Raw genomic sequence first — 57,671 nt, 5'->3', positions numbered from 1 at the left:
GGTCGACGTTGATTGCTTTACCTTTCTTGTAATAATCTTCTGCGACTAAATCAACATCGTGCTCTACAAATAAAATGTAAGTTGATATACAAGCAACAACAACGGTACCAGGAAGGATGATGAGAAACCAAGGCCAAAACTGCTTATACCAAGGCTGAGACATAGTAACGATTCCTATTAAAGTCGAGCTATTAGCGCTTTATAAAAAAATTTTAATATAAGAGCGAAAAAAGCCCCTGTACATGCAGGGGCTAGTATATTTATTATTTGTTGCTTAGGCTCCAAACGTAGGCTGAGATAAGTTGTACTTTTTCTTCACCTAATACGTCTTTCCATGCAGGCATAACACCTTGGCGGCCATTGACTACTGATTCAGTAACTGCTGCGCGTGAATCCCCAAATAACCAATAGTTATCGGTTAGATCTGGAGCTCCTAACGCAGGGTTGCCTTTACCATCTGTACCATGGCATGCGGCACAAACGATGAAACGTTGTTTACCTGCAGCTGCTTCTTTAGTGTTAACTTTACGACCTGATAAGCTAAGAGTATAGCTCACGACTTCTTCTACGCCATCAACACCTAAAACATCCCCCCAGGCTGGCATATTACCAATACGACCATACATGATAGTTGTTTTGATTGCTTGTGGCTCACCACCATATAACCAAGCATTATCGGTTAGGTTAGGGAAGCCAATCATACCTCTTGCATCTGATGCATGACATTGTGCACAGTTTTGTAGGAACAAACGTTGACCTACTTTTAATGCATCATCATTTTTTGCTATATCAGTAATAGCTAATAATTCTGATGTTCCTGGCTTATATGCAAGATTTGCAAAAGTTTCTCCAAAGTTTGTATCTGCGTCATCTAATTCACGAGCAAATTGATCAAGTGTTTGCTCTTCATGAGCACGCTTAATAGATGCGTATGATTCGTCAATATTACGAACTAATTGGTTTGAACTTGTCCAGCCTAAAACGCCTTTGAAGTTGCCTAATCCTGGGTAAAGAATTAAGTAAATAACCGCAAAAGCAATCGTGGCCCAGAACATATAAGTCCACCATTTAGGGAGTGGATTATTAAGTTCACGAATACCATCGTATTCATGACCCATATCTTCACCTTCTTCAATTCCTGGTGTGTTTTTTAAGCAGAAACGAAGCAGTAAACCACACCCTATTAATGTACCAATACTAATGATACTTATCCAGAGACTCCAAAAAGTACTCATTGTTTATCAACTCCTGTCTTGTTTTGGCTTGAAGTATCTTCTTGTTCATCAGCAAAAACCAAGTTAGCGGCTTCATCGAAGCGAGCTTTTTGCTTTTTACTGTAAGCCCAAAAAATAATACCTACCATGCTTAAAAACAGAATAACTGTCCAAATTGCATGAATAGTTCCAGCATCCATAGGAACCTCCTTACTTCATTGCATGACCAAGTGATTGAAGATAAGCAATAAGCGCATCCATCTCAGTCTTGCCTTTAACCGCATCAGCCGCATTCTTTACGTCTTCTTCAGTGTATGGAACACCAAAGTTGTTACGGAAAATAGCAATTTTTTTCGATGTTAATTCAGCATCTAACACGTTGTCTACCAACCAAGGGAAGCCAGGCATGTTTGATTCAGGAACCACATCACGAGGGTTGATTAGGTGAACACGGTGCCATTCATCAGAATAACGAGCACCCACACGAGCTAGATCTGGCCCAGTACGCTTAGAACCCCATAAGAATGGGTGCTCCCAAACGCTTTCACCAGCAACAGAGTAGTGACCGTAACGTTCTGTTTCAGCACGGAACGGGCGGATCATCTGACTATGACAAACACTACAACCTTCGCGGATGTAAATATCACGACCTTCCATTTCTAACGGTGTATAAACACGTAAGTTTTCTACCGGTTCAGTTGTTTGTTTTTGGAACATTAGAGGAGTGATCTCAACTAATGCACCAAAGCTAATAGCAACAACGATAAGAACCGCAAGAAGGCCAACGTTTTTTTCTATGATTTCATGGCGATTAGAACTCATAACATGGTCTCCTTATAATACTGGCTGTGGAATTGCTTTTAGGCTGTTCTTCGGAGCAGAGATAGTTTTATATGCGTTGTACGCAAGTAAGAACATTCCTGACAAGAAGATTAAACCACCTAAGAATCTGACAAAGTAGAATGGGTAAGAGGCTTCTAGTGACTCAACAAAGCTGTATGTTAATGTGCCATCCGAATTTACTGCACGCCACATGAGACCTTGCATAACCCCAGAAATCCACATTGCCACAATGTAAAAAACCGTACCGATAGTCGCTAACCAGAAGTGAGCATTGATTAATGAGACAGAGTACATACGCTCTTGACCAAATAGCTTAGGAATTAAGTGATATAGAGAACCAATTGATACCATTGCTACCCAACCTAATGCACCAGAATGAACGTGACCAATTGTCCAGTCAGTGTAGTGAGATAGGGCATTTACTGATTTAATTGCCATCATCGGGCCTTCAAAGGTAGACATGCCGTAGAAAGACAAAGAAACAATTAAGAATCGAAGAATTGGGTCATAACGAAGTTTATGCCAAGCACCAGAGAGCGTCATAATACCATTAATCATACCGCCCCAAGAGGGTGCGAATAGAACTAATGACATAACCATACCTAGAGACTGAGTCCAGTCAGGCAGCGCTGTATAATGTAAATGGTGCGGGCCGGCCCAGATATAAAGTGATACTAGAGCCCAAAAGTGAACAATAGATAAACGGTATGAATAAACTGGACGCTCAGCTTGTTTTGGTACGAAATAATACATCATACCAAGGAAGCCTGCAGTTAGTAGGAAACCAACTGCGTTGTGGCCGTACCACCATTGTACCATCGCATCAACAGCACCAGAATAAATCGAATAAGATTTAGTCATAGATACAGGAACAGCAAGACTATTCACAATATGAAGAACGGCAACGGTTAAAATGAAGGCTCCAAAGAACCAGTTTGCAACGTAGATGTGAGATGTCTTACGCTTAAACAGGGTTCCAAAGAAAACGATGGCATACGCAACCCAAACCAGAGTAATTGCGATATCAATCGGCCACTCTAATTCTGCGTATTCTTTTCCTGATGTAATACCTAGAGGCAATGAAATTGCTGCTGCTAGAATAATTGCTTGCCAACCCCAGAAGGTGAACGCAACTAATGGACCACCAAACAAACGTGTTTGACAAGTACGCTGAACAACATAATAAGATGTTGCAAAAAGGGCACTTGTGCCGAATGCGAAAATCACTGCATTGGTATGCAGAGGTCGCAGACGACTATACGTAAGCCATGGTGTGTCAAAATTAAGTTGCGGCCAAACTAACTGAGCGGCAATTAGTACACCTACACCCATGCCAACAATACCCCATAGTATGGTAACTAAAGAGAATTGACGAACAACGGTATAGTTGTAGTTTTGTTCATGCTGCTGTACTTGGCTCATAATTGCATGCTTCCACTTTTATTATTAACTACACTTTACTTTCCATAGTGCGAACAATTTGTTCGCAATGCCATCCAAAATTCAATCCCTAATAATTAGATTTGTGACCCTTTTATTTTGAAATATCCTTTTTTAATGCAAAAATGGCATTTTCGGCGTCAATGATACTTCACTTCAAAATTGAATCATAGTTGATGCCCGCAGGAAGTTTACGGTTAAGCAACATTTTTTCATTTTTTTTGAACTAGATAACACAGGTTTTTTCAACTATGGCTGTAGAAAAGTTAACAGGTCCTCGTTTATTTCAACTTATCTTCTTGTTGGTGGTATTGATTGCCGCATTTACTTGGAGAACAATTACCTACAAAGATCCGATGGAGAGTGCAAAAAACAACCAAAACGCGACTGTTTGTAACATAACTGAAAAGTCTTGTGCTTTTAATATCGATAATAATCAAATCATTATTGATGTAAAAGAGCGTCCTATCTTGCAAAATACAGAGGTCAGCATCCTAGTTTCAGGTCTAAGTGATGCTTGGGAGATGGAAGCAACTGGCGTGAAGATGAACATGGGAACGTTAAAGTTCATGCCTTCGGTTAAGCAAAATGGCAAACAAATGTATTCAGTATTTGTACCAAAATGTAAACATAATGATATGGCATGGAATGTAGAAGTATCAAATAGCTCTCAAAAAATAAATGTGATTTTTAATTCCACAAAATGATAACTTTCAACGTGTTATTCTTTAAATGTGCAAAAATCAACCGCTCAATGACAAATTAGAGTTTGTTTAATAAAAATAAAACAATTTGGAAGGAATATGAAGATAATTAGCACAAATTCACAGAATAACGATTCAGGAAAAGCACTTGAATACTGTCTAAGTAACTTACTTGTTCATCCTATTGAACCGGATATTTTGTTGTGCTATTTCACTGAAGAACATGATAGTCACCTTATTATAAATACGTTAAAAAAGCGATTCCCTAATACCAAAATTCATGGCTGCACCTCATGCCGAGGGGTAATGACTGATCATGGATTTCTTGAGTGTTATTCAATTGCATTATGGGCACTCTATGATTCAAAGCATGGACGATATGGAACAAGTATAGCTAAACTTGATCACAATCATGAGGTCACTCAGCTTACAAAACAATTATTAGAAAAAGCAATTAAGGATAGTGGTCGCGAAGGAGAATTACCTGCATTGGTTTTACTCAATGCAACACCTGGACAAGAAGAGAAAATAATTACAGCAATAGATTAATATTTTGGGACGCCAATACCTCTTATAGGAGGAACCGCAACTGATAATAACGTACAGGGAAAGTGGTGTATCTTTACTCAAGATGACCTGCTTAGTTTTGGCATTTCTTTATCTGTTTTTTATCCCTCCTGTAAAGTGTCTTATTCCTTTCACTCTGGATATGCTTGCTCTTCAACATCAGGGATTGCAACAAAAACACACAATCGAATTATTTATGAAATTGACTATAAACCGATTATTGATGTTTATAAGCATTGGACTGAATTACCAATGGGGCTTGGAGATAAAATAAACCTTCATCTCAGCTTCTTCTCACAATAATTAATGATGTATTAGATATTTCAAGAATTGAAGCAGGAACTTTTATTCTAGATGAGCAACCAATTGATTTAATTAAAATCATTCATAGCGCCATTGATTATTTCATGGTGGATAGCTCAGGATAAATGCATAAAATTAACTGTGACAGTGTCACAGAATGTACCTATTAATGTCATTGCAGACCAAACACGCATTGCTCAAGTCATCTTCAATTTAGTGGGAAATGCCGTAAAATTCACCAATAACGGGTCGGTTTGTTTAAATATCAGTCTTTCTGATGGTGGTTTAATCTGCTTTTCAATTAAAGATACAGGAATAGGTATTGCTCGAGATATTACTGAGCAGTTTTTTAAACCTTTCATACAAGCAGATAGCTCAATTACCCGTCAATTTGGAGGGACAGGTTTAGGTTTATCAATCACAAAACGTCTTACGGAATTGATGAATGGTACCATTGAAGTTGAAAGCTTAATCGGCAAAGGAAGTACTTTTACTGTAAAGTTGCCATTGAAAGAAGCTGCGCCAATATCTAGAAAACTTTCGATAAATGAACTAATACCAGAGATAAGTAAACAATATTTATCCGTTTTAGTTGCTGAAGATAATAAAGCAAACCAAGCAGTAATGAAGTTACTATTAGAACGGCAAGGACATCAAGTTACTTTGGTTAAGAATGGTGTTGAAGTAATTCAAGAATGGTCTGATCATAACAATAACTATGATGTCATTTTAATGGATGTGTCGATGCCAATAAAAGATGGTATTAGTGCAACTAAAGAAATACGAGCTACAGGATCGCTAATTCCAATCGTTGCAATAACGGGCCATGCATTGCGTGAAGAAAAGAAATTATGCATTGATGCTGGAATGAATGATTTTGTTTCAAAACCAATAAGAACAAAGCAATTAAAAGCAGTATTAAGATCTTTAAATCTATAGAGATAATTTATAACTTTATGAAGATAATGTTTTTAAGCTAATAATCATTAGATAGATACGAAGTATTATTTAATGATTATTAGCTATTTTATGGTAAATACGATTATGGTTAAATTGATTGTTCTCGAAAGAAGTTATGCAGAAAGGGAAGCTATATGTACTTATATTTGGAGATTAGTAAACCCTATTTAACATAAGATATATAATGCGCACTGATGCGTATTTTAAAATGACCCGGGAATTGGCTGGTTTTGACTTAATTTAGCCAATTATCTGTAATTTATCTCTTTTGAATTTGTGCCTATTTAGGATTGCCATTAAACTAAGCCTAATTGTATTTATGTTACCTTGTCACGAGTTAAGTTTATTTTGGCTTCGCTGTTAATCTGGTATCTAAGGCTAAAATTCTATGTATATTAAAAAACGTGCTCTATTCACTTTAGTTTCTGTTCTGACATTATCTGGTTGTGCAAGTTACTCAATAACAGAAAAAGAAATGACTGATTATCTTTCAGATGAAATTCATGTAGACAAGTCTGTTGGTATTCCAGGTTTTCTATATGCTCAAGTAAATGTTGAAAATGTCGATGTTCACATTGGCCGCATTGCAGCTGATCGGATTAGTGTTTTTGCAAACACAACTGCTGATGTTCAAATGCTCGATGAAATAAAACAGAATCTGTCACTCACGTTAGAATTCAGCGCTGTGCCAGAATATGATAAAGAAACGGGTGAAATTTATTTGAAATCACTACGCTTGGAAAAATTTGAAGATAAAAACCAAAAATTATCACCAGAGTTAACGTCATTACTAAAGCCTGCAGTATCAATAATTGGCTACGCACTATCAAATGAACCCGCTTATAAGTTAAATTCAGATAAACTAAAAGAATCTCTTATTAAGTCAGCGGAACCTAATTTAGTTATAAAAAACAATAAGCTAGTGATTGAATTGTTTGATTGAAATAATAAATAATTTTTAGTTATAATGCATTAGGAGTTGGTATTAATCAGTATATTACTATTACATACTGATTAACTTTACATTGAGTATTTAAGTCTATTTTAATAACTCATGAAGATCGGCTTTAAGCGATGAGACTGTTTGACTGGCCTTTTCTGTTCTTGATGCTTCACTTAATAAATACTCTATCGTATCAGAAAGCGTAGAATCAAGATCTTGAGCACGCAGAGACAGTTTTTCCCACACTCGGTAATCTAAATCTATCGACTTTTTACGAGTATGTTCTTGTTCAGCATTAAAATGACGCTTTCTTTTTGCTCTTATCGCTTGTTTAAGTTTGTTTTCTAACTCTGGATTCATGTGTTTTTGAATCCACTCTAAAGCCTTAACTGGCTCATGTTCAAGTTTTAAAAATTCAGCGACCATTTGCTGTTGTTCGCTTGAATCAATATAGCAAGTAATTGATTCCCCCATACGATGCTTATTAAATAAATACATCCATTTCCAACCGGCTTCTAGGTTTTCAAGTTGTTGATATTTCATAAATAATAGGCTCGTATTTTAGGAGATTAAATTCGGGTGACAGTGTAACTCGCATTACTTAATTCTTCAATATAATTACTCTGCAATGGGACCAAGCTCTAAATGTTATGTATCGACTGAAAAATCAGACGAAACAAATTATGTCATGTATAATCGATTTTATTTTTTATTAATAAGTAAGCATGCCACTAGACACGCCATTTTTAATTGCGCCTCAATATGATCATATTCAAGATTCTTTGAATCAATCTTACCAGATAGACGCACAATCACCCTATTCTCTGCAGCCTCGATTGACTCAAGCTTTAGAGACTTTCTCTCTTATAAATGGTGTTAATATTCTTCAAATCAACGCGTTAGATAATCACGTGTATCGTGAATATATCGCTAATTGGTTAGTGTTGAATACTGCTCACTCAAAACAAGATATCACACCGGTAATCATTGTTGAGAGTTGTACTGATGCAGAGCTTTTTGGTGTGTATCACAATAAAAGCGATATTCTTGAGCCTGGTTTATTGCAAAAAGCCAATGGAGGCTTTCTTATTATTTCGCCGAGTCTGTTGCTAGCGAACCCTTATTTATGGCCTCGTTTAAAGAGCCTTTTACAAGGTCAATCAGTCTCTATCTCATCTAGCGATTCAAAATCACCAACTAAAGAAGAGCAACGTTTAACGAGCAATGTAAAATTAATCATTGTTGGCGACCGTGCACTATTAGGTGAGATTGAACAATTAGAGCCTGATTTATTGGCAGGCATGTCTATGTTTGCTGAATATGAATTTGACACCAAGGTAACAAGTGACAGCGTCACTAATTATTTGCAATTGATTGGTTCTCTATCACAGCAGCACTCACACCTTCCTTTAGAAAATGGTTTAGCCCTATTACCATTACTAAAAGCAGGAGCAAAAGAGTGTGAAGATCAAACACGACTAAATTTATGTTTACTGTGGTTAAATTCAGCTTTAGCACACGCTTCATTGGCCTCTTGCTCAAAAACACATATTGATGCTAATGATTTCAAAGCGTCGTTTGAAACTAAATACCATATTGAATCATACCTTCCATCTCGTGCGTTAGATGATATTTTAGAACAAAACATCTTCATTGAAACTGATGGCGAAAAAGTTGGCCAAATCAATGGATTAACGGTAGTGTCAGTTCCTGGCCACCCTATTTCTTATGGTGAACCATCACGCATATCTTGTGTAGTTCACGTTGGTGATGGCGAATTGTCGGATGTTGAGCGTAAGGTTGAGTTAGGCGGAGATCTCCATGCTAAAGGTATGTTGATTATGCAAGCCTATATTCTTAGTCAGTTAAATACGCATGAGCCATTACCTTTTACCGCTTCGATGGTATTTGAACAATCTTATTGTGAAGTTGATGGTGACAGCGCTAGCCTTGCAGAGCTTTGTGCTTTTTTAAGTGCTCTAGCAATTAAGCCTATCGATCAAAGTTTGGCAATTACAGGCTCGGTTGACCAATTTGGTATGGTTCAACCGATTGGTGGTGTAAATGAAAAAATTGAAGCCTTCTTCCAGCTGTGTGAAAAACGCGGGTTAACTGATAAGCAAGGTGTTATCATTCCAGAAACAAACGGAATTAATCTTGTTCTATCTGACGAGGTAATTCGTGCCGTTGAAGATAAACAGTTTACGATTTATCCAATTAGCCATGTTGATCAAGCTGTCGAACTTTTAACGGGCATGCCGTTACAATCCGAAGAGCATGAGTCGATTTTCTCTTTAATTGCTCAACATATTGAAGATGTTGAACATAATCCGTCTCAGTGTTCTGCGCTATTTTGTCGTATTAAAAACTGGTTTAACCAGAGCTGATCCGACTTGATAAGCGTACAAGTGTTAGCTAGAATTTCAGCAACTTATTTAGGAGTAATACTTTAATGCAAAACAAACCTAGTTCATACAATCGTGAAGATTTACTAGCATCAAGCCGTGGTGAATTATTTGGTCCAAACGGTCCACAACTGCCAGCACCAAATATGTTAATGATGGATCGCATCCCTCTTATGTCTGAAACTGAAGGTCTATTTGGTAAAGGTAAAGTTGTTGCTGAACTAGACATTACTCCAGATCTTTGGTTCTTTGATTGTCACTTCCCGGGTGACCCAGTAATGCCAGGTTGTCTTGGCCTTGATGCAATGTGGCAACTGGTTGGTTTTTTCCTTGGTTGGATTGGTGGTGAAGGAAAAGGTCGTGCTCTAGGTGTGGGTGAAGTTAAATTCACAGGTCAAGTACTTCCTACTGCAAAAAAAGTAACGTATGAAATTGATTTTAAACGTGTTATTAACCGTAAGTTAGTAATGGGTCTAGCTGATGGCCGTGTTCTAGTTGATGGTAAAGAAATCTACGTTGCTAAAGATCTTAAAGTGGGTCTTTTCCAAGATACATCAAAGTTCTAATTAAAGAATTGAGTTTTAGATAAAGCTGGCTTTATGCTGGCTTTATTTTTAAACAATCCGTGAAGTTATAGTGCTCTAGATGCATATTTAAACGCACGTATACTTATGTACTAATTAATCTCTATCGTCTTAATAAAATTAAAGCCCCATAAAGAGGCTTTAATTTAAAATTCTATTTTATATAGGAAACTACTTAAACAAACCGGAATGTTTGTCATCTCTTGCGTCCCGCCAGCCTCCTAGCCAACACGAACGAGCATCCATTGCTTGATATGGGCAATTCTCTGATGAACGGCCATTTATCCCTGCTTTATAACCTTGTGATTGTGCTCGCTCTAAACGGTCACGCTTTTGTCTCTTCATAGTTCAGTCCTCATAGATGGAAGGCATAATGCTTCAATAAATATACTACTTTACTACTGGTACCCTTTTATTCCGTTAGGGTTCATCATGAACATTTCATGATGACAATATTAAGAATCGGACAAATCTTGTCTTTTTTCAAGTATAAAAAAAGCCCGAAGTCTCAATTTGTGACTTCGGGCCTAGTCTTATAAATTGATATTATTTAATTCGCTTTCTCATGAAACCAAATAAACCAAGCAGTGTCATAGCACCAAAGCCAAGTGAACCACCTTGACGTTCGATAGTGCGGTTCTCATAACCACGTTTATCATCAGGATTTAAAACAGCTCCAGCAATAGGTACTAATTTAACTGCAACAACTTTCTCTTTCTTCTCTCCATTACCACAGTATGCATCATGAGCAGTTGAGTCATATCCACCAGAACATTTAAGTGCTGTTGCAGAGATAACGCCAGCATCGTTGATGTCACTTGCATCGTAGATTCTGAATTGGTTATTGTTATCCGTTGTCCCAGAGACTTTACCGTCATTGGTTAAATCATCAATTATCCATGCTCTGTTATTAAAGATCTTAGCTCTGTCTACATCAGTTCCATTACCATTATATGGATAGATAAATGCACGTTGACGACGTTGTTTACCATCATATTCACGGTTGTTTTCAACATCTACACGGCCAACAATCTCATTGAAATTATTGATCCCGCCCATCGCTCCACCAGCACCATTAAAGAATACAGACTTTGCATCAGCAAGATCACTTAAGAAATTCGCAGAGGGTGGAGTAACTGATGCATTAGGAACAATAAATAAACGATTTGCAGCTGCACCATTTTGCGGGTAGTTACCTGAGCGTTTTGCTTGACCGACAGCAACTAAGTTACTATTAATGTTTGTCGCTACTGAATTTGAGTTTGTATTATCATCTCCAGCATCGACTTGAGCATCATTAATTTGTATGGACTTAATATTAGTTAAAGTATCACTAGCACCAATCTCAGCAGTAAAGATAGTTGCGTTCATGTGTTGATCTTTATAGTTATTATAGCCAACACCATAAAAGGTAGATGTAGTATTATCTACATAAAGGTCACGCATACTGCCTTGAGCATAATAATCACCATCTTGTTGGTCATTATGAGCCCATGGAATCTCTACAGCACTGCCATCTGTATTTTTCCAAATGACAGCTTTGGAAAAATAATTATAACGCTCGCCACCGATGCCCGTTTTAGAAGACACGCTTCCGACCGTATAAGCACCATCACTCGCCCACTGACGACCTTGTTTCCACTCTTTGGATGCACTATCTGTTAGCGTGTCACCTGAAATTGGAACATTACGAGAAGTCGCATTACTATAATTACCAATAGCAATGGTGCTGCTTGCGCCACTCACTTTACTAAATGAATTAATCACAGTATTAATAGAATCAGTCGGTTTTTCAGCACTACCATCAATAAATGCTAATGAATTAGGCGTATTAGTTCCATAAGTTTCAATATTCCAACCGCTCCACTGAGTTGAAGCCCAGTATTCACACGTCGAATAACCTAATTGAGATTCACAGTAATATTCAAACCCATCATAATTATCTTTGATATAACCAAACGAATTATCCATCGCAAATGGCACTTCTTCACGATAAGAGAAACCAGCAGCTCGGTTACGCGTTTCACCAGCTAACGCATAAGCAATCCCGTCTTCACAATCTGTCGTAAAACAGCTTGCCTCACTTCCTGATGGTTGAATCGCTGTTCCATAATATTCAGCACCAGTAACACCACCAGTGTTAGTTACTTCCACCACTTTATAAAGCGCCGCTTGCGCAGGAAGCGCAGCGGACACCAAAACAGCTAATGTGGTTAATTGTAATTTACTACTCATTTCACTTCCTACTGTAGAGCTTCAAGTTCTTCCCAACGCTCGAATGCAACTTCCAACGCTTGCTCAGCTTCTGCTAGGCGTCCTAAGACTTCATCAGTCTTTTTAGGATCTTGTTGGAAGAAAGTTGCGCTGTTTACCGTCTCTTGAAGTTCTGTAATTTCATTTTCTAGTTTCTCTAAAAGTTCAGGCAACTGTTCAAGCTCACGCTGTAACTTATAAGATAATTTCTTTGGCTTAGCCACCTGCTCTACTTTTTGAGTAGCAGCAACTGGTTCTGCTTTTACTTTTACTGTTGGAGCCATTGCATCACGAGTCGCCTGTACATTAGCACGTTGACGCTGTGCATCGTGATAGCCACCTACGAATTCTTCGATCTGGCCCTCACCTTCAAAGATCCAACTGGTCATTACTGTGTTATCAACGAACTGACGATCGTGACTTACTAATAATAATGTACCCTGATAGTTGGCAAGTAATTCTTCTAAAAGTTCCAATGTTTCGATATCTAAATCATTGGTTGGTTCATCAAGAATCAATAAATTGTTTGGACGAAGGAACAAACGCGCAAGTAATAGACGGTTTTTCTCACCACCAGACAATGCTTTAACAGGTTGACGAGCACGTTTGGGCGAAAATAAGAAATCTTGTAAGTAACTTAATGCATGACGCTCACGGCCACCTACTGTCACTTCTTGTTTACCATCTGCTAGGTTATCAATAACCGTTTTTTCTGGGTCAAGTGCTTCACGATATTGGTCAAAGTAAGCCACTTCCAATTTCGTACCACAATGCAATTTACCTGAATCCGGCTGCAGTTGATCAAGCATCAGTTTAAGTAACGTACTCTTACCACAACCATTCGCACCAATTAGGGCAATACGGTCGCCACGCATAACATTGAAGCTGAAGTTCTTAACAATGTTTTTGCCATCAATTGAGTAATGAAGATTTTCTGCTTCAAATACAATTTTACCTGAACGGTTTGACTCATCCACTTGGATATTGGCTTTACCCATTACTTCACGACGCTCTGAACGCTCACGACGTAATTGTTTTAATGCACGAACACGACCTTCATTACGAGTACGACGTGCTTTAATACCTTCACGGATCCATGCTTCTTCTTGAGCAAGAACTTTATCAAACTGCGCGTTTTGATCGGCTTCTACACGTAGCGCTTCTTCTTTTGCTAGTAAGTATTCTTCATAGTTACCAGGGTAAGAAGATAAGTTACCACGGTCTAAATCAACAATACGTGTTGCCATTGATTGAATAAACGCACGGTCATGCGAGATAAAGATGATTGAACCTTTAAAATCTTTTAAGAAAGTTTCAAGCCATTCAATCGTCGTTACGTCTAAGTGGTTGGTTGGTTCATCAAGAAGTAATACATCAGGATCAGAAACCAAAGCACGAGCTAATGCCGCTTTACGTTGCCAACCACCAGATAAATCAGTTAGTAGCGTATGACCATCCAGTTTCAATGATTCAAGAACTGATTGAATACGCATATCAAAATGCCATGCATTAAGGTGATCAATTTTTTCTTGAGCACGAGATAGCTTATTAATGTTTGATTCACTTGGATCAGTTTCTAGCAAATCAAGAAGACGGTGATACTCTTTTAAGTATTTACCCGCTTCCGCTAGACCTTCTGATACGTAATCAAATACAGTACCGCTCTCATTACGCGGTGGATCTTGTTCTAGACGAGAAACCACCACATCTTGATTAATTTGAAGTTTGCCGTCATCCATAATGATGTCACCAGCAATTACTTTCATTAGCGTTGATTTACCTGCACCGTTACGGCCAACTAAACACACACGCTCATTTTCTTGTAAAGCGAAATCAGATTTGTCTAATAGCGGATGATCACCAAACGCTAATTGACCGTTATTAATTGTAAGTAATGCCATTATCTTCTAACCAATTCTTTAATTGCGATATATTGAATGGCCAATTCAGCTCAGATAAGCCATTGGCCACCACAGGTATTGTGACACCGTAACGAGAGAAAAGCTCATCGTTGAACGCTATGTCTACCGTGTCTACTTTTTCGATATCTACACCCACCTCCACAAGCAAGTCAAACGCTTGCTCGCAAAGATGGCAGCCTTCCGTGCTATAGAGAGTAATCATTCGTCTCTAGTCTTCCTTGTGAGTAATAATCCAACAGTTATGAATGTGTTTATTACGAGCAAAATCAAGCGGCAATGTTTGCTTAGAAATATTCTTAGCTTTAAGGCCTGCTTTCTGTAGTGCTTCGTCATCCATTTTGAAGTTACGTTTATTGTTTGAGAATACGATCGTTCCGTTCTCACGCAGCATACGTTTTAAGTTTTCAAGCAGCATGATGTGATCACGCTGTACATCAAACGTTTGTTCCATACGTTTAGAGTTAGAGAACGTAGGTGGATCGATAAAGATTAAATCAAATTCACCATCTGCTTGTTGTAACCATTGTAAACAGTCAGCTTGTAAGAACTGATGCTGAGTGCCCGTCTGACCATTGGTATTCATGTTCTTCTGTGCCCACTCTAGGTAGGTACGAGACATATCAATCGTCATGGTAGATTTTGCACCACCACAAGCCGCATGAACGGTTGCTGAACCGGTGTAAGCAAATAGGTTTAAGAAATCTTTACCTGCAGCCATTTCACCAATCATTTTACGAGTTAACTTATGATCTAAGAATAAGCCTGTATCTAGGTAATCTTGTAGGTTAACGATCAGTTTTACGCCGTACTCATCAACATCAAAAGAGCGAGATTTCTCAGCCAGTTTTTGATATTGATTTTTACCTGATTGCTTTTGACGAACTTTCAAAATCACGTTATTTGTTTCTACGCCAGTAACCAGAACCGTTGCACGGATCATATCGGTTAAACGACGACGTGTTTTATCTTCAGAAATTGTTTTTGGTGCCGCATATTCTTGAATGATAATGTAATCTTTATAGACATCAATCGCTGCATTGTAATCAGGTAAATCTGCATCATACAAACGGTAACAATCTAATTTCTCTTTACGTGCCCATTTGCCGATCTTAGACATATTCTTTTTAAGACGGTTCATGAATTCAGGAGCAACTTCAATATTCGCTGCGTCTTTACGCTCTGAAGATTCTGTAATTGAGTAGTTTTTCTGAACACACGGTAATGCACCATTGTTCAATTTAAATTGCTTATCAGCACGCATACGTATACATGCCAATAAATCATCATTACTTGAATAGATTGATGCAGTACAACCACCAAACTGTTCTTTAAGTTGACGACCAAACTCACTGTACAATGCAATCAATGCAGGCTCAGTACTTAAACGTTCTCCATATGGTGGGTTACAAATCACTACGCCATTTTCAAATGCTTCTGGACGCTCAATCTTAGTTGCATCACCAACATCAAACGTAATTAAATCTTCAACACCAGCACGACGGGCATTTTCACGAGCCGTTTGAATAACACGGTAATCACGATCAAATCCGTAGAAATGAGTATCTACTTTCTTAACGCCACGACGACTCTTAACACGAGCTTCTGAGCGAATTTCAGTCCATAGCTCTTCATCAAAATCATTCAGTGCTTCAAAACACCATTTCTCACGCTTAACACCAGGTGCCATTTCACAAGCCATTAGTGCCGCTTCAATCAGTAACGTACCTGAACCACACATTGGATCTAATAATGGTTTGCTCTCATCCCAAGTACTACGAAGTACTAAGGCTGCAGCTAATGTTTCACGTAGTGGTGCACGACCTGCTTCAGTACGGTAGCCACGTTGATGTAAACCTGAACCAATTAAGTCAAAGCCAAGAATCCCTTTCTCACCAGACAAACGCATATGTACACGCAAATCAGGCTCAGCTTTATCAATGTTTGGACGCTCTAAGTCAGCTTTTGTAAAACGGTCAACAATCGCATCTTTTACTTTTAATGCGCCGTATTGGCTGTTTCGAATCTCACGGTTAGTACCGTTAAAGTCCACCACCAATGTTTTATCAGCACTGAAATAATTAGGCCAATTGATTGCAGAAGCACCTAGATATAAATCCATATCATCACGAACATCAAACTCAGACAGAACTTGAATAAAACGTGACGCGATACGACTCCATAAGCAACAACGATAAACAACGTCTGTTGGAGCTTCAAACATTACCCCTGCATAAACCAATTTTGGGTCTGTAACACCAAGTGCAATAAGTTCGTCAGCGAGTAGGTTTTCAAGGCCTTTAGAAGTGATGGCTAAGTATTTTTTCATGAGATTCTTTTGGTTATTAAATTACCTCGCATTATACATGAATCTAGTTGAAAGAGGACAATTAGATTGTAGATAAACACAAAGCCCACCACCCAACTAATATCTTAGAAAACATACAGTTAACAATTAATCATGCTAACCCTTTTTTACTGCGTTTCCAAATGGAAACAAATGCAAGCAACAAAGAGGCACAAAAACTGGACTATACCACCCAGTTTTTACATAGGTTATTTAATTACAAATAGGCGTAAATAAGGAATTTATTTATATTTCAGATGATTTTATCAATGGGATATTAAAAATAAATATGCGGAATCTTGGGTCTAGATCTCATTTATAAGAGATAGTAATACGGGAAAATTAACGCTAAATAGGTAAGCTAAAAGCGAGAATTACTTCTTTTGGGAGGTTTGAATAACACTTTAAAGGTGAGATAAGGATATTTGCTTGAATGAAGAGTAGAACTAAAGAGAGGATAAAATAGAAAAGAAAGGCTTACTACCCTACTAATGCATAGTAAGCAGAGTTAACCACTTGCATCTTAGCCATGCGATCGTGCATCACTTTAATAGGTTCACAAAATGCCATGTATTTAGTTGGGTTAAGTGCAAACGAGTCCATATCGACCAACATACACATACTGGCACATTCGTAGTTTTCAACAATAATGAAATGTCCTTCACCTAAATCATTTTTAAGAGAGACCACTTCCCCTTCTGCAGGACAATATCCCTCACCTTGCGGCTCAAAGAACCAGCTCTTAGGCAACATAGGTTTATGAAAGCGCTTTGCTGCAACACAGTTAAGGGCAAGCTCCACTTTGCGAGGCTCCGATAGCGGAAGAAATGAAATGTATTCTACCAACATTTGATAGGCAGAGGCATCATCGACAGAGAATTTGCATTGCTCAAAAGCACCATCGATAAGAACTTTACAGGGTAAGTTCACACGAAAGACCATATCCATACCCAAATCGAGCATTAGAGATTGTGCTTTATTATCGTAATACCAATTCCATGTATCACTGGGTTTAAGCATTATGGTTTCTCTCTTGAAAAATGGGAAGAATCCCTTAGTAAGTCAATCATCAATTACTGCAAATTATGCTGAAAAATTGTGTTTATTTTCAGTCAAAAATATACTGATGCAATTAACTTCTAATTTTACAAGAGCTTAGGAATAAAAAAAGGGGAAATTTACATCCCCCCTTCTGTTCGAACAATCTGTAAGCAACTTTCGCTACTTTTTATGCTTATTAAAGATTATTTACAATATCTCGAACTAGACCAGGACCTTTATAGATGAAGCCAGAATACACTTGAACCAGATCCGCACCAGCAACCATTTTCTCTTTTGCCGCAACATAAGAGTCAACACCACCTACCCCAATGATTGGTAAGTTATCACCAAGCAGCTCTTTAAGACGACGAACCACTTCTGTACTGCGAGTTTGAACAGGACGGCCACTTAAGCCTCCCATTTCTTCTGCGTGCTTCATGCCTTCAACCATAGAACGATCTAATGTTGTATTGGTTGCAATCACACCATCAACCTTAAACTTAATTAATGATGCTGCAATTTGAGATAATTCGTTGTCATCTAAGTCCGGGGCAATCTTTAGCGCAATCGGTACATACTTACCGTATTTCTCTGCTAATTCTTTTTGCTTCTCTTTTAATTGAGAAAGAAGATCATCTAATGCTTCGCCATATTGAAGCGTACGAAGTCCTGGAGTGTTTGGTGATGAGATATTAATCGCAATGTAACCAGCGTATTGATATACCTTCTCCATACAAATTAGGTAATCTTCCGTACCCTTTTCAATTGGCGTATCTTTGTTTTTGCCAATGTTAATACCAATAACACCATCAAACTTTGCTTTCTTTACGTTCTCAACAAGATTATCAACACCAAGGTTATTGAAACCCATACGGTTGATTATGCCTTCCGCTTCAATAAGACGGAATAGACGCGGTTTATCATTACCAGCTTGAGGACGAGGAGTTACAGTTCCCACTTCAATAAAACCAAAACCCATTGCACCAAATGCTTCAATACATTCGCCGTTTTTATCAAGACCAGCCGCAAGGCCAAGTGGATTTTTAAAGATAATGCCCATGACTTCTACAGGTTTAGAAGCCAATTTTTGACGATAGAAGAGATCGAGAGGAGTGCCTGTAAAGCGTTTGAAATTTTGAATTGCTAGGTCATGTGCTTTTTCAGCATCAAGTTTGAAAATGCCAGCTCTGGCGATGCGGTATAACATTGTAACTCCAAAATAAGTCCCGTATAAACGGGGAGTCATTATTCACTGATTTTATTCACAATTCAAACTTAATCGTAGTTTATTCATTAATATTTATGGCTTATTTTCCTCCCCTAAATCACAGGGAGAATAATAAATCATAAAAAACGATTATTAATATAGGTAAATTAGAAAATTCTCGGGAAAATAAAAAGGGAAAGTGAATATAAAGTCACTTTCCCCTTCATTAAGCAAACGTTTATCTGATTATAATAATCAGTTTATTTGTTGCTTTACTGTTTTGACGTACAGCTTAAGTTTAATAACGTAAGCTCTCTTAATGCTACCGAGAATTTAGCGAATTCATGGACTGAACCGACTTTAAATTCATTCAGAATATTATCCCAACGCCCTATTGAAACCGCATTCTTTTCACACCATTCTTCAATTGCACTTTCCACAGATTCTGCATCTTTATATTCAGTCAGAACCAATTGAGTTAGTTGGCGTTGTTGCCAATCTAAGTCTTCACGGAAAGAAGCTCGAGCTAATGCTTGCCAGTGGTTATCAACACCTTGGTTATTAATCTGTTTTAAGAACCAATGTAGAGATAACTTATCACCTAGAACATAGTATAAGCGTGCCGTGGTAGATACCGGTTGTTCCATATCTACAGCAACTGCTGAAATATCCATTGCTGAATATAAGCTGCTTAAACGTGCCAGTACATTACCTAGCTCACATGGCACACCCATCTCTAAATAATGGTTAGCTTGTTCAATATGCTCCACTACTTCATCTTTTACTAAGTAACTATCAAGGTTCACTTTAATGTCATTCACCGCTGGCTTATATTTTTCAATTACCTGCTGAATCGTCATATTTTGTGAACCATTACGGAGTAGCCAACGAGTCACTCGACGGATAGTTCGTCGCATTGCAAATAAAGCTTCATATTGTGCTTCAGCGGTTGAGATATTATCTAAGCTACGAATTTGCTCAAATGAATCCCCAAACTCAAAAATAGCTCTTGTTGCAGAATATGCATTAGCAATATCAGTGACGCTGTAACCCGTTTCTTCTTGTAAGCGAGTGATGAAGTTACAACCCATTTCATTAACCATCTGATTTGCTAAGCAAGTAGCAATGATTTCTGAACGTAGTGGGTGATTGTCCATCTCATCCTTATAGTTACGTTGTAACTCAGTTGGGAAATACGTGATTAGCAACTCAGCATGATATGGATTGTTTGCAATGTCATCGCAAGCCAACTGCTCTTTAAGCACCATTTTTCCATAAGCAACGAGAACTGAAAGCTCAGGACGAGTTAAAGCCTGCCCCATTTTCTCACGCTCAATCAAGGTTTCATCATCAGGAATAAACTCTAATCCACGATCCAATTGACCTTGTTTTTCGAGATGATGAATAAAACGGATCTGCTCTTTAACTAATGAAGTGCCTTGTTGCTCTGTTACCGAGATCGACTCTGATTGGCAATACGCATCATCAAGAACAATCTCACCAACTTCATCTTCCATTTTCTCTAGCAGAACATTACGTTGCTTGTAGGTTAGATCACCATTAGCCACTAAACCATTTAGTAAGATCTTAATGTTAACTTCATTATCTGAGCAATCAACGCCGCCTACGTTATCAACAAAATCAGTATTAACACGGCCACCTTTTAGAGCATATTCAATACGACCTAGCTGAGTCATACCTAGGTTACCGCCCTCACCAATTACTTTTGCATTCAGCTCTGATCCATTGATACGTAAGGCATCATTCGCTCTATCACCCACATCGGCACTGGTTTCTTTTTCTGATTTAACATATGTTCCGATCCCGCCATTCCATAACAGATCAACGTTCATCTTCAAGATCATTTGAATCAAATCATTCGGGGCTAAAGACTGTTTACGAGTACTTAGCATCTTCTGAATTTCAGGAGAAAGATCTATCGACTTAGCTCGACGAGAGAAAATACCACCACCTTTAGAAATCAGATCTTTATTGTAATCTTCCCAGCTTGAGCGGGGTAATTCGAATAAACGAGCACGCTCTGGCCAAGTCAGCTCTGAATTTGGATTCGGGTCAATGAAGATATGCATGTGGTTAAATGCCGCTTGAAGGCGAATATGTTTTGATAGCAGCATACCATTACCAAACACATCCCCCGCCATATCACCGACACCAGCAACGGTAAAATCAGTCGTTTGACAGTCAATTCCCATTTCACGGAAGTGACGTTTAACCGATTCCCACGCCCCTTTTGCAGTAATACCCATGGCTTTATGGTCATAGCCATTTGAGCCACCAGAAGCAAATGCATCACCTAACCAGAAGTTGTACTCTTCTGAGACTGAGTTAGCTAAATCAGAGAAGGTTGCCGTGCCTTTATCTGCCGCAACAACCAAATACGGATCATCATCATCATGACGAACCACATTGTGTGGTGGAATAACTTCACCTTCAATAATGTTATCTGATACATCTAATAGCGCACAAATAAACTGCTTATAACAACGCTGGCCTTCTGCAAAAATATCATCACGAGTTGTGAAATTATGCTGTTTCTTACAAACAAAACCCCCTTTTGCACCCACAGGAACAATTACGGTGTTCTTAACTTGTTGAGCTTTAACCAGACCAAGAACTTCAGTACGGAAATCCTCTTGTCTATCTGACCAACGTAATCCTCCACGTGCTACTTTACCACCACGTAAATGCACACCTTCAATATCAGGCGCATAAACAAAGATCTCAAACGCCGGCACTGGTGCAGGGATTTCTGGGATAATTGATGGCTGAAGCTTTAGAGATAGCCATGGTTTTGGTAGACCATTCTCCGCTTGTTGATAATAGTTAGTACGTAATGTAGCTAATATCATCTCAACATAACGACGGATAATACGGTCATCATCCAAGCTTTCTACTTTATCTAGGCTTGCATAAATAGCATCAAGGGCTTTCTGCTCTTTCTTCTCAGACCAATTAGATTTTGGATTAAAGCGTAATTTAAAAAGCTCAACCACCGATACTGCTAATTTCGTATGTGTTGATAATGTATCTTCGATGTACTGCTGACTGAATGGGAAACCCACTTGACGCATATAACGAGCATAAGCACGTAAGATAGTCACTTCACGGCCAGAGAGACCAGCACCAAGTACCAAACGGTTAAAGCCATCACTCTCTAATTGACCATTCCAAATCTGAGCAAATGCTTCTTGAAAACGATCACGAGCTTGACGAAGATCGACTTCTTCAGAACCATTGTGGATCATAGAGAAATCTAAGATCCAGTCCACCGAACCATCACTCTTCTTAACGGCATATGGTGATTCACCAATAACACGCAAACCTAAGTTTTCAAGCATCGGCATCACATCTGATAAGTGAATTGGTTCATCACGATGGAATAGTTTAAATTTGACGTTCGCAGAGCCTTTTTTTTCTTCTTGCGGACGGTAAAACAACATACCAAGTTTGTTATCATCACTTAATAATTCAAGACGTTCAATATCAGCAACAGCAGAGCCTGGAAGTGTTGCTTCTTTGTATGAGCGAGGAAATGCGCTTTGGTATTTCTTCGCTATTGCAGTTCCTTTACTCTCACCTAAGTTAGCCACAATCACATCACATAGACGGTCATCCCAGGTAGATGCTGCTTCCATTAAATTATTTTCAATATCTTTCACATTGATGTCGCCGTTATTGTTGTCTACACGAATAATGTAATGTGTTCTTGCTAATGCACTCTCAGAGAAAAACGTCGTAAATTCAACTTCTTGATCAGAACCAAAATAGTTTTTTAGAATACGTTGAGTTTGGCGACGAAGCTCTGTGTTATAACGCTCTTTAGTTACATACACCATGCATGAGAAAAAACGGCCAAATGGGTCGCGACGAACAAATAAGCGTAACAAGTCACGGTCTTGCATTTTAACAACACCGGTACCCACCTCTAACATCTCTTCTTCTGTTGCTTGGAAAAGTTCATCACGAGGGTACGTTTCAAGGATATTGCTAAGTGCTTTATAAGAATGCGAACCTTTAATGTAATGGCTAGTTTCTAAAATACGCTCAACTTTATTGCTTAACAGTGGGATATTCGAGACACTTTGATTATAAGCTGTAGAAGTGTAAAGCCCTGTGAAACGATGCTCACCAATCACTTTTCCTTCTTTATTTAAACGCTTAATACCGATGTAGTCTGTATAAGCGGGACGGTGAATACGAGACTTAGTATTTGATTTTGTTAATATTAATAAATCTGATTTTTTCGCTGCAGCGCGCGCTGAAGATGGCATATCAGACAGTTTTGTCATATGAATACGAGAAGCTAGTGAGAATAATCCTAAACCAGCCTCTGCTGTTGGTGTTAATTCATGATCTCCTTCCACAGCCCTTAAATCAAAATTCTTATACCCCATTAAGGTAAAGTTATGATTTTGAAGCCAAGTTAAAAACTCAATCGCTTCATTCACTTCTTCTTTTGCTATTGGGGACTTACTACCTTTAAGCTCTTGAATTACAGCTGTTAATTTGTCTGACATTGGTTGCCATTCATTCACTACACGGCGAATATCCTTAAGTACTAACAGTAATTCCGATTGAAGCGCGTCCATTTCAGAAAGATCACTCATGTGATCAACTTCAAAATGGAATAACGTTTGCTGCATTTTGTCATCACTGCTGCATATAGAAGTAATCTCACCGCTCTCATCATGAGTAAAGCAATGTGGACCATGCAACATAAAGTGACTTGTCATATCAAGACGAGTTAATACCATCTTAACCGAATCGACTAAAAATGGGCTATCAGGCGCAACAATTTCTACTACCGTATGAGTTGATTGCCAACCATCTTGACTTAATTTTGGATTAAAAACACGAACTGATATATCAAAAAGATTCACATTAGATAAATGGTTCCAAAGACTAAGGGTTGCACCGTACATATCCGATTCATTACGTTGCTGTAAATCATCATCATCAATATTAGCAAATAAACGCTGAGCAAGTTGCGTTACTAGGGACTGTTGAGGCATTTCAAGCTTTTCAGCAATTAGAGCGTATACTTTCTCAAGTAGTACTGGAACGATAGGATCACGCGTTGTCATAAAGCGAATGCTCCGTTTCTTATGATTAGAATTATTTTATCAATAACAGTAATTAAGAGTTCAGAAATAGCGAAGGAAAAATACTTGAAAAAAGGCGACATTTTTCGATAAGTAGTTACTCTACAATCAAAACTTTCAACGCAGCTATCGAGTATTTTAACAAGCTAGAATGACATATTATTTACTACTATTGGTATATAGTGTAGCAGTTGATACTGCTTATACGCATCATATTGTAAGGATAATATAGATAAAACGTTATGACTTTTTTATGTGCTAGAGGCTTTATAGTTAGAAATGTGATTAATGTAGAGGTTTATCCTACTTGCTCAAGATTTACAAAACGATTATTTTGGTCAACCGTTAAGCGAAAGCGACCTTTAACGCCTAATTGAGTTAAAAATGAGCGGAATCGAGATGCAGGCAATTGCAGCTTTAGTCCCTGCTCTGTCATTACCATAACCGTACTTGCAACACCTAAATAATGACTTAGAAAAGCATGATAAGTCACGTTCATTCTAAAATAATAAAATTTATTCATTCTCTTAATATCTTTAATAGCTAGAGTGTATATTGTGACGTTGAAATAAAAAATGGCCAGCAAAAAAACTGACCACTTTGATTTCACTATAACGATAAGATCAATATCATGCTAACGCTTTGGTTACCTTCTCAAACAGATCTTTGGCTAAGTTATCAAGATCAGCTAAACGCTGAAGTTGAGCCTTCATTAGATCCTGGCGATCACTATCGTACTTCTTAAACTTCAATAATGGATCAATTAAACGAGAAGCCACTTGTGGGTTACTTTCGTTTAATTCCAGTAAGATATCACCTAAGAATGCATAACCTTCGCCTGATTTACTATGGAAATTTACCGCATTATTTGCAGCAAAAGAACCAATCAAACTACGAGTGCGGTTTGGATTTTTCAGGCTGAATGCTTTATGACCCATCGTCGCTTTAATGGTAGTTAGTGCATCACTACTTGGGTTAGAACCCTGTAAAATGAACCACTTATCCATGACTAGACCATCATGTGACCATTTATCACTAAAGTCATCCATTAACGTTTGACGGATAGAAAGTTCAGCTGAATTAGCAGAAACCATCGCAGCCATTGTATCTGTCATGTTATCTGCAGTTTGGTATTGTGCTTCAACTAACGCTTCACCAATGTCTGTTTTGGCTAAATAACTTAACGCACAATTACGTAATGCACGTTTACCAATCGCATCATGATAAACAGAGTAATCACCCTGCTTTAGACTCTGATAGATTGCAGAAAACTCATCTTTAAGCTCTGTTGCTAATGTCTGTTTAATAAAACCAAGTGCCTTATCAATCGCATCAACATCCACCGTATCAAACCAACCTGTGATCTCATTATGATTTGGTAGTACAAACATTTCAGCAATAAATGCCTGCTCTAGATCCGTATTTAATAGCACACCACGGAACGCATCAACTAGCGCATCTGATAATTCAAGTGGTTGATTTTTTTGTATATTGATAATGTTTGAACGAATGTAATTAGCCAAAAGCATTTGGCCTGCATCCCAACGAGCAAAATCATTTTGCGCGCGAACCATTAAGAAAATCAGCTCTTCATCTGTGTAAGCGTAATGTAATTTAACTGGTGCAGAGAATTCACGAAGTAAAGAGACCACTGGTTTTTCTGCAACTTGTTGAAATACAAAAGTCTGCTCTTCTTGAGTAACATTAAGAACATTACCAATAGCTTCATTGTTACAACGTAACTCAATAACACTGCCATCTTGCGCGTAAATCTCAATATCAAGTGGGATGTGTAATGGAAGTTTTTCAGGCTGCTCTTCTGTTGCTGGTGTATGTTGTTTCACCGTCAATGTGTATTCTTGCGCTACTTCATCATAAGAAGAAACTACTGATAATGTCGGCGTACCAGATTGACTGTACCAACGACGGAATTGAGTAAGATCGACGCCTGATGCATCTTCCATGGCCAAAACAAAGTCTTCACACGTTGCTGCTGTACCATCATGACGCTCAAAGTAGAGTTTCATCCCTTTTTGGAAATTCACTTCACCTAATAAGGTATGCATCATACGAATAACTTCACTGCCCTTTTCATACACCGTAAGCGTGTAGAAGTTATTCATTTCTATTACTTTTTCTGGACGAATTGGATGTGCCATTGGGCTTGCGTCTTCTGCAAACTGTGGGCCACGCATGATACGAACGTTATTAATTCGATTTACTGAACGCGAGCCAAGATCTGAAGAGAACTCCTGATCACGAAAAACCGTTAAGCCTTCTTTCAAACTTAGTTGGAACCAATCACGACAAGTAACACGATTACCAGTCCAGTTATGGAAATATTCATGGCCGATTACCGCTTCAATACCTAGATAATCAGTGTCTGTTGCTGTTTCTTGTTTTGCTAATACAAACTTAGAGTTAAAGACGTTTAAGCCTTTGTTTTCCATTGCACCCATGTTAAAGAAATCAACCGCTACGATCATGTAGATATCAAGATCGTATTCAAGATCAAAACGATCTTCATCCCACTTCATCGAGTTAATTAACGAAGTCATTGCATGAGGAGTACGATCCAAATTACCTTGGTCAACATAGATTTCAAGTGCAACATCACGACCTGATTTAGTTTTATACGTATCAGTGAGTACGTCAAAATTACCAGCAACTAAGGCAAAAAGATAAGCCGGTTTTGGGAATGGGTCTTGCCAATGAACAAAGTGTTTTCCACCTTCAAGATCACCATGACTAATACGGTTACCATTACTTAATAAATGAGGGTATGAGTCTTTATCTGCAATTACTTTTGTGGTGAAACGCGCCAATACATCAGGGCGATCCATATAATAAGTAATACGACGGAAACCTTCTGCTTCACATTGAGTACAGAAACCATCACCTGATTTGTATAAACCTTCAAGTGCTGTGTTCTCTTGTGGATTTACTTCGGTAACTATTGTAAGTGTAAAATCACCACTTACATTATGAATAATTAACTGCGTATCAGATAACGTATAATCTTTATGAACTACATTATTTATTTTCAACGATACTAATGTCATCCCTTCCCCTTCAAGAAGAAGATCAGTTGATTGTTTTAGTTGTTGTACTTTTGAAGTCGCTGAAATAAATGTTTTTGTATCATCAAGATCAAAAACTAAATCGATATCTGAAATGGTGAATTCTGGAGATTGATAATCACTGCGAAATTTAGCCTGGGGTTGTTGGCTCATAATATATCCTTATGATGTCTATCACTTTAAAAACAAAATGAGTGATAGTTACTAGTTAACCCTCCTATTCTCGCATAAGAACTAACAGGTTTGTTAATAAAAAGAGCTTTAGTCTCATATTTATATCCGTAGAGTCACAATACCCTTCTATTTGTAATTCACTGTCTTACTAATAATGCGTACATACCAAACTGATCATTTTTAATCTCTAAAAAATCTTCAGTTATATAAAAAGTTGATTCTTGCTCACCCTCTTCATATAGTAAAACTAAATCATTATTCTCGAAATAATAATAGCCTATATGATGATTCGATTTTCCGGTATGTGAGAACACTTCAAGTGAAAATATAAAATCAGAACGTAACTTTAAGTTTAACGATTTCACATTACTTGCCATAATGTCTTCACCAGAGACCAATTCAGAATTCCAAGAACCGATAATTTGTTCAGGTACTACCTTAAAAAATTCAACGCCATTAAGATAAAGTCGATTATGACTGACTTGATAATCGTAAATCTCAGACTCATCTTCATTTCCTTCAAAACGAATACTGTCTTGAGAAATTTCAAAACTTCCTTCCCACTCTTCCGCCGTATTCGATGCCATCTCAACCATTTCAATACGAAACTTATTATTTGAACTTAAAGATATATGTAGAACATCATAATCATTTTCTACATCAGCAGGCTTGAAGAAATACCAATCACCAATTAAAAAAGGATTTGAAAAATAAGTCAGAGATCTACGTTCTTCTATTTTCATACTTTCATTTGAAGCAAAAGACGTAGCAGAAAAGAAAATAAAAAATAAAATTACTGTTTTCATACAATGCTCCATTTCATATTCATTTAGCATTCAAAAGCATTACAGCCTGTGAATGAATACGTGTATAACACCAAACAGAAACCTGATCACTAATACTTCATAATAAAAATCGGTAAGAAAAAAGAAGAGTTATCTAGATATCGAGATTAGTATTATTTTGATTGGCATAATATAATCCTAGATGAAAAACCATACTTTGCTGTTGTTCAGGCAAAAAAAAACAGAAACCCAAGTAGATTTCTGTTTCAGATGACGAATCAATAATACTTATTAATACATTATTTTTGATTCATTAGCGCTAAATCAATCGTAATAGCGACAGCTTCATCAAGATATGCATCAGGAACTTCATAGTCTTTTGGAATATCATCAAGAGTTTTAAATCCTTCTTCTTTAAGAAGTTTTTGTCTCTCGTTCACTCGTTTCAGACGACGAATATCTGCTTCATCACTCTCTGTCTCACGAACTTTTTTATTCAATGAGATCGTTGTGATATCTTTTTCAGCTTGATAGCGAGCAATGTCTTCCTGAATAAAAATGAATTCTTCATCCGTTTTAATTCGTTCAGCATGTTTTTTCGCTAATGGCTCAATCGTATTTTTGATCTGATTGGTTTGTGCATACTCTGCAGCTTTAATACTGTCCCAAGGAAGTGCGTTATCCTCAACACTTTCACCCGTTTCTTTTGGATCAATCGCTGTAGGGAATGCAATATCAGGCACAACACCTAAATTTTGCGTACTACCGCCATTAATTCGATAGAATTTTTGGATTGTGTATTGAACATGACCAAGCGGTTTATCAAAAAGATCATAAATATGATTTAACGATCTATGTTGTTGAACCGTTCCTTTACCAAAGGAATTTTCACCTAGGATTACAGCACGACCATAATCTTGCATTGCTGCAGCAAAAATTTCAGAAGCAGATGCACTGTAGCGATTCACTAATACTGTCATTGGACCAGTATAAGAGATCTCACCATCAGTATCAGCATTCACATTTACTCGACCGTAACTATCACGAACTTGAACTACTGGGCCACCAGTAATAAATAATCCAGATAATGCCGTAGCTTCAGTCAATGCGCCGCCACCATTGTTACGTAAATCAACAATAATTCCGCTAATATCTTGTTTTTTCAGCTCATCAATCTGTTTTTTCGTATCTTCAGCTAAGCCAACATAGAAACTAGGTACTTCTAATACCCCAACTTTCTTGCCGTCGTGCTTAATCACTTCAGATTTTACCGCTCTATCTTCTAAGCGGATCTTATCTCGAACAATTGTGACAGTGTGACTTTTTGAATCTTTACCTTCTGGCAAGATCTCGAGATTCACTTTTGTCCCTTTTGGTCCTTTAATAAGTTGAACTACGTCATCTAAACGCCATCCAATAACATCAACAATTTTTTCACCATCTTGACCAACACCGATAATTCGGTCGCCTTCAGAAAGTTGTTTACTTGCTAATGCTGGTCCACCTGCAACTAATGAACGAATTACGGTGTAATCATCAGTTGCCTGTAATACTGCACCAATCCCCTCTAATGAAAGATTCATTTCTGATTGGAATTGCTCAGCATTACGTGGAGATAGATAACTGGTATGAGGATCAACTTCACGTGCAAACGCGTTAATGTAAAGTTGGAACGCATCTTCATTATGACTCTGAGTCAAACGCTTAAGTGCATTATTATATCGCTTACCTAACATCTCTTGGATTTCAGGCCAATCTTTCCCTGTCATTGACAAGTTTAGAGCATCATACTTAACACGTTTACGCCAGAGTTCATTTAACTCAGCTTCATCTTTCGGCCATGCCGCTTCTGTGCGATCTAACTCAAGAGATTCATCAATCGTATAATCAAACTCTTTATCTAAAAGAGAAAGTGCGTAGACATAACGCTCAAAACGACGCTTCAATGATAAATTATAGATATCAAAAGCCGCTTGGGAATCCCCAATCTTTAATTGATCGTCTAACTTAGTTGATAACGGGGCGAATGAAGTAAGATCAGCTTGAGTAAAAATATTTCTATTATAATCAAGCATGTCTAAGTATCGCTCATAAATGGCAACTGAAAAGTCATCATCTAATGAGAAATGCTTATAATGAGAACGGGTAAAACGAGAAGTAACACGCTTACTAGAAGTAGCATGCTGTGTTTCTGCGGTTAATACTGGTAAGTCAGTTTCAGAATACTTGGCGTCTAATACCTTAGCTTCAAGTGCGTGCGCAGAAGCTGCTAGCATAACGCCAGCAGCAATCAGCGAGACTCTTAATCGACAATTCATACGTCGGGAGTGCTCCTTTATGAACGAAGATTCTCCGCTTTAACAACCATTTGAAGGCCATTTGATAAGCGAATTCGTACATCATCCTTGTTAATTTCAACGATTGTCGCAGGCATATTACCTTTACCCATGTTAACGCTTACGTTGTTACCAACAGTAACTTCATCTGCGTTTAGAGCACGAGTTTCAACAGGCTTTTCTACTTTTTTAGCAGCAGCTGGCTGAGGGCGACGCTTAGGTGGAGTAGCTGCACGAGCTGTTTTCTTAGCTTTTGCTTCTTCTCTTACTTTTTTAGCTTGTTCTTTACGACGAGCAGCAACTTTTGATTTGCTCTCATCTAAAGTAGCTTTAGCGTGTTCAATGTGCTCTTCTTCTAGTTCACCACAAAGGTTGCCATCTAAATCAACACGAGATGCACCCGGCTTAACACCGTGAAGGTAACGCCAAGAAGAGGTGTATTGACGTAAACCAGCACGTAGCTGAGTTTTACTTACTTTAGGATCATCGCTTAAACGTTCAGCTAGATCTTGGAAGATACCAATTTTAAGAGGTTTAGCTTCGCCTTCTAAAATAAAGCATTTCGGGAAACGCTCAGCAATGTATGCAATTACTTCTTTGCTGTTCGCTAATTTTTCAGAGTTTTCCATGTAGTTTCCTGATAGTACGGTTCAAGCCGTATTTCGATTCATTTCTAGTAAAGATATTCCACTATTATAGATACTTAAGCGTGAAAAACCACTACTGAAAGAAAATTAAAGCCTCTTTTCTGCTTCTTTCATGAAATCAACCAGACCTTTTTCATCAATTTCGCTAAATCGTGCAATATTTGGGCTATCTATATCCAATACTCCAGCCAACACGCCATTTCTATAAAATGGGATCACGATTTCAGAATTACTTGCTGCATCACAAGCAATATGACCAGTAAATTGATGGACATCATCAATACGTTGAACTGTGTTGGTAGAAAAAGCTGTGCCACATACCCCCTTTCCTAACGTAATTCGAATACAAGCGGGTTTACCTTGAAATGGGCCCAAGACTAATTCATTTTCTTTAAATAGATAAAAACCTACCCAATTAATGTCGTCCAGTTCCATATTTAATAGCGCACTAAGGTTTGCTAAATTTGCTATAAAATCCGTTTCACCATCAATCAAGCCTATCGCTTGCTGTGTTAATCGCTCGTAATTCTTTAATTCCATCTTTATATTTTTCCTCTATTTATACCAATCACTTGCGACTCTATTTATACTGAGTGCAATGCCGATGGATAAGATAATAATAGGAATCATTCTCACCATGCACAATGCTACTCTCTCTACAATTAACTGGAATTGGCTATTTAGGCAAGCAAGAATCTATAAAAGCCATTTGGTTGTAGCAAATATCATCGCCATTGTCGCGACGCTTATCAGTGTGCCAATTCCATTACTCATGCCACTGATGGTAGATGAAGTGCTATTAAACAAACCGTCAACGGGTATTGAACTATTAAATGTAATGCTGCCTACCCATTGGCAAGGTCCTATAGGTTATATCCTATTAGTTCTCATCATGGTCATTTTAATGCGCATTATTAGCCAAGTTCTCAATATCTATCAAGGACGACAATTTAGCTTAGTGTCAAAAACCATTACCTACCAAATACGACTTCAGTTACTCGATAAATTAAGCCGTATCAGTATGAAAGAATACGAATCACGCGGTAGCGGTGGTATTAACTCTCATATTATTACAGACATAGATACGATCGATAAGTTCCTTGGCCCAACATTAAGTCGTTTTATTGTCTCTTTTTTAACCGTTATTGGCACAGCGGGCGTCCTTCTTTGGATTAATTGGCAGCTTGGTCTATTTATTCTTTTAGTAAACCCTATTGTTATCTACTTCTCTCGAAAATTAGGTAACCGAGTAAAAGATCTTAAAAGAAAAGAGAACCAATCTTATGAGCGCTTTCAAACGCGTTTAATTGAAACCTTAGATGGTATTTATCAATTACGTGCGTCAAATCGTGAACGTGCATTTTTGGACCAATTAAAAAACCAAGCCGATGACATAAGACACAGTGCCGACCAATTTACATGGCAATCAGAAGCAGCAGGACGCCTTTCTTTTCTTCTATTTTTACTTGGTTTTGAATTATTTAGAGCCGCAGCCATGATCATGGTATTACTCAGTGATTTAAGTATTGGTCAAATGTTTGCCATATTTAGTTATCTTTGGGTAATGCTTTCGCCAATACAAGAATTATTAAGTATTCAATTTTCTTGGTATGGTGCCTCGGCAGCGCTAAAGCGTATCAATCATTTATTACACATAGATGAAGAGCCAAAAATAGAATCTACAATCAACCCATTTGCTACAAATAGTGCAACTGAAATACAAATTAACAATATTAATTTTAGCTATAACGATGAGCGCCAGGTTTTAGATAACTTATCATTAACCATTCGTGGTGGTGAGAAAGTTGCTCTTGTCGGTGCCAGCGGTGGTGGTAAATCAACATTAATTCAACTGCTATTAGGGTTATATCGACCTACTGATGGTGAAATATTATTTAATGGTCACAATACACAAGACGTTGGATTTGAAAAAATTCGCAATCAGATCTCGGTGGTATTACAACAACCTATACTATTTAACGATACATTAAGGCATAATCTAACGCTAGGCTCTGACTATTTAGATGATGCGTTATGGAATGCGCTTGATGTAGCCCAACTGCAAGACGTAGTAATTCAATTAACTGATGGTTTAGAGACTCAAATTGGTCGTCAAGGTGTAAAATTATCTGGTGGTCAAAGACAACGTTTAGCCATTGCCAGAATGGTATTAACTGATCCAAAATTTGTTATTTTAGATGAAGCGACGTCTGCTTTAGATACCGCAACAGAAGCGGCATTGCACAAAGCATTAAGTGACTTCTTAGTTGGACGAACCACCTTAATTGTGGCTCATCGTTTAAGTGCAGTAAAACAAGCCGATACTATTTATGTGCTGAATGATGGTAAAGTATCTCAATCTGGCACACACCATGAACTGGTTACACAGCAAGGACTGTATCAAACGCTATATGGATCAATTCAAAGTTAACCAATTGGATATCACCCGTGGAAGACGCTAAGTTTCGTCGCTGCCACGGCTGTGATCTGATCGTAGAAGTAGCGAAGGTAGATAAAAAGCAAAACGCTCACTGCCCTCGCTGCAATACTCAACTCTATCGTGGTAACCGTATTTCATTAAATAGCGATTTAGCTATCGCTGTTGCTGCGCTATTGTTATTTATACCGTCTCATTTTTTTCCTATGGTCACCATTCAACTTTTTGGTGTCATGATCCCTGCAACGCTTCCCTCTGGGACAATTACCTTAATGAGTGAAGGCTTCCCTATGCTTGGCTTATTAATTTTATTTTGCAGCTCTATTGTCCCTTTTCTTGTATGTAGTTCAGTGGTATCCGCTCACCTAGCTTTACGAAGAAAGTGGTTTACCCTCTTTAGAATAAGTGTATCTACTATTCAGCATTTAAAAAGTTGGATGATGCTAGATGTCTTTCTAGTTAGTTTAGCTATTGCTTGCTTTAAAATTCAAGACCATGCTGATATCTTCATTGGTTCTGGTCTTTATGGTCTTGTTTTACTTCTTTTTGTTACCTCACTTTTATTGACTCATGTAAGCGCACGACGCTATTGGCGCGCATGGCAAAAAAAACATCAGCAAAAGATTGAAGCACCTATTACTCAACCTGAAACATCAATCCATTGTGAGCATTGTCACTTCACTCAACAAAGTGGCACTCACTGCATCCGTTGCAAGCGACCATTTCACTCAAGAAAGCCAAAATCGATACAAAAAACGTGGCTTTATTTATTAACTGCAGCCATTTTTATCATACCTGCCAACGTTCTTTCTATTTCGATTCTGCTAACCAATGGCAAACGACTAGAAGATACAATCTTTTCCGGCGTTGCGGGATTAATTAAAACGGATATGTATGGTATCGCCATTATTATTTTTGTAGCAAGTATCGTAGTTCCGGTCGCTAAAATTCTTGGTTTAGGTTACTTGTTATTGTGTGTTCAATTCAAACGCAGTGTATTCCATCGACAAAGAATGGCGATATATACGGCTGTAAAATGGATTGGAAAATGGTCAGTCATGGATTTATTCGTAATTTCTATTATGATGACATTGATTGATCGCGGACAAATTTTAGATTTTACCCCTGGCCTTGGTGCCGTTGCCTTTGGTTTAGTTGTGGTATTTACCATGCTGGCCGCTGAAAGTTTTGATTCTCGTCTAATTTGGGATAATTATGAGCGAACCGACAAATCTTGATTCTACTGTTGAGCAAGTAAACATCAAAAATGAACGAGGGATATCCTCACTTTGGATATTACCTCTTCTTGCACTTTGCCTTGGTGGGTGGCTTGTCTATTCCGCTATTATTGAAGCCGGCCAACGCGTTCAAATCTACTTTGAGGATGCTCAAGGGCTAATCGCAGGGCGAACAACCATTCGTTATCAGGGTCTTGAAGTCGGGATGGTTAAAAATATCACCTTATCTAAAGATCTTTCTAACATCTATGTTGATGCTGACATCTATCCAGAAGCCTCTAACTTATTAAGAGACAATACACAATTTTGGCTTGTTAAGCCGCAAGCTTCATTAACGGGTATTTCAGGACTTGATGCTTTAGTGTCGGGTAACTATATTGCTATTTTACCAGGAAGTGGCGATCTAAAAACAAAATTCACAGCCCTTGCCAACTCACCCGCTATTCAACCTGACTCTACCGGGTTAAGCGTTACCTTACGCTCTAAAGACTTGGGCTCCATTTCTGTTGGTTCAAAAATTTACTATAAAAAGATCCCTATCGGTGAAGTTTATAATTTCAAACTAGACCAAAAAACCGATAACGTACGAATAAAAGCACTTATCCAAGAAGAGTATGCCCATCTAATTACCTCTAAAAGCCGTTTTTGGAATGCCAGTGGCGTAGGTGCAAGTATTGGGTTTAATGGTGTTGATGTTCAACTTGAAAGTTTATCAGCCTTAATTGGCGGAGCTATCGCGGTAGATTCTCCAGATGATGGTATTGCGATTGAAAATGGAAAAGAATTCCGACTATACAGCAACATCAAGACTGCTGGCCGTGGTATTTCAATTAAAATCACCCTACCAGACAATAACCAAATCAGCCCTAATGGCTCGGCTATTATGTATAGGGGCCTTGAAATTGGTCAAATTAACAGTTTAAAACTGTCTGATGATAAAAAAGACATCATTGCATCAGCAACGGTTGAACCCGCATTTATCGATTATTTAAACGATGGTTCTCGATTTGTTCTAGAAGAGGCAAAAGTTGGTTTATCTGGTGTCGAAAATATTGGCAACCTTGTTCGCGGTAACTTCCTAACCTTAATCCCAGGTGAAGGTGATAAATCTCGAGCATTTACAGCCATAAGAAAGCAAGAACTGATAAAGCAAGATACAAAAGCACTCACCTTTTCGTTATATGCAGAGCAATCTTTTGGGTTAACACCAGATACTGCTATTTCATACAAAGGCATTAAAGTAGGCACTGTTACTCAGGTGGCATTAGTTAAAGACAGAGTTAAATTTGATGTCATGATCCTTGAGAAGTACAAACATCTCATTAAATCAAACAGCAAATTCTTTGTTTCTGGCAGTGTATCCGCAGAGTTAACTGACTCTGGCGTAAATATCGATATTCCACCAACACAAGCCCTCATTTCAGGTTCAATTAGCTTTACTAGTGAAGGTAAAGGCTATAAACAGAAAAGCTATACTCTATTTAAAAATAGTTCACTGGCTGAACTTGCGGAATTTAAAACAGTAAAAAGCACAGAGTTGACACTGTTTAGCCCAGAGCTTCCTCCTATTACGAAAAACAGCCCTATTCTGTATCGTAATCTCGTTGTTGGTAAAGTGACAGACTTTGATTTAGGTAATGATGGCGTAAACATTAAGATAAATATTGAAAAACAATACGCACACCTAATCGAAGATAACACCGTATTTTGGAATTATTCGGGAGTGAATGTTGAAGCCAGTTTAAGTGGCGTTAATATTCAAGCAGCGCCATTAATGTCGATGATCCGTGGTGGTATTGGTTTTGATAATATGCAAGGCGTAGAAAATAAATTAGGTAAAAAATGGAAGCTGTACTCTAATTTATCTGAAGCCCAAGGGTTTGGTCGTATTATCGCGTTTACTGCAAAAGACAGCGATTCCATATCTAAAGGGACACTTATTAAATATAAAGGTGTTTCGGTTGGTGAAATCAGCAAGGTATCACCAAACTTTACACAAAATAATGTTTATATACAGGCGCGTATTTATCCTGCATACGTTAATCAAATTGCCGTCTCTGGCAGTCATTTCTGGGTTGTAAAACCAAGCATTAGCCTATCGGGAGCTGAAAATCTCGATACCCTACTAGGTAGTTATATTCAAGTAACACCAGGTGACGGAAAAGCAAAAACACAATTTTTACTCGCAGACCAATCACAAGGTGATGAATTAGTCGCTTATACTCTCGAATCAATTACCCGAGGTTCAGTAAAAGTCGGAACCCCTATTTTGTTTAGAGAAATGGAAGTGGGTGAAGTGACAGATGTCCGATTAGGTGACTTATCTGACCGTGTTATTTTCACCATAGGTATTAATCCTGACTTTAGTTACCTTGTTCGCCAAAACACCGTTTTTTGGAATGTTTCAGGGGTAAATATGTCAATAGGTTTAAGTGGTGCTAAGGTTAAAGCCGGTACCGTAGATAGTATTCTACGTGGCGGTATTGCATTCTCTACTCCTGATGACGAAGAGCTACAACCACAAGCAAAAGAGAACAAATCTTACCTACTGTATAAAGCAGCAGCAGAAGACTGGCCTCTGTGGAATGCGGCTATTCCTAATCCAAACAAATAGTCAGCAACCACTTAATCGCTAACTTTAGGCAGTCAAACTTTAAATTGGCTGCCTTTTTTATTTAAGCCTTTAATTTTAGCTATTACTGTCGATTCCATTTAGACAATAGTCTGAATTACGTTTACACTTCCTGCCATAACATTACCCAATGAGATTCATCTGTGCACGAGAATATTTTTCTACCTAAAGCCTTCCTAGATCAAGTACAAGAGACCATGCCTTCCCACCTTTCTATGGAAGAATTTGTTGCTGCTTGTAAACGCCCTTTACGACGCAGTATCCGTGTAAACACATTAAAAAATAGCGTAGAAGAATTTAAACAGCGTGCTAATGAAAAACAATGGTTATTAGAACCTGTGCCTTGGTGTGATACTGGATTTTGGATAACAAGACCAGAAACCGATACGGTAAAACTAGGCAGTACAGCGGAACACATGTCAGGGTTATTTTATATTCAAGAAGCCAGCTCAATGATGCCTGTTACTGCATTATTAAAAGATAATGATGGCATTGAAATGGCTTTAGACATGGCTTCAGCTCCCGGTTCTAAAACAACGCAATTGGCCGCAGGCATGAAAAATCAAGGTGCCTTAGTCGCTAACGAGTTTTCTTCTAGTCGTGTAAAAGTACTCTGCTCAAATATCCAACGCTGCGGTGTAAGCAATGTGGCGCTTACCCACTTTGATGGTCGTGTTTTTGGTGGTTGGTTGCCAGAAACTTTTGATTCTATTCTCTTAGATGCTCCATGTTCAGGAGAAGGGACTATTCGTAAAGATCCTGATGCGATGCATAACTGGAGTCCAGAGTCTGTTATCGAAATTGGTGACACTCAACGTGACTTAATTGAAAGTGCCTTTCACGCGCTTAAACCGGGTGGTGTTATGGTGTATTCGACCTGTACGTTAAATCATCAAGAAAACCAAAACATTTGCCATCACCTTGTTGAACAATTCGGTGACGCGGTCACATTTGAGCCATTAGGTGACCTCTTTGAAAATGCAGAAAAAGCATTAACACAAGAGGGCTTCCTACACATTTACCCACAGATCTTTGATAGCGAAGGCTTCTTTGTGGCAAAGATCCGTAAAAATTCAGCGACGACGCCTCCTGAGGTGAAAAAACGTCTAGGTAAATTCCCATTTGTAGCCGCATCAAGTAAAGAAAGCAAAGATATTGAAGCAGAATTACAATCAACTCTAGCACTCACTATTCCAGAAGCCAATGAGCTATGGATCCGAGACAAAGAGGTATGGGCTTTTCCAAAACGCATGAAGCCATTAATTGGTGAAATGCGTTACCATCGAATTGGATTCAAACTTGCTGAAACTCATAAAAAAGGATATCGCTGGCAGCATGAAGCTATCATGGCATTGGCGACAGCTGATAACCCTACTTGTGCAGAACTGAATACAGAACAAGCACGCGAGTGGTATATGGGACGAGATGTACGCCCTGATTTCTCAGGAAAAGGCGAAACAATTGTTACTTATAAAGGCGCAGTTATTGGCTTAGGGAAATGGGTGGGTAATCGAATTAAAAATGGATTACCTCGTGAACTTGTTCGTGATGGAAACTTATTTTAAATAATACGTTTTTAAATTAGTGCCAATCTAAGTAAATCGTACACACACTTAGATTGGTACCATACATCAAGCTGTAGGAATAAGGATATGCCTTCACAATATCGTATCAATCGAATTGTAGAGATTGGAGATACACTGCACCGTTGCGGTTGTGCTCCCTATAAAGTAGAACGCTACACGACCTTTTACGCCAACAAATATGGCGTTAATTGTATGATCCAAGCAACACCAACGTCCATTAACTATCAATTTCCTGATGATAATAACGCCGTCATCATGAAACGTCATAAACCCGCAAGTATTGATTTGGGTTTACTCGCAAATACTATTATTCAATTACAACAACCATTAACCCCTGTCCCACTCGCTCCAGCCGAAGGGATCTCTTATCCTTCCTGGGCGGTTTGTTTAGCAAACACGTGCATTCCCCCTGCCTTTCTTATGCTAGTTGGCTCAACATACGAAGCCTTATGCGTTAGTTTTTTACTTGGATTTTTAGTCTGGTTGTCTCAAGTTTTTTGTAGTCAACGCCGTAGTATTGCTGTTGAGTTTTTTGGTGCCTTAATTGTTGCCTTTACCGTAGCATTTATTGCAAGTCTTGGTGTTCCAATTCCCATTCTTGGGCTTTGTATCGCCGCCGTGGTTCTTTTTGTTCCCGGACTCTCCATCTCAAATGCTCTAGAGTGTTTGGCTTTTAATGATCTCGTCTCTGGTACCAGCTTACTCGGCCAGTGCTTTCTTACTTTAATAAAACTTCTTATTGGGATCATTATTGGTTTACACATTGGTGAAGCTATTTTTGGCACAGCCGAATCCATTGATTATCAAAACGAATTTCCAATATGGCTTCAAATACTAGGTTTACCGATTATTTCATTCTCATTAGGCGTGATGTTTAAAGCTCGCCCAATCGATACACTATATAGCCTACCGGTTGCGGTACTAGGTATGTGGGGACCATTTTATCTTGGTTTTGATGGAGGCTGGGTTGTCGGTACATGGGTTACAACCGTATTAATCACTCTTTATGGTACTTGGATTGCTAGACGGTTAAACCTAACGGGGATCATTTTTATCGTACAAGGGATCATCATTCTTGTTCCGGGAAGTCGTGTCTTAGTGAGTGCAAGTCAAAGTGTGTTTGAGCAATCCATACTTCCTATTCCTAGTATTGGATTATCCGCTCTGTTTATGTTCTCTGCTATTGTTGCAGGGCAAATTACCGCTTATTCAATTTACTCACCCAAAATCGAGCGAGACTTGTAATACGCCAAATAAAAAAGGCCAGCTATTAAATAATAACTGGCCTTTTCTTTGTTTTTAACAGTATTAAATAATACTATCTAAAACGATTAAGCACGGCTCATGAACTTATGTTCACTCGTGTTGATTTTCACTTTCTCGCCGTTAGCGATGTACTCAGGAACTTGTACAGTTAAGCCAGTTGTCATTGTCGCAGGTTTAGTACGAGCACTTGCTGACGCGCCTTTAATTGAAGGATCTGTCTCTGCAATTACTAAATCAACTGCTGAAGGTAACTCAATCGCAACGGGTGCGCCATCAACGATAAGAATTTGAAGACCTTGAGTTTCTTCAGTGATGAAAAGTAACTCTTCTTCAATTGCTTCTTTGTTGAAGTTGTATGGAGTGTAGTCTTCAGAATCCATGAATACATACTCATTACCATCAACATAAGAGAACGTTGCGCTGCGACGACTAAAGTCAGCTAAATTGATCATGTCATCAGCTTTGAAGCTTTCGTCTGCTTTTGAGCCAGTTGCTACATCGTACATACGCATACGGAATAATGTTGCACCTGCACGGCCACTTGGCGTTAGCTTGCTGATTTCTTTAACGAAAAATACTTTACCGTTGTGTTCAATTGCTGAACCTTTTTTGATGTCACTTGCCTTTGGCATGATAAAAAATCCATAAATAATTGGTAGGTGGAAAATACCACGAACTTTTTATATCTCCAATAACTATGTGACAGAAACTCGCATTTTATAGCGCTTTATTTGTCACTCGGCCTTGTTGCCATGAACGCAACATCATAACGGCTGTATAAAGAACCACAAATGCCACTAACCAAGCAAGCATATCCACATCGAGGGACTTCACAATAAATGCTGCAATTAACACACCAATAGGCCCGGTTATCGCCACCACCAAAGACGCCCTTGAGTTCACCGCTTTCTGCTTGATAAAGCCACCAGCCGAGAAAAAGCATAAAAAAGCACATGAGCACATCATAATTGGAAATGCCGCTAACGGGTTCATACCTAACAAGTAAATCATCGTCATACACGGCGCGTATAAACCAATCCCTATTGTCATTAATGCACCAAAAATAAAGTTACCAATGATCCCGATAACCAATTTTTCCCCCGTTAATCCCAACGCTTCACCACCTAGTGGGAATAAATCTAAGCGTCCAGCAAACATCAGCAATGCAACAACTAGCAAAGCCCCTGCCATGATCAAACGGATCAACTGACGGTCAAAATTTGATACTAATCGAGCACCAACAGTTGCACCAACACACGCCGCAATAATTAAGCTAACTAACGTCGTTAAATCCACATTAACAGCGGTAAGAAAAATTAAGGCTTGAAAAACCGTTGCCATGGTTGCTTGAGCATTTAAGGTGCCAGGTAATACTTTGTCATCAATTAAATTAAACTGTTTATAACCAGCCGTTTTAATAGCAAAACTTCCCACACCAAGAGTGTCACAAAAGTTTGCGAAGCCACCAATTAGACCAACAGCCCATATATTAGTGTCTTTTTCTGAATCCTTTTTCTTAAGCCATAATGAAACCAGCATAAAAAGGAACGTTAGGCCTCCAATAATAAGGCCTATTTGTAAAAATAATAGAACAGTCATTGATATATCACATCGCTGAAATAATGTCGGGGATAGTAATTCAGATTAATAAGAAAAACCAGAGTATCCCTTATACGCCAAATGGAAAGCCTATTTAATAGATAACAATAATTTCATCTTTTTTACATTTTATTGCTATCAAATGGATTTATTTAATCTATAACATAACTATCGGCTTTACCTATTACATACTTATGTTTTCTTACCGTTGCTTTTAAAGTAACTTGATTGATTTCTTTGCAAAAGAATGGCGTTTTTGTTAGTAAATTTGATAAATAAAAAACAATGATGCTAAAAACAAATATTTTTATAATTGATGCTAACTCTATTCACTATTTTTATCGATAATTACTTAAATTAGTATACTATCCAAAAACGAGTTCTAGCTCCCAGACTGGGAGAATGAATTTCTTCAAAGTAGACACCTTTAAACTCCTTCCTAGCTATATGGTAAGAGCATCCTCTCTTCCCTTTTTTAAGGATAAGCTATGCTTGATAAAAGCAACCCTATTGAACGCCGAATGCAGATCACTACATTAGCGTGGCCAATCCTGGTCGAAATTTTACTTCGTACAGCCATTAGTACCAGTGATGTATTCATGCTAAGTGGCTATTCTGATTTGGCAGTATCTGCTATTGGGGTTATCTCTCAAATCATTTTCTTTTTAATGATCATTTCAATGATGGTGAGTACAGGTACCGGCATTCTTATTGGCCAATACAACGGGTCGGGCCGACCACAACAATCAACTGATGTAGCCGTAGCCAGTGTTGTACTCGGTGGGATATTAGGACTTGGCCTCAGTTTGTTCGCCTTTATTGCCGCGAATCCTATTGTCATCATGTATGGATTAGAAAGTGACGTTGCCACTTTTGCCTACGATTATTTAATCATTACTGGCTCTTTCACGTTAGCTGTGACCCTTGGTATTGTCTTCTCGACCATATTACGCAGTAATGGATACTCCCGTACTCCAATGATAGTGAACCTTCTCACTGGTGGCCTTAATATTGCCGGTAACTACTGTGCGTTATACCAACCGTTTGGCTTACCCGTTTATGGTGTGCAAGGTGTGGCCGTATCGACCGCATTTAGCCAAGTGATTAATGCCATTATTTTATGGATAATGATCCACAAAAAACACATTGCATTACCAATGGGGCGCTTTAAGAAAATACCTCAAGCCACCTATAAAAAAATTATGTATATTGGCGTCATGAACGCAGGTGAAATGCTCTCTTATAACTTGTCACAAATGGTCATTGTGTACCTTGTAGTGCAAATGGGTACCGCTTCATTAACTGCATTTACTTACGCCCAAAATATTGCTCGCGTCTCTTTTGCTTTTGCATTAGCAGTCGGCCAAGCAAGCCAAATACAAACAAGCTACTACGTAGGAAAAAAATGGATTGAGCAAATTCTTACACGAGTTCAGCTCTACTTCTTAGTCTCTTTTGCTGTGTCGGTTGCCCTTACTTGTATCGTTTTTTTCTTCCGTTATGAACTGCTCGATATATTCACACAAGATCCGGAGGTCATAACCTTAACCGCCGGACTAATTGCAGGGTCTATCTTGGTGGAAGCTGGGCGAGTATTTAACCTTGTCTTTATATCCGCACTTAAAGGTGCAGGCGATATTAAATTTCCAGTTAAAATGGGAATATTGAGCATGTGGGGAGTGGCCGTTAGTCTCACTTATCTGCTTGGTGTCCATTTGGGATTCGGTGTACTTGGTGCCTGGCTAGCATTTGCAGCAGATGAATGGGTCCGAGGGATCATTATGGCTCGCCGCTGGCGCTCTAAAGTCTGGACCAAGTTTAATCTTATCTAAATAAAAATGGGCAAAAGTAAATAAATACCTTTGCCCATTTTATTAACATCATAAAACTAATCCATCAAACTTTTTGATTTTATCGCTTTTTTAGACAGTTCTTTAGCAAAATCAGCGATATCTGATTCAAACGCTTCAACACTTTGTCGAATGTCATCCAGTTGAACGGTCTGCATCTGACGCTGTTCCATGACCACTTTGCCATTTACAATCGTTGTTTCTACGTTACTTGGGTTAGCTTGATAAACCAGCGTAGCGTAAGGATCATAACTTGGCATCATGTTCGCTGATTGAGTTTCAATAATGATGATGTCCGCCTTCTTCCCAACTTCTAAAGAGCCAATTTCATCTTCCATGTGCAAGGCTTTTGCACCACCAATAGTTACCATCTCGATCACTTGTTCTGGGATCATAATGGTTCTATCTGAGTGTTTTAAACGCTGCATATTTGCGGCATAACTTAACGTGCGCCATAAATCCACTTGGTTTGAACTCATTGGTCCATCCGTTCCTAAACCAACTCGCATATCCGCACGAAACATATCCCAAGCAGGAGCAATGCCTGTTGCCCCTTTCGCATTCGCCATTGGGTTATAAACCACTCCCGCATCCGCTTGTTTTAATAACGCTTGATCATGTTGAGATAAATGAATACCGTGAGCAATCACCATTCGTTCGTCCAGAACACCAATTTCTTCTAGATATTCAACTGGAGATTCCGCTTTGGTTGGATCTTTAATTCTTGTCTCTTCATTTGGAAACTCAGCAACATGAATTAAAACAGGCACATCATAATCTTCAGAAAGTTGATTGATCTCTTGAAGCTTTTCTTTACTTACCGTGTACACGGCATGAGGTGCATAAGCTGGCGTGATTAATGGATCATTTTGATATTCTTCAATAAATGACTGGGCATATTGAATACCACCATACGGTTGTTTAGCATCCACCACAGGGAACTTAATGACAGTTTCGCCAAGTACGGCTCTTAACCCAACTTCTTTGGTCGCTTTTGCCATTTCATCCATGTGGTAATACATATCAGCGTAAGTCGTAACGCCGCTTTGCGCTAAATCGATAGCACCGAGCTTAGTGGCATTATAAATTAGTTCTCGACTTAACTTTTGCGCTTCTAACGGGAAAAAGTAGGCAAATAATCGATTAGAGATACCCTCCTCACCTAAACCACGAAATGCAATCATCGGAAGATGGTTATGAGCATTAATCATTCCCGGCATTACAATACCGTCATTCGCATCAATATTTTTTGGCGCATAATATTGCCCCAGTAATGTCGCATCACCTACCGCTATAATTTTATCGTTTTTAACCACCACGACACCATCATTAATCACTTGCATATCGGCGTTTACGGTTAATACTTGTCCGTTATTAATGATCAAATCTGCATTATATTCTTGTTGTTTTGCCATTGTTCCACAACCCGATAACAATACGGCGCTAATACTCAATACCAAGCTTTTAAGCTTCATTCCTAAACCTTAATCATGCCCCCATAAATAAAAAAAAGAAGCATTGGGGAAAATGCTTCTTTCTTTGATTAATTTAATTGATAAATATGATTATTACGAGACGATTCTTCCTATCAAACCATAATATTGTGGGATAGGTCTCTCTATTTACTACTCTTTTACTTGAGAGCGGCGCTTTTGAATTTGGGCCATAACAAACTTAATCATTATCGGGAACAAACCAAGTAAGGCTAGTGAACCTAAAATCTGCGGTGAAATTAGCCCAGACAGCGAGGTTATTTCTGATAATTGTGTACCTGCATTTAAGTACACCATCGTCCCCGGCAGCATACCTAACTGACTAAACAGATAAAAGCGACCTACCGATATTTTGGTTAATCCCATAAGTAAGTTGATTAAAAAGAAAGGAAACACTGGGATCAAACGTAATGTCAGCAAATAGAATGCCCCGTCTTTTTCCACGCCTTCATTAATCGCTACCAACTTATCTTTAAACTTACTGTCTACCCATTCTCTTAATAAATAACGACTACTCAAAAACGCGATGGTTGCTCCAATGGTGCTCGCAAACGATACGAGTAATAAACTCCACCAAAAACCAAACAGTGCTGCGCCAAGCAAGGTAACAACAGCCGCACCAGGAATAGAAAGTGCCGTAACTACCACATAAGAGATAAAATAAATGGCACTGTACATCAACAAATTAGCTTGTATGTCACTTTGTACGTTTTGATGGAAGGCTTTTACCTGATCTAACGTTAACAAGTGTCCAAAATTAAAATAAACCACAGAAAACGAGATCAAAAGAGCGACAAGTAATATCAGTTTCTTATTCATAGTGCTCTCCTGTTGTTACATTGGTATTCATGATTTTACTTAGCTCATCAAAACCACCTACGTATTTACCATCCAACCAAATTTGAGGTACCGTCACTGGCGTTTTCTCACCAATAATGGCTTTAACCTCTGGGATCATACGATATAAAGCCGCACTGTCTTTCACCACATCGTGATAAATATAGTCAACTCCCGCTTCATCTAATGCGGCTTTCGCTTTAATGCAATATGGACACGTCGCCTTACCAAACACTACATTGCCTTTGATATCATCACGCTTAGCAACTTGAGCGATCACTGATTGAACTAAAACACCACGATTTAATGCTTCACCTTGGCTAATCACTTTATCTTCAACAATGATAATCGGTGCATGCCATGCTTTAAGTTTTAACGGCTCCCACCAGTAAGACAACCAATCTTTCACTTCAAGCTCAATAGGAATACCAGAAAGCTCAGTGTTAAATGTATCTTCAAGAATGTCTTTCGTTAAAGTGCACTCTCCACATGGAATATTGACTTTGAATGGGCCCCAACTGCCTGCCCAACGATATAATGTGATTTTTACAGGTTTCATTGCGACTTCCCCTATCAGCAAACTGATTTACTTAAATTAAACTGAACTGTTTAGTTTAATTTAGTCGAATTTCAGTTTAAGTCAACCTTTATGATTAATATTATCGATACACGATCTAAGTATATGCTAAGAAAATGCTTATGAGAGATAAGTACTGCTTCTTGCTAATTAAGAGTCACAAATAATTGGAGAGTTCAATTAAATTACCGTCAGGATCTCGTAAATAGACTGAGATTATCTTGCCTAGCGCTCCTGTTCGTTGAATTGGACCATCGATGATAGTCACGCCTTGTGACTCAATATGGCTTTGAACTTCATTAATAGGCGTATGAGTAATAAAACACAGATCCGCACTGCCGCTTTTAACCTGTGCAGCTTTAGGTTCAAACTCATTTCCCAATTGATGAAGGTTTATCTTTTGCTCACCAAAAGTAAGGGCGACCCTGCCCTCACCAAAGGTAACGATATCCATTCCGAGCACGTTTGAATAAAACTGACTCGTCACTTCAATGCTGTTAACCGTTAAAACAAGATGATCTAAACGTGCAACTTTCATGATTCATTCCCTATGAAACAAAAACGTAAAACATTATTCAGATTTAAAGATAATCCCTAAAAACATTTGGTGAGCGAGTTCAATAAGCTCTGCATCTTTTGTTAGCTGTAACGATGCCAATAGCCCGTTATAAACTAGCCCTGCTTTTTTGGCCTTTAACTCTGCATCTTCAATATCGTGTCTTTTAAATAACTCGATTAATAGCTCTTGTGTGCGTTGTTTGTATTGCGCGCTTACCTCAGTAATACCTTTATCTTCACTGCTGTATTCACTGTATGCCAATTGAAAATAACAACCGTTAAATGACTCGATATCAATACACCCAGCAAGACCTTCAAAACGAAACGCAATTTTTTCTTCTAATGTTAGTTCTGTATTTTCAAACAAAGCTTGGACATGAGAAAGAGATTGTTGGCTAAACAACTCTAATGCGTTGGCAATTAAATTCTCTTTAGATTGAAAATATTTATATATGGTCGCTTTAGATAACCCCGTCGCTGCAGTAATTTTATCCATACTCGTACCATGAAAACCATGTAATGCGCACAGTTCTATCGTCTTTTTAAGTGCGTTTATTCTTTTTTCTTCTTTCATACATCACTCTCCATTAATGCTGTGATTTTAGCAAAATAAACTGTTTAGTTCAAAAACTGATTGACAGTATCAAAATAAACGATAAATTAAACTAAACAGTTTAGTTTATTAATCAGGAGATAAAAATGAATACTAAAACTTGTAAAGCCATCTCAGCAGAAACCTGGTTAGGTTATAAAATTGGTGTCTTTGGTGTCGTACTTACCCTACTTTGGATAGGTTTTTTTAAATTTACCCCAACAGAAGCGGCAGCTATCGAGCCGTTAGTTGCAAATCACCCTTTAATGGGTTGGATATACCGATTTATGTCAGTACAAATGGTATCAAATATCATTGGATTAATTGAAATCGTGATAGCAATAGGGCTTATTGTTGGTTTTGTTAAGCCTAAAATTGGTTACTATTCAGGTATTCTTGCTCTGCTTACATTTATTGCAACGCTTAGCTTTTTAGCAACGACACCTAATACATGGAAAGTCGTTGATGGCGTATTAACAACCAACTTCTTTTTACTTAAAGATATTGTGTTTATCTCGGTATCACTACTTGTGATTGAACATAATAAAAAATACGCATAATAAATAAAAACAGCCTGCTCAATCTTCATTAAGCAGGCTGTTCTTTTTTGATGTTAAACAGAGATCACCCTTGCATGTGTAAGCTCTACTTAAGACCAATACCCATTAAGAGTGCTTTGGAATTGCGCGCGGTTTTCCGTTTGAATCAATTGCTACATAGTTAAATGTTGCTTCACAGACTTGAAAACGATGACTAACTTCGTCTTCTTTAATTGGTTTAACCCACACCTCTAAATCAATCGACATAGACGTTCGTCCAATTTTGGTACATTCACCATAGCAACAAACCACATCACCAACACTTACTGGCTTTTTAAATGTAATGCTAGACACTGACACTGTCACAATACGCCCACCTGATATTTCTTGTGCTAAAATTGCACCCGCTAAATCAAGCTGAGACATAATCCAGCCACCAAAAATATCACCATTAGCATTAGTATCTGCTGGCATAGAAAGAGTTCGAAGAAGAAGCTGCCCTTTAGGTGCTTGACCAGTATTTAATTCAGTTCTCAAAATGATTCCCCATATAAAATGATTATGTGAACCATATCACACATAGAGCTTATCGTCAGGGCTATTGGCTTCAATCTCACGCCTTTTTATAAAACAAACAATACGATGCTCATTCAATATGCGCTTAGCAAAGACGCCATAATTTGATGATCCTAACATCTTTACCGAAAAACCCGCGCTACACTCCTGTTCCATTTTAATCACCTTGAGTTGCAATCATGGCGACAATCAGTGACGTAGCAAAGTTAGCAGGCGTATCGACCGCTACTGTATCTCGTGTTATCAATAACTCGGCTTATGTTGAGCCTGTGACTCTTGAGCGAGTACAAAGCGCCATTCGAGAACTTAATTACCAACGAGATGCGAGAGCCAGCGCCTTAGCTAAAAAGACAAATAACACCCTTGGTCTACTCACCGGCAACCTAGCAGATCCTTTCTTTGCCCTAATAGCCAAACACGTAGAAGAAGTGGCACGTAAGCATAAATGCCAATTAGTCGTGGTAAGCGGAGGCCATGATGCACAGCGAGAAAAAGAAGGGTTGGACTTTTTGATCAGCCAAGGATGCGAAGCCATGGTGGTACACGCAAAAATGCTAGACGATACCACCCTACTTAGATACAGCGCCCAACTTCCTTCGATGGTATTGCTCAACCGTACCATTCCACAAATATCCAACCGCTCTGTCTATATCGATAATAGAGCCGGCGCCAAAGAATCTGTTGTTCACTTAATTGAGCAAGGGCATCGTAAGATCGCCTGTGTCACCAGTGACCTTCCTATTGAAGACAGAACAGAGCGACTTAACGGTTATCGCGATGCGATGAAAGAAGCCAATATCACCATTGAGCCTAACTGGATAATAAATCAGAACTTTAGTGAACAAGGCGGAGAACTGGCAGGTGAACAATTATTATCTCAATGCCCTGAGATCACCGCGGTGGTTACCTTTAACGATGTAATGGCCGCAGGTTTAATGGCAAATTTACATGAAAACAATATTCGTGTACCTGACGATATTTCTATTATTGGGTTTGACGATGTTTTATTGGCTCGATATCTCTATCCACGCTTAACCACCATGCACAATCCGATTGATGAAATGTCTAGCTATGCTGCTGATTTAGCATTAAAAATAAAAAACACAGGTTATATTCCACCACAAAAACATTGCTTTAATGCCACCTTAGTTCAGCGCCAGACTGTTGCACCTTATTCAACAAAGCAAGCCCTAAAAGTGTGATGAACATCTTAGGTAACAACCCCATGTAAGCGCTTACATGAGTGCGTTACCTATCTCTCATATTCTAATTAATAGAACTCTTATTATGACCTCATAAAAACAAAACAACCCTACATCTGTTTACGAGGAATACAAAATGACACAATCAAAGCCTCTTCCATCATTTGCACTCGCAATAGCACCTATTGCAGTCATGTTTGGTCTACTTGCAATTGGATACGGCCTATTTGGTCTACAAATTGAAGCCCTACTGCTTACTTCAGCAACCTTCACCGGTTTTATCGCTTATAAAATGGGATATAACTGGGATGAAATAATGAATGCCATTGTTGAGAAACTGGCAAAAGCAATGCCTGTTATCTTAATTTTAGTGTCGGTTGGTGGCCTAATCGCAAGTTGGATGGTCAGTGGTACCATTCCTTATATGGTTTATTGGGGATTAAAAGTCATCAGTCCTCAATATATTTTAATTGCCGCTTTCTTTGTTACCAGCGTAGTTTCTGTATGTACAGGTACATCATGGGGCTCAGCAGGTACGGTCGGTGTTGCTCTAATGGGTGTTGCCGCAGGTCTTGATGTATCAATGGCAGCCGCCGCTGGTGCAGTGGTTTCTGGTGCTTACTTTGGTGATAAAATCTCCCCTCTTTCTGATTCAACAAACTTTGCACCTATCGTTTCTGGCACCACATTGTATGAACATATCCAACACATGCTTTATACAACACTACCGGGCTTTGTTATTGCTTCTGTTGTCTTCTTCTTTGCTGGCCAATACGGCGATGTTGCAAATGTAAGCGAACCTCAAAAAGTATTAGATATTCTTGCAGGATTAGAAAGCCTATATAACCTTAATATTCTATTAATTGTGCCACCAATCATGATCTTATGGGGTGCATTTACTAAGAAACCAGTGCTTCCATTAATGCTTGCGGCTTCTGCTCTTGCCCTACTTATCGGTGTATTTTTACAAGGCTTCAGCCTACAACAAGCACTGCAAGCGTTTGTTAATGGCTTTAATATCGATATGCTAAACGCAAATGGCCACACTACTGACGGCTTAGTTCCTGATATTGCAAAACTGCTTAATCGTGGTGGCCTGTTCTCTATGATGAGCACCATTCTTCTTGTGTTCTGTGCCTTCGCTTTCGCGGGTATTTTAAGCCTAACAGGTGCTCTAAATGTAGTATTAGGTCGCTTTTTACATCTAATCCACAGCACTGGTCAGTTAATTCTATCAACCGTGATTGCTACAATTACAGTGGTATTCACAACCTCTGATGGCAAACTTGCACTATTAATCCCAGGTGAATTGTTCCAAAACGCTTATCGCAAAATGGGATTAGATACAAAAAATCTATCTCGAACGATTGAAGATGCTGGCACCATTATCGAACCATTAGTTCCTTGGACTGCAGCAGGTATTTACATGGCAAGCACACTAGGCGTAGCAACACTTGATTACCTACCATGGGCAATTCAATGTTACACCGGCGTGATCTTCGCCATCATTTATGGATTTACTGGCTTTGGCATTGCAAAAGCCCCAGTAACTCAAGACAACGACACACTATCTCCTATTGAAGTAAAATAAGGCTATCCCATGACAACTTCTTTTGATTGCATTCATAACCGTTGTAATACCGGCTCATTAAAATGGGACTTCATGAAAGAAAAACTCGGATTAGACGGCACAGACCGACTACCTATGTGGGTGTCTGATTATGACTTTCAAGCGCCACCACACGTATTAGAAGCGCTTCATAATCGCATTGACCATGGCATTTTTGGTTATGCAGAACGTAATGATGACTATTACCAAGCGATCATCACTTGGTATCAAGAGCAACATCACATTCACATTGAAAAAGAGTGGATAACGACAGTACACGGCGTATTACCAGGGCTTTCAATGGCAATCCAATTGCTGACTGAAACCAATGATAAAGTGGTAATGCAAACACCGGGTTATGGTTCGTTTCGTAAAATCGTTGAATTTAATGACCGCGTATTAGTTGAGAACCCATTAATTGAGCAGCAAGGAAACTACACTATCGACCTTGCTCACTTAGAATCTTGTTTTCAGCAAGGCGCTAAAGTGATGATCTTCTGTAACCCTCACAACCCTGTTGGTAAAGCATGGTCAAAAAAAGAGATAACCGCTGTAGCAGAGCTATGTCATCAATACGATGCATGGCTACTAAGTGATGAGATCTGGGGCGATCTTGCAATGGGAGATAACACTTACCATTCAGCCTTATCACTACCAGATGCACTGCAACAAAAACTGATTGTAGCTACCGCGGCAAGCAAAACATTTGGTTTGTCTTCTGTGCGTATTTCTAATTTCATGATCCCAAATCAAGAATTAAAAACACGTTTAGTTCGCCGTTTAGATGCTCATGGCATGGATGTTTATAATAGCTTAGCAATGTGTGCAGCAACCGCCGCTTATCAAACTTCAGCACCTTGGTTAAATGAACTGAAAACATACTTACAAGAGAATATAAGCACCCTATCACACTTTATTCAAACCGAACTGCCAGAGCTGGACTTTACGCCCCCAGAAGCGGGTTATTTAGCATGGGTAGATTGTCGTGGTCTTGGGTTAACAGATAAAGAATTAGAACTGAAATTAGTTGAAGCTGGAATAGTCCCAAGCATGGGGATCGCTTTTGGTAGTGAAGGTTCTGGCTTTATTCGTTTAAACCTAGGTTGCCCTCGTGAAGTGTTAGTTCAAGCGATGCAGCGAATTAAAGTAGCACTGAATATGTAGCGAAGATCCCTAATTTACTCACAAAAAAGACCGCTATATTTAGCGGCCTTTATCATGATTTAGTATTAACTAACGAATATAATTATTTAATATTAATTACATCGCCAATAAGCAAACGCTTAGGGTTATCGATTTTAGGATTTAATTGAAGTAAATCTGCTAATGCGATCCCTTGCTCTTTTGCAATGCTGTATAACGTATCATCTTGTTTGATGGTGTAGTACATCACCGCTTCGTCAGCTTGTTGCTGTGCTTGAGCTTTTAGCTCGCCTTGCACTGCATCTAACGTACGTACAGTTTGATAAATTTCACTGTCCGTTTCTTTTTGTTTTTGCAGCTCAGCTTCTAATGTACCAACCTGAGATTCTAACGTGCTAACTTTTGATTCTAATGCACTCATTTGTTCTGTCTGATTCTTTTGTTGGGCAATAAGCTCATCATTTGAAGCACAACCAGTAAGAACTAATGAAGACATTAGCGACGCCAGTAGAATTATATTTTTTTTCTGTTTCATACTTTTCTCACAACTTCATCTAGTTGATAAATAACTTCGACCATTGTCATAAAAATAGAATGTATGTACAAGCAATAAATAGCTTTATTGCGAAGTTTTGCTTGTTTGGTGTCAGTTATTTATAAATAAAAGTGTAGTTTAGAAAAACATCCATTAACGATTTAAACCGTTTAAAGAAGGAGATGACGTTACTTTTACCTGCACTACTTCTACTCTCGGCATTATCTCAATACCATGTCACCCTTAAACAGATTGTTAGTTGCGACCACTTAATAATGTGCTAACATTTGTGTGTACGCATTCTTAAGGATTAAATTATGGATACTAGAATTCAATTCCGAGTTAATGATGAAGTTAAACTATTAGCACAACAATTTGCTGAGAGCCAAGGGCGTACTCTAAGTGATGCTTGTCGAGAACTGACAGAGCAAATGGCAGAGCAACAGCGTAAAGCCTTATCACACGATCAATGGTTAACTGAGCAAGTAAATTTAGCTTTCAATAAATTCGACTCAGGAAAAGCTAACTTTATTAATCATAATGAAGCAAAAGAAACAATGGCTGAGCGTAAAGCTCGAATTCGAGGCCAAAGATAAATGCTCTTTTGGGAAGAAGAATCTTTAAATGATCGTGAGAAAATATTTGAATTTCTTTATGACTTTAATCCAGATGTCGCAGAAAGAACAGATAACACCATTGAGCAGAAGGTTGAGGCTTTGTTAGAGCAACCTTTAATGGGTGCGCAACGTGAAAATGTTAGAGGACGATTACTCATTATTCCTGAAATATCAATGATTGTTTCATACATGATTGATGGAGAGAGTATTAAAATAATGCGCGTCCTCCACCAAAAGCAAAAGTTTCCGATTGATTAGCCTTATTCGATAGGGCTAATCAATACATGTCTTAACATTTCCGCCGGTAAATAGTACTAAATAAACATGCTAGTAACTCATAAATGACACCAGCATGTTTTTAAGTACCTTTACACTTTAAGTCTCCGCTTTTCGAGGCGAGTTAATACATCTTTGTAAGTCACTTTATTCTCATCAAGATATTTTAATAACTTAGCTCTATCGATAATCTCAACACCACAGGTCTTAGCAATATCATCAGTTCGCTTCGCTAATGATGGTGAGTTAGTCACAAAAACTAAACGGTCGAACGTTTTCTGCATTTCTGATTCATAAATCGGCTTAGCAGAGTGAATCTCTTGTATTCCTTTATATCCATCGTATCTTCGTTGCGTGTATTTAGCCTGCATTAAGATATTACCAGACTGAGTAAGGATGACTCCATCAGCACCATGGTCAGCACCCGCATTCGTTAACCACGCGTTATCACTGCAATAATGTTGTGACAAGAGTATCAAACATAAAACTTCAAATTGCTGCCAACTTAATTTATCCAACTCATCAGATGTTATACGCTTATTTATAAGTTCCCCAGAAATACTGCCTCCTACACCAGATGGTTGCGGCACAACATCTTCTGGAGTAACAACAGCATCTTTTAATAAAGTTTTCTGCGTTAACAGCCTATGAAGGTTGACATCAAACGACTCCAGCTCAGGATGATGTAATAAAGGAATATAAATATGAACATCTTTTTTTTGCCCAATTCGATACACTCGATCGGTGGCTTGAGCTTCTTTAGCTGGATTCCAGTGTCTCTCTAGGTGGACAACATGATTTGCACCAACGACAGTTAAACCAACACCAGCAGCAACTGGTGACATCACAATCAAATTAAAGCCTTCTCTAGCTTCAAAATCAGTAATCATTGATTTACGCGTAGGGACTGACTTTCTTTTAGCAACTGCTTTAGCATCTCCATTAATCACTGAAAGTGGTCCTAAACCATAAATTTGACCAAGAGTAATACTTAAAAAGCTTTGTAATCGCTTATTTACCACAAAAATAATGCACTTTTCTTGTCTGCTCCGTACTCGGTCTAAAGTCTCAAGTAAAGAAACTAGTTTTCCTGATTCACCATATAACGCCCGTGATAATTTAGCATTTTTAGGGATATCAAGACGACCTCCATCACTTAATCTAGGATGTAACGAACTGTCTCTTAGCCTCATCAAAGTGGTAAGTGCATGACTATCTTCATTCTCGAGTTGATTACTAATGGTTCCTTCGTAAACATCTCTCTGGTAGCCAACCATTGTCGACTTCAATTCTTCTAAAAACTTCCAGTTTTCGAATTCTCCGCCAGCATACATATGTTTTAGAGGTAAACCTTTAAGATTGTCCTCCTTGATGCGTCTCAACATCAATGCACCAACAGCTATACGAAGTTCTCTTCCAAGTCTAGCTCTTGTTTCTTCAACCTCATCACCAGCAGCTTTAAGAATTGGCGAAATAAAACGAGTACGAAATTCTTGATAGCTACCCAGATACCCAGGGCAAGCTGTATCCATTAAACACCAAAAGTCGGCTAAGCTATTTTCTACAGGTGTACCTGTAGCAACTAATTTAAAATCAGCTTTTAGTCCTTTGGCAGCACGAGTTTGAAGTGCATTAGGGTTCTTAATATTCTGAGCTTCATCGAAAACCACAATCCCCCAGTCAATTAAACACATGGAGAACTGATAATCACGTAAAGTTTGATATGTAGTGATAACCAAACGCTCTGGTAAATCTAAACGTTCTGGTCCAAAGTGTTTTCCAACTTTTAATGAATACTTGGGTTCTAAGCTGTCATCAGATCCACTCTGGCTTCTGATCTCCACACCACCCATTCGATAATCATTTAACTCAGCAGCTGATTGCAAGATGACCACATCGTTGAATGGTGAGTGTGTAAAAGTTTTATCTACTTCATCCTTCCAGTTTTCTAATAAACTCAAAGGAGCAACAATCAGTGTAGGCTTTCTAGTTTCACTACTAATTTTCTGTCGTTGATAAATATGTTCGATTGCAGATAAAGCCATAAAGGTCTTACCTAACCCCATGTCATCTGCTAACAAGGCTCCGCTAATTTTCGAGTCTGATGAGCCTTTTCGTTCAACACCTAAAATCCAACGAACACCAATATCCTGATGTGGATAAGGTGCCCGCTTGTGGTTATCCCAATTTAACTCGCCATCCCATGAAATATCAGAAATAAGTTGTTCGACTTTATGAGAATTTTCTGACAGTTCTTCATCATTTAAATCAATATCAACAACATGTATTTCTGAACTTTCCGATTCCGTCTCAGCATCTTCTGGATCATCTTGGCTCGGGCTATCTACATTAGAGTTCGATATCTTATGGTCAATTTCTTTTAAAACTTTCTCAACAGCAACAGGATCACTGATATCGTATGATTTACCTTCATAGTCAAAAACGGTTGCTCCAGTTAGTTGAGCATCTTCAATCTTCTTAGTCACGTCCTCAAAAGTTGTTCTATCACGAATACTATCAGTCAACTTAGATATTGAATTGATTACATCAGATGAAGAGGAGACTCCAAACCAATCAATGCCTGATTCATCAGTCTCTCCAAAATAGGCGTGCTTAAATACTGTCGCGCCATGAACTCTGATAGAAAAGCCTAAATCAAGATCGACTAAGCTCGCATCAATATATGCTGTAGGGTTCTCCAAGAACGCTTTAACTTGTTTTTGAGGTATTACTCTGTTGCTAATAACTTCTTTTACAGCCATGAGTTTTTCTTCAGAAAACAAGACTATTTCATCACCCACTTTCAGAGTAACTGCGTTGTCGCTTTGCAACTGCCCCAAAACCTTTTGAATCGAATCATGGCTCGCACTTTGCCCCATGTTTGGAGTCAATATCAGCTCGCCTTGAGAATTCAGTTCTGCTTCTACTGTGATTTTATTTGGCGTCAGTATTCTTAGCTTTTCAAAGTGCTTTAGATTCAACTTACAACCACTCTTTTGAGCCTCTTGTAAAGAGTGTAGGTAAAGTAAGTTATCGTATTCAGATCGAGCAGACTTTCCATGGGCTTTATGTGCGTTAAAAACCATAAGCTGCTCGGGCGTTAACAGGTACTGCTCATTTTGACTAAACCGAATGAAAGGGCCATCCACTGTATAATTTAACGTTGTTCGACCTTGCTTGGTTGTTACCGAAAGGTCAATGTTAAAGGTAGGTGTGCTAGCTTTTCCTTGAATACCAGCATCAACGTTCCCTTTCCAAACCGAAGGTAAACTAAACAAGTCTCTCAACTCAGAATCGAGTCTGACCGCTGTATCGGCAGGCATAATAAAGCCATCTGGAAATGAGCTTACATCACCTTGTTCTTCAAGCATTTTAAGTGCAACATACTGCGCTGTTATCCACTCATCAGCTTTACCAGCTTTAATTTTCTCTAAGGTTTTCTTGGAAGTAGTAAAATCAAGGCTATCATCACAGACTAACTCAAATTGAGATGACTTATCTAAACCAGAAAAAAACTTGCTGATTAAAGAGGTTAACTCCACTCTCGCACCCCATAACGTTGTTTAAAATCAATATAATCTTCATTAGAAAGCACGTCTTTAGGCGTCAGTTTAATCCCTAACCCTCTTAATGC

General features: G+C 38.5%; 47 protein-coding genes and 1 pseudogene (1 of these 48 running past the window's edge). 18 read left to right on the top strand and 30 right to left on the bottom strand.

Going from position 1 to position 57,671, the window contains the following annotated elements; translation table 11 throughout:
- The 5 genes from F8B77_RS08920 to ccoN all read right to left on the bottom strand — a co-directional run.
- Positions 1-163, bottom strand: partial view of a FixH family protein gene (locus tag F8B77_RS08920; RefSeq protein WP_151655060.1) — the start only. The gene continues 317 nt to the left of window position 1, outside the view; the window shows 163 of its 480 coding nt (coding positions 1-163); its start codon is at positions 161-163; its stop codon lies beyond the left edge, outside the window.
- 100 nt (positions 164-263) lie between these two features.
- Complete coding sequence (ccoP, locus tag F8B77_RS08915; protein ID WP_151655059.1) at positions 264-1,235, bottom strand: cytochrome-c oxidase, cbb3-type subunit III; 972 nt, start codon at positions 1,233-1,235, stop codon at positions 264-266.
- The gene (locus tag F8B77_RS08910; RefSeq protein WP_130044485.1) at positions 1,232-1,414 is read right to left on the bottom strand and encodes a cbb3-type cytochrome oxidase subunit 3; all 183 of its coding nucleotides are present in this window, start codon (positions 1,412-1,414) and stop codon (positions 1,232-1,234) included. The genes ccoP and F8B77_RS08910 overlap by 4 nt, the downstream gene beginning before the upstream one ends.
- A gap of 10 nt (positions 1,415-1,424) precedes the next feature.
- Positions 1,425-2,036, bottom strand: a complete 612-nt coding sequence (gene ccoO / locus F8B77_RS08905; protein WP_151655058.1) for a cytochrome-c oxidase, cbb3-type subunit II — start codon at positions 2,034-2,036, stop codon at positions 1,425-1,427.
- A gap of 12 nt (positions 2,037-2,048) precedes the next feature.
- Positions 2,049-3,479: a cytochrome-c oxidase, cbb3-type subunit I gene (ccoN, locus tag F8B77_RS08900; protein WP_151655057.1), complete on the bottom strand. Its 1,431-nt coding sequence runs from the start codon at positions 3,477-3,479 to the stop codon at positions 2,049-2,051.
- Positions 3,480-3,748: 269 nt separating this feature from the next.
- Between ccoN and F8B77_RS08895 the strand changes: the two genes are divergently transcribed.
- From F8B77_RS08895 to F8B77_RS08880, 4 genes and pseudogenes are all read left to right on the top strand, one after another.
- Positions 3,749-4,204 carry a hypothetical protein gene (locus tag F8B77_RS08895; RefSeq protein ID WP_151655056.1) on the top strand — a complete coding sequence of 152 codons (456 nt, stop codon included), beginning with the start codon at positions 3,749-3,751 and terminating at the stop codon, positions 4,202-4,204.
- A 96-nt stretch (positions 4,205-4,300) separates the two neighbouring features.
- Positions 4,301-5,071, top strand: a pseudogene (locus F8B77_RS08890) (FIST signal transduction protein).
- A 141-nt stretch (positions 5,072-5,212) separates the two neighbouring features.
- Positions 5,213-6,010, top strand: coding sequence for an ATP-binding protein (locus F8B77_RS08885; RefSeq protein WP_151655055.1), 798 nt, complete (start codon positions 5,213-5,215; stop codon positions 6,008-6,010).
- A gap of 409 nt (positions 6,011-6,419) precedes the next feature.
- Positions 6,420-6,974 carry a YceB family lipoprotein gene (locus F8B77_RS08880; RefSeq protein ID WP_151655054.1) on the top strand — a complete coding sequence of 185 codons (555 nt, stop codon included), beginning with the start codon at positions 6,420-6,422 and terminating at the stop codon, positions 6,972-6,974.
- A gap of 96 nt (positions 6,975-7,070) precedes the next feature.
- On the opposite strand, the gene matP is transcribed toward F8B77_RS08880, so the two are convergent.
- Positions 7,071-7,517, bottom strand: coding sequence for a macrodomain Ter protein MatP (matP, locus tag F8B77_RS08875; RefSeq protein WP_130047350.1), 447 nt, complete (start codon positions 7,515-7,517; stop codon positions 7,071-7,073).
- 182 nt (positions 7,518-7,699) lie between these two features.
- Between matP and F8B77_RS08870 the strand changes: the two genes are divergently transcribed.
- Entirely contained in the window at positions 7,700-9,361 is a 1,662-nt protein-coding gene (locus F8B77_RS08870; protein ID WP_151655053.1) for an AAA family ATPase, read from the top strand.
- Between the two features lie 65 nt (positions 9,362-9,426).
- Entirely contained in the window at positions 9,427-9,945 is a 519-nt protein-coding gene (fabA, locus tag F8B77_RS08865; RefSeq protein WP_130047348.1) for a bifunctional 3-hydroxydecanoyl-ACP dehydratase/trans-2-decenoyl-ACP isomerase, read from the top strand.
- 189 nt (positions 9,946-10,134) lie between these two features.
- On the opposite strand, the gene rmf is transcribed toward fabA, so the two are convergent.
- The 14 genes from rmf to F8B77_RS08795 all read right to left on the bottom strand — a co-directional run bounded on the left by rmf (position 10,135) and on the right by F8B77_RS08795 (position 31,415).
- Positions 10,135-10,308 (bottom strand): ribosome modulation factor, encoded by a 174-nt coding sequence (gene rmf / locus F8B77_RS08860; protein ID WP_151655052.1) that lies wholly within the window; start codon positions 10,306-10,308, stop codon positions 10,135-10,137.
- A 201-nt stretch (positions 10,309-10,509) separates the two neighbouring features.
- Positions 10,510-12,198: a DUF3466 family protein gene (locus tag F8B77_RS08855; RefSeq protein WP_151655051.1), complete on the bottom strand. Its 1,689-nt coding sequence runs from the start codon at positions 12,196-12,198 to the stop codon at positions 10,510-10,512.
- Between the two features lie 8 nt (positions 12,199-12,206).
- Positions 12,207-14,117, bottom strand: coding sequence for an ABC transporter ATP-binding protein (locus F8B77_RS08850; RefSeq protein WP_151655050.1), 1,911 nt, complete (start codon positions 14,115-14,117; stop codon positions 12,207-12,209).
- Entirely contained in the window at positions 14,098-14,340 is a 243-nt protein-coding gene (locus F8B77_RS08845) for a glutaredoxin family protein (RefSeq protein ID WP_065591114.1), read from the bottom strand. Before F8B77_RS08845 ends, F8B77_RS08850 begins: the two co-directional genes overlap by 20 nt.
- A 6-nt stretch (positions 14,341-14,346) precedes the next feature.
- A complete protein-coding gene (rlmKL, locus tag F8B77_RS08840) occupies positions 14,347-16,464 on the bottom strand; it encodes a bifunctional 23S rRNA (guanine(2069)-N(7))-methyltransferase RlmK/23S rRNA (guanine(2445)-N(2))-methyltransferase RlmL (protein ID WP_151655049.1) in 2,118 nt (705 codons plus the stop codon).
- A 498-nt stretch (positions 16,465-16,962) separates the two neighbouring features.
- Entirely contained in the window at positions 16,963-17,502 is a 540-nt protein-coding gene (locus F8B77_RS08835) for a cell division protein ZapC (protein WP_151655048.1), read from the bottom strand.
- Positions 17,503-17,719: 217 nt separating this feature from the next.
- The gene (gene pyrD / locus F8B77_RS08830; protein ID WP_151655047.1) at positions 17,720-18,730 is read right to left on the bottom strand and encodes a quinone-dependent dihydroorotate dehydrogenase; all 1,011 of its coding nucleotides are present in this window, start codon (positions 18,728-18,730) and stop codon (positions 17,720-17,722) included.
- A gap of 272 nt (positions 18,731-19,002) precedes the next feature.
- Complete coding sequence (locus tag F8B77_RS08825) at positions 19,003-23,835, bottom strand: NAD-glutamate dehydrogenase (RefSeq protein ID WP_151655046.1); 4,833 nt, start codon at positions 23,833-23,835, stop codon at positions 19,003-19,005.
- 316 nt (positions 23,836-24,151) lie between these two features.
- Positions 24,152-24,376 carry a DUF2835 domain-containing protein gene (locus tag F8B77_RS08820; RefSeq protein WP_151655045.1) on the bottom strand — a complete coding sequence of 75 codons (225 nt, stop codon included), beginning with the start codon at positions 24,374-24,376 and terminating at the stop codon, positions 24,152-24,154.
- A gap of 106 nt (positions 24,377-24,482) precedes the next feature.
- Positions 24,483-27,086, bottom strand: coding sequence for an aminopeptidase N (pepN, locus tag F8B77_RS08815; protein ID WP_151655044.1), 2,604 nt, complete (start codon positions 27,084-27,086; stop codon positions 24,483-24,485).
- Positions 27,087-27,244: 158 nt separating this feature from the next.
- The gene (locus tag F8B77_RS08810) at positions 27,245-27,913 is read right to left on the bottom strand and encodes a hypothetical protein (RefSeq protein ID WP_151655043.1); all 669 of its coding nucleotides are present in this window, start codon (positions 27,911-27,913) and stop codon (positions 27,245-27,247) included.
- Between the two features lie 278 nt (positions 27,914-28,191).
- Positions 28,192-30,210, bottom strand: a complete 2,019-nt coding sequence (prc, locus tag F8B77_RS08805) for a carboxy terminal-processing peptidase (protein WP_151655042.1) — start codon at positions 30,208-30,210, stop codon at positions 28,192-28,194.
- Positions 30,211-30,227: 17 nt separating this feature from the next.
- Complete coding sequence (proQ, locus tag F8B77_RS08800) at positions 30,228-30,857, bottom strand: RNA chaperone ProQ (protein ID WP_151655041.1); 630 nt, start codon at positions 30,855-30,857, stop codon at positions 30,228-30,230.
- 105 nt (positions 30,858-30,962) lie between these two features.
- Entirely contained in the window at positions 30,963-31,415 is a 453-nt protein-coding gene (locus F8B77_RS08795) for a GAF domain-containing protein (protein ID WP_151655040.1), read from the bottom strand.
- A 97-nt stretch (positions 31,416-31,512) separates the two neighbouring features.
- Between F8B77_RS08795 and F8B77_RS08790 the strand changes: the two genes are divergently transcribed.
- From F8B77_RS08790 to F8B77_RS08770, 5 genes are all read left to right on the top strand, one after another.
- Entirely contained in the window at positions 31,513-33,306 is a 1,794-nt protein-coding gene (locus F8B77_RS08790; protein WP_151655039.1) for an ABC transporter ATP-binding protein, read from the top strand.
- 17 nt (positions 33,307-33,323) lie between these two features.
- The gene (locus tag F8B77_RS08785; RefSeq protein ID WP_151655038.1) at positions 33,324-34,550 is read left to right on the top strand and encodes a paraquat-inducible protein A; all 1,227 of its coding nucleotides are present in this window, start codon (positions 33,324-33,326) and stop codon (positions 34,548-34,550) included.
- Positions 34,528-37,164 (top strand): MlaD family protein, encoded by a 2,637-nt coding sequence (locus F8B77_RS08780; RefSeq protein WP_151655037.1) that lies wholly within the window; start codon positions 34,528-34,530, stop codon positions 37,162-37,164. Before F8B77_RS08785 ends, F8B77_RS08780 begins: the two co-directional genes overlap by 23 nt.
- A 161-nt stretch (positions 37,165-37,325) precedes the next feature.
- Positions 37,326-38,747 carry a 16S rRNA (cytosine(1407)-C(5))-methyltransferase RsmF gene (rsmF, locus tag F8B77_RS08775; protein ID WP_151655036.1) on the top strand — a complete coding sequence of 474 codons (1,422 nt, stop codon included), beginning with the start codon at positions 37,326-37,328 and terminating at the stop codon, positions 38,745-38,747.
- A gap of 87 nt (positions 38,748-38,834) precedes the next feature.
- Complete coding sequence (locus F8B77_RS08770) at positions 38,835-40,013, top strand: threonine/serine exporter family protein (RefSeq protein WP_151655035.1); 1,179 nt, start codon at positions 38,835-38,837, stop codon at positions 40,011-40,013.
- 86 nt (positions 40,014-40,099) lie between these two features.
- On the opposite strand, the gene efpL is transcribed toward F8B77_RS08770, so the two are convergent.
- Positions 40,100-40,666: an elongation factor P-like protein EfpL gene (efpL, locus tag F8B77_RS08765; protein WP_130044453.1), complete on the bottom strand. Its 567-nt coding sequence runs from the start codon at positions 40,664-40,666 to the stop codon at positions 40,100-40,102.
- Positions 40,667-40,751: 85 nt separating this feature from the next.
- Complete coding sequence (locus F8B77_RS08760; RefSeq protein ID WP_130047332.1) at positions 40,752-41,633, bottom strand: sulfite exporter TauE/SafE family protein; 882 nt, start codon at positions 41,631-41,633, stop codon at positions 40,752-40,754.
- Between the two features lie 488 nt (positions 41,634-42,121).
- On the opposite strand from F8B77_RS08760, the gene F8B77_RS08755 reads away from it, so the two are divergent.
- A complete protein-coding gene (locus F8B77_RS08755; protein ID WP_151655034.1) occupies positions 42,122-43,465 on the top strand; it encodes an MATE family efflux transporter in 1,344 nt (447 codons plus the stop codon).
- A gap of 56 nt (positions 43,466-43,521) precedes the next feature.
- Here F8B77_RS08755 and F8B77_RS08750 read toward each other — a convergent pair whose 3' ends face one another.
- From F8B77_RS08750 to F8B77_RS08730, 5 genes are all read right to left on the bottom strand, one after another.
- Positions 43,522-44,958, bottom strand: a complete 1,437-nt coding sequence (locus F8B77_RS08750; protein ID WP_151655033.1) for an amidohydrolase — start codon at positions 44,956-44,958, stop codon at positions 43,522-43,524.
- 150 nt (positions 44,959-45,108) lie between these two features.
- The gene (locus tag F8B77_RS08745) at positions 45,109-45,795 is read right to left on the bottom strand and encodes a TVP38/TMEM64 family protein (RefSeq protein WP_130047329.1); all 687 of its coding nucleotides are present in this window, start codon (positions 45,793-45,795) and stop codon (positions 45,109-45,111) included.
- Entirely contained in the window at positions 45,788-46,372 is a 585-nt protein-coding gene (locus F8B77_RS08740; protein ID WP_151655032.1) for a glutaredoxin domain-containing protein, read from the bottom strand. The genes F8B77_RS08745 and F8B77_RS08740 overlap by 8 nt, the downstream gene beginning before the upstream one ends.
- Before the next feature lie 175 nt (positions 46,373-46,547).
- Complete coding sequence (locus tag F8B77_RS08735; protein ID WP_063654552.1) at positions 46,548-46,928, bottom strand: VOC family protein; 381 nt, start codon at positions 46,926-46,928, stop codon at positions 46,548-46,550.
- A gap of 33 nt (positions 46,929-46,961) precedes the next feature.
- Entirely contained in the window at positions 46,962-47,522 is a 561-nt protein-coding gene (locus tag F8B77_RS08730; RefSeq protein WP_151655031.1) for a TetR family transcriptional regulator, read from the bottom strand.
- A gap of 125 nt (positions 47,523-47,647) precedes the next feature.
- Between F8B77_RS08730 and F8B77_RS08725 the strand changes: the two genes are divergently transcribed.
- On the top strand, positions 47,648-48,100 hold the full coding sequence (locus tag F8B77_RS08725; protein ID WP_151655030.1) for a DUF417 family protein: 453 nt from the start codon (positions 47,648-47,650) through the stop codon (positions 48,098-48,100).
- Positions 48,101-48,205: 105 nt separating this feature from the next.
- On the opposite strand, the gene yciA is transcribed toward F8B77_RS08725, so the two are convergent.
- Positions 48,206-48,616: an acyl-CoA thioester hydrolase YciA gene (gene yciA / locus F8B77_RS08720; RefSeq protein WP_151655029.1), complete on the bottom strand. Its 411-nt coding sequence runs from the start codon at positions 48,614-48,616 to the stop codon at positions 48,206-48,208.
- A 218-nt stretch (positions 48,617-48,834) separates the two neighbouring features.
- Here yciA and F8B77_RS08715 point away from each other — a divergent pair, with 218 nt between their 5' ends.
- The 3 genes from F8B77_RS08715 (at position 48,835) to F8B77_RS08705 (ending at position 52,630) form a co-directional block, all read left to right on the top strand.
- Complete coding sequence (locus tag F8B77_RS08715; RefSeq protein ID WP_151655028.1) at positions 48,835-49,857, top strand: LacI family DNA-binding transcriptional regulator; 1,023 nt, start codon at positions 48,835-48,837, stop codon at positions 49,855-49,857.
- Between the two features lie 136 nt (positions 49,858-49,993).
- Entirely contained in the window at positions 49,994-51,448 is a 1,455-nt protein-coding gene (gene nhaC, locus F8B77_RS08710) for a Na+/H+ antiporter NhaC (RefSeq protein WP_151655027.1), read from the top strand.
- A gap of 9 nt (positions 51,449-51,457) precedes the next feature.
- A complete protein-coding gene (locus tag F8B77_RS08705) occupies positions 51,458-52,630 on the top strand; it encodes a MalY/PatB family protein (protein ID WP_167512790.1) in 1,173 nt (390 codons plus the stop codon).
- An 82-nt stretch (positions 52,631-52,712) separates the two neighbouring features.
- Here F8B77_RS08705 and F8B77_RS08700 read toward each other — a convergent pair whose 3' ends face one another.
- A complete protein-coding gene (locus F8B77_RS08700) occupies positions 52,713-53,144 on the bottom strand; it encodes a LysM peptidoglycan-binding domain-containing protein (protein WP_151655026.1) in 432 nt (143 codons plus the stop codon).
- 317 nt (positions 53,145-53,461) lie between these two features.
- Between F8B77_RS08700 and F8B77_RS08695 the strand changes: the two genes are divergently transcribed.
- Together F8B77_RS08695 and F8B77_RS08690 are read left to right on the top strand one after the other, a co-directional pair.
- Positions 53,462-53,740 carry a type II toxin-antitoxin system RelB/DinJ family antitoxin gene (locus F8B77_RS08695; RefSeq protein ID WP_151655025.1) on the top strand — a complete coding sequence of 93 codons (279 nt, stop codon included), beginning with the start codon at positions 53,462-53,464 and terminating at the stop codon, positions 53,738-53,740.
- The gene (locus F8B77_RS08690) at positions 53,741-54,019 is read left to right on the top strand and encodes a type II toxin-antitoxin system RelE/ParE family toxin (protein WP_151655024.1); all 279 of its coding nucleotides are present in this window, start codon (positions 53,741-53,743) and stop codon (positions 54,017-54,019) included.
- Between the two features lie 110 nt (positions 54,020-54,129).
- Here F8B77_RS08690 and F8B77_RS08685 read toward each other — a convergent pair whose 3' ends face one another.
- A complete protein-coding gene (locus F8B77_RS08685; protein ID WP_151655023.1) occupies positions 54,130-57,579 on the bottom strand; it encodes an SNF2-related protein in 3,450 nt (1,149 codons plus the stop codon).
- Positions 57,580-57,671 lie beyond the last annotated feature (92 nt).

The organism is Aliivibrio finisterrensis (genome assembly GCF_008933155.1).
GTDB lineage: Bacteria > Pseudomonadota > Gammaproteobacteria > Enterobacterales > Vibrionaceae > Aliivibrio > Aliivibrio finisterrensis.
The sequence above is the reverse complement of the archived record's forward strand: the minus strand, read 5'-3'. Positions and strand labels throughout refer to the sequence as shown.

Bases quoted from the DNA above. Each gene is read 5' to 3' on its own strand.
- F8B77_RS08855 (WP_151655051.1), bottom strand. From the start codon at position 12,198: ATGAGTAGTAAATTACAATTAACCACATTAGCTGTTTTGGTGTCCGCT.
- F8B77_RS08755 (WP_151655034.1), top strand. From the start codon at position 42,122: ATGCTTGATAAAAGCAACCCTATTGAACGCCGAATGCAGATCACTACA.
- ccoP (WP_151655059.1), bottom strand. From the start codon at position 1,235: ATGAGTACTTTTTGGAGTCTCTGGATAAGTATCATTAGTATTGGTACA.
- rmf (WP_151655052.1), bottom strand. From the start codon at position 10,308: ATGAAGAGACAAAAGCGTGACCGTTTAGAGCGAGCACAATCACAAGGT.
- F8B77_RS08735 (WP_063654552.1), bottom strand. From the start codon at position 46,928: ATGAAAGTTGCACGTTTAGATCATCTTGTTTTAACGGTTAACAGCATT.
- F8B77_RS08695 (WP_151655025.1), top strand. From the start codon at position 53,462: ATGGATACTAGAATTCAATTCCGAGTTAATGATGAAGTTAAACTATTA.
- F8B77_RS08910 (WP_130044485.1), bottom strand. From the start codon at position 1,414: ATGGATGCTGGAACTATTCATGCAATTTGGACAGTTATTCTGTTTTTA.
- F8B77_RS08825 (WP_151655046.1), bottom strand. From the start codon at position 23,835: ATGACAACGCGTGATCCTATCGTTCCAGTACTACTTGAGAAAGTATAC.
- F8B77_RS08770 (WP_151655035.1), top strand. From the start codon at position 38,835: ATGCCTTCACAATATCGTATCAATCGAATTGTAGAGATTGGAGATACA.
- F8B77_RS08810 (WP_151655043.1), bottom strand. From the start codon at position 27,913: ATGAAAACAGTAATTTTATTTTTTATTTTCTTTTCTGCTACGTCTTTT.
- F8B77_RS08790 (WP_151655039.1), top strand. From the start codon at position 31,513: ATGCACAATGCTACTCTCTCTACAATTAACTGGAATTGGCTATTTAGG.
- F8B77_RS08850 (WP_151655050.1), bottom strand. From the start codon at position 14,117: ATGGCATTACTTACAATTAATAACGGTCAATTAGCGTTTGGTGATCAT.
- F8B77_RS08725 (WP_151655030.1), top strand. From the start codon at position 47,648: ATGAATACTAAAACTTGTAAAGCCATCTCAGCAGAAACCTGGTTAGGT.
- F8B77_RS08895 (WP_151655056.1), top strand. From the start codon at position 3,749: ATGGCTGTAGAAAAGTTAACAGGTCCTCGTTTATTTCAACTTATCTTC.
- matP (WP_130047350.1), bottom strand. From the start codon at position 7,517: ATGAAATATCAACAACTTGAAAACCTAGAAGCCGGTTGGAAATGGATG.
- F8B77_RS08690 (WP_151655024.1), top strand. From the start codon at position 53,741: ATGCTCTTTTGGGAAGAAGAATCTTTAAATGATCGTGAGAAAATATTT.
- F8B77_RS08730 (WP_151655031.1), bottom strand. From the start codon at position 47,522: ATGAAAGAAGAAAAAAGAATAAACGCACTTAAAAAGACGATAGAACTG.
- rlmKL (WP_151655049.1), bottom strand. From the start codon at position 16,464: ATGAAAAAATACTTAGCCATCACTTCTAAAGGCCTTGAAAACCTACTC.
- F8B77_RS08760 (WP_130047332.1), bottom strand. From the start codon at position 41,633: ATGACTGTTCTATTATTTTTACAAATAGGCCTTATTATTGGAGGCCTA.
- ccoO (WP_151655058.1), bottom strand. From the start codon at position 2,036: ATGAGTTCTAATCGCCATGAAATCATAGAAAAAAACGTTGGCCTTCTT.
- ccoN (WP_151655057.1), bottom strand. From the start codon at position 3,479: ATGAGCCAAGTACAGCAGCATGAACAAAACTACAACTATACCGTTGTT.
- F8B77_RS08845 (WP_065591114.1), bottom strand. From the start codon at position 14,340: ATGATTACTCTCTATAGCACGGAAGGCTGCCATCTTTGCGAGCAAGCG.
- F8B77_RS08835 (WP_151655048.1), bottom strand. From the start codon at position 17,502: ATGCTTAAACCCAGTGATACATGGAATTGGTATTACGATAATAAAGCA.
- F8B77_RS08715 (WP_151655028.1), top strand. From the start codon at position 48,835: ATGGCGACAATCAGTGACGTAGCAAAGTTAGCAGGCGTATCGACCGCT.
- pyrD (WP_151655047.1), bottom strand. From the start codon at position 18,730: ATGTTATACCGCATCGCCAGAGCTGGCATTTTCAAACTTGATGCTGAA.
- F8B77_RS08740 (WP_151655032.1), bottom strand. From the start codon at position 46,372: ATGAAACCTGTAAAAATCACATTATATCGTTGGGCAGGCAGTTGGGGC.
- F8B77_RS08700 (WP_151655026.1), bottom strand. From the start codon at position 53,144: ATGAAACAGAAAAAAAATATAATTCTACTGGCGTCGCTAATGTCTTCA.
- proQ (WP_151655041.1), bottom strand. From the start codon at position 30,857: ATGGAAAACTCTGAAAAATTAGCGAACAGCAAAGAAGTAATTGCATAC.
- F8B77_RS08780 (WP_151655037.1), top strand. From the start codon at position 34,528: ATGAGCGAACCGACAAATCTTGATTCTACTGTTGAGCAAGTAAACATC.
- efpL (WP_130044453.1), bottom strand. From the start codon at position 40,666: ATGCCAAAGGCAAGTGACATCAAAAAAGGTTCAGCAATTGAACACAAC.
- nhaC (WP_151655027.1), top strand. From the start codon at position 49,994: ATGACACAATCAAAGCCTCTTCCATCATTTGCACTCGCAATAGCACCT.
- F8B77_RS08745 (WP_130047329.1), bottom strand. From the start codon at position 45,795: ATGAATAAGAAACTGATATTACTTGTCGCTCTTTTGATCTCGTTTTCT.
- F8B77_RS08870 (WP_151655053.1), top strand. From the start codon at position 7,700: ATGCCACTAGACACGCCATTTTTAATTGCGCCTCAATATGATCATATT.
- F8B77_RS08880 (WP_151655054.1), top strand. From the start codon at position 6,420: ATGTATATTAAAAAACGTGCTCTATTCACTTTAGTTTCTGTTCTGACA.
- F8B77_RS08820 (WP_151655045.1), bottom strand. From the start codon at position 24,376: ATGAATAAATTTTATTATTTTAGAATGAACGTGACTTATCATGCTTTT.
- pepN (WP_151655044.1), bottom strand. From the start codon at position 27,086: ATGAGCCAACAACCCCAGGCTAAATTTCGCAGTGATTATCAATCTCCA.
- F8B77_RS08795 (WP_151655040.1), bottom strand. From the start codon at position 31,415: ATGGAATTAAAGAATTACGAGCGATTAACACAGCAAGCGATAGGCTTG.
- F8B77_RS08750 (WP_151655033.1), bottom strand. From the start codon at position 44,958: ATGAAGCTTAAAAGCTTGGTATTGAGTATTAGCGCCGTATTGTTATCG.
- fabA (WP_130047348.1), top strand. From the start codon at position 9,427: ATGCAAAACAAACCTAGTTCATACAATCGTGAAGATTTACTAGCATCA.
- prc (WP_151655042.1), bottom strand. From the start codon at position 30,210: ATGAATTGTCGATTAAGAGTCTCGCTGATTGCTGCTGGCGTTATGCTA.
- F8B77_RS08705 (WP_167512790.1), top strand. From the start codon at position 51,458: ATGACAACTTCTTTTGATTGCATTCATAACCGTTGTAATACCGGCTCA.